This is a genomic window from Bradyrhizobium manausense (assembly GCF_001440035.1).
Classification (GTDB): domain Bacteria; phylum Pseudomonadota; class Alphaproteobacteria; order Rhizobiales; family Xanthobacteraceae; genus Bradyrhizobium; species Bradyrhizobium manausense.
This window is the reverse complement of record NZ_LJYG01000111.1, coordinates 157913-200847: the sequence shown is the minus strand read 5'-3', so window position 1 is coordinate 200847 and position 42935 is coordinate 157913. Positions and strand designations below refer to the sequence as shown.

General features: G+C 58.8%; 34 protein-coding genes and 7 pseudogenes. 27 read left to right on the top strand and 14 right to left on the bottom strand.

What is annotated here, in order from left to right:
* The 3 genes and pseudogenes from AOQ71_RS36465 to AOQ71_RS50575 form a co-directional block, all read right to left on the bottom strand.
* A partial coding sequence (locus tag AOQ71_RS36465; RefSeq protein WP_057740871.1) for a recombinase family protein occupies positions 1-283 on the bottom strand: 283 nt, incomplete at its 3' end.
* Positions 264-452, bottom strand: a complete 189-nt coding sequence (locus tag AOQ71_RS36460; protein WP_057740873.1) for a hypothetical protein — start codon at positions 450-452, stop codon at positions 264-266. The genes AOQ71_RS36465 and AOQ71_RS36460, both read right to left, overlap by 20 nt.
* Before the next feature lie 109 nt (positions 453-561).
* A pseudogene (locus tag AOQ71_RS50575) lies at positions 562-726 on the bottom strand (DUF5372 family protein); the annotation flags it as partial.
* Between the two features lie 32 nt (positions 727-758).
* Here AOQ71_RS50575 and AOQ71_RS36455 point away from each other — a divergent pair.
* Positions 759-1265, top strand: a pseudogene (locus AOQ71_RS36455) (ATP-binding protein); the annotation flags it as partial.
* A 742-nt stretch (positions 1266-2007) separates the two neighbouring features.
* Here the strand turns inward: AOQ71_RS36455 and AOQ71_RS50490 are convergent.
* The 4 genes and pseudogenes from AOQ71_RS50490 to AOQ71_RS36440 all read right to left on the bottom strand — a co-directional run bounded on the left by AOQ71_RS50490 (position 2008) and on the right by AOQ71_RS36440 (position 4676).
* Positions 2008-2253, bottom strand: coding sequence for an aspartate racemase/maleate isomerase family protein (locus AOQ71_RS50490; RefSeq protein WP_162268455.1), 246 nt, complete (start codon positions 2251-2253; stop codon positions 2008-2010).
* A 19-nt stretch (positions 2254-2272) separates the two neighbouring features.
* The gene (locus tag AOQ71_RS36450) at positions 2273-2842 is read right to left on the bottom strand and encodes an anthranilate synthase component II (RefSeq protein WP_057757572.1); all 570 of its coding nucleotides are present in this window, start codon (positions 2840-2842) and stop codon (positions 2273-2275) included.
* Positions 2839-4223: pseudogene (gene pabB, locus AOQ71_RS36445) on the bottom strand (aminodeoxychorismate synthase component I). Before pabB ends, AOQ71_RS36450 begins: the two are co-directional and overlap by 4 nt.
* A 135-nt stretch (positions 4224-4358) precedes the next feature.
* Complete coding sequence (locus AOQ71_RS36440; protein ID WP_057757569.1) at positions 4359-4676, bottom strand: Dabb family protein; 318 nt, start codon at positions 4674-4676, stop codon at positions 4359-4361.
* A gap of 693 nt (positions 4677-5369) precedes the next feature.
* On the opposite strand from AOQ71_RS36440, the gene bioB reads away from it, so the two are divergent.
* From bioB to panC, 7 genes and pseudogenes are all read left to right on the top strand, one after another.
* Entirely contained in the window at positions 5370-6407 is a 1038-nt protein-coding gene (gene bioB / locus AOQ71_RS36435) for a biotin synthase BioB (RefSeq protein ID WP_057757599.1), read from the top strand.
* A 3-nt stretch (positions 6408-6410) separates the two neighbouring features.
* Positions 6411-6764 (top strand): aspartate 1-decarboxylase, encoded by a 354-nt coding sequence (gene panD / locus AOQ71_RS36430; RefSeq protein WP_057757566.1) that lies wholly within the window; start codon positions 6411-6413, stop codon positions 6762-6764.
* A gap of 79 nt (positions 6765-6843) precedes the next feature.
* Positions 6844-7997 (top strand): annotated as a pseudogene (locus AOQ71_RS36425) (8-amino-7-oxononanoate synthase).
* Positions 7994-8626 carry a dethiobiotin synthase gene (gene bioD, locus AOQ71_RS36420; protein ID WP_057757563.1) on the top strand — a complete coding sequence of 211 codons (633 nt, stop codon included), beginning with the start codon at positions 7994-7996 and terminating at the stop codon, positions 8624-8626. Before AOQ71_RS36425 ends, bioD begins: the two are co-directional and overlap by 4 nt.
* Positions 8623-9888, top strand: a complete 1266-nt coding sequence (locus AOQ71_RS36415; RefSeq protein ID WP_057757560.1) for an adenosylmethionine--8-amino-7-oxononanoate transaminase — start codon at positions 8623-8625, stop codon at positions 9886-9888. Before bioD ends, AOQ71_RS36415 begins: the two co-directional genes overlap by 4 nt.
* A 265-nt stretch (positions 9889-10153) precedes the next feature.
* Positions 10154-11029 carry a 3-methyl-2-oxobutanoate hydroxymethyltransferase gene (gene panB, locus AOQ71_RS36410; protein ID WP_057757557.1) on the top strand — a complete coding sequence of 292 codons (876 nt, stop codon included), beginning with the start codon at positions 10154-10156 and terminating at the stop codon, positions 11027-11029.
* A 7-nt stretch (positions 11030-11036) separates the two neighbouring features.
* Positions 11037-11891 carry a pantoate--beta-alanine ligase gene (panC, locus tag AOQ71_RS36405; RefSeq protein ID WP_057757554.1) on the top strand — a complete coding sequence of 285 codons (855 nt, stop codon included), beginning with the start codon at positions 11037-11039 and terminating at the stop codon, positions 11889-11891.
* A 295-nt stretch (positions 11892-12186) separates the two neighbouring features.
* Here panC and AOQ71_RS36400 read toward each other — a convergent pair.
* From AOQ71_RS36400 to tnpB, 3 genes and pseudogenes are all read right to left on the bottom strand, one after another.
* Positions 12187-12417: pseudogene (locus tag AOQ71_RS36400) on the bottom strand (ABC transporter permease subunit); the annotation flags it as partial.
* A 1365-nt stretch (positions 12418-13782) separates the two neighbouring features.
* Complete coding sequence (locus AOQ71_RS36395) at positions 13783-15468, bottom strand: MFS transporter (protein WP_057757550.1); 1686 nt, start codon at positions 15466-15468, stop codon at positions 13783-13785.
* A 1519-nt stretch (positions 15469-16987) separates the two neighbouring features.
* Positions 16988-17119, bottom strand: coding sequence for an IS66 family insertion sequence element accessory protein TnpB (gene tnpB, locus AOQ71_RS50485; RefSeq protein WP_157083786.1), 132 nt, complete (start codon positions 17117-17119; stop codon positions 16988-16990).
* 638 nt (positions 17120-17757) lie between these two features.
* Here tnpB and AOQ71_RS36385 point away from each other — a divergent pair.
* The 7 genes from AOQ71_RS36385 (at position 17758) to AOQ71_RS36355 (ending at position 25283) form a co-directional block, all read left to right on the top strand.
* The gene (locus AOQ71_RS36385) at positions 17758-19197 is read left to right on the top strand and encodes an amidohydrolase family protein (protein WP_083514756.1); all 1440 of its coding nucleotides are present in this window, start codon (positions 17758-17760) and stop codon (positions 19195-19197) included.
* 298 nt (positions 19198-19495) lie between these two features.
* Entirely contained in the window at positions 19496-21013 is a 1518-nt protein-coding gene (locus AOQ71_RS50480) for an ABC transporter substrate-binding protein (RefSeq protein ID WP_430648676.1), read from the top strand.
* Positions 21014-21026: 13 nt separating this feature from the next.
* The gene (locus tag AOQ71_RS36375) at positions 21027-21989 is read left to right on the top strand and encodes an ABC transporter permease (protein WP_057757542.1); all 963 of its coding nucleotides are present in this window, start codon (positions 21027-21029) and stop codon (positions 21987-21989) included.
* Positions 21986-22852 carry an ABC transporter permease gene (locus AOQ71_RS36370; RefSeq protein ID WP_057757539.1) on the top strand — a complete coding sequence of 289 codons (867 nt, stop codon included), beginning with the start codon at positions 21986-21988 and terminating at the stop codon, positions 22850-22852. The genes AOQ71_RS36375 and AOQ71_RS36370 overlap by 4 nt, the downstream gene beginning before the upstream one ends.
* Positions 22852-23832, top strand: a complete 981-nt coding sequence (locus AOQ71_RS36365; protein WP_057757537.1) for an ABC transporter ATP-binding protein — start codon at positions 22852-22854, stop codon at positions 23830-23832. Before AOQ71_RS36370 ends, AOQ71_RS36365 begins: the two co-directional genes overlap by 1 nt.
* Before the next feature lie 4 nt (positions 23833-23836).
* Positions 23837-24715, top strand: coding sequence for an ABC transporter ATP-binding protein (locus AOQ71_RS36360; RefSeq protein ID WP_083514755.1), 879 nt, complete (start codon positions 23837-23839; stop codon positions 24713-24715).
* A gap of 208 nt (positions 24716-24923) precedes the next feature.
* Positions 24924-25283 (top strand): hypothetical protein, encoded by a 360-nt coding sequence (locus AOQ71_RS36355; RefSeq protein ID WP_157083784.1) that lies wholly within the window; start codon positions 24924-24926, stop codon positions 25281-25283.
* A gap of 209 nt (positions 25284-25492) precedes the next feature.
* On the opposite strand, the gene AOQ71_RS36350 is transcribed toward AOQ71_RS36355, so the two are convergent.
* Entirely contained in the window at positions 25493-25720 is a 228-nt protein-coding gene (locus AOQ71_RS36350; RefSeq protein ID WP_057757531.1) for a hypothetical protein, read from the bottom strand.
* 758 nt (positions 25721-26478) lie between these two features.
* Here AOQ71_RS36350 and AOQ71_RS36345 point away from each other — a divergent pair.
* The gene (locus tag AOQ71_RS36345) at positions 26479-27660 is read left to right on the top strand and encodes a M20 metallopeptidase family protein (RefSeq protein ID WP_057757529.1); all 1182 of its coding nucleotides are present in this window, start codon (positions 26479-26481) and stop codon (positions 27658-27660) included.
* 403 nt (positions 27661-28063) lie between these two features.
* Here the strand turns inward: AOQ71_RS36345 and AOQ71_RS36340 are convergent, their stop codons facing one another.
* A complete protein-coding gene (locus AOQ71_RS36340) occupies positions 28064-28828 on the bottom strand; it encodes an IclR family transcriptional regulator (RefSeq protein WP_162268454.1) in 765 nt (254 codons plus the stop codon).
* Between the two features lie 230 nt (positions 28829-29058).
* Between AOQ71_RS36340 and AOQ71_RS36335 the strand changes: the two genes are divergently transcribed.
* From AOQ71_RS36335 to AOQ71_RS36300, 7 genes are all read left to right on the top strand, one after another.
* Positions 29059-30210, top strand: a complete 1152-nt coding sequence (locus AOQ71_RS36335) for an ABC transporter substrate-binding protein (RefSeq protein WP_083514754.1) — start codon at positions 29059-29061, stop codon at positions 30208-30210.
* 127 nt (positions 30211-30337) lie between these two features.
* On the top strand, positions 30338-31213 hold the full coding sequence (locus AOQ71_RS36330) for a branched-chain amino acid ABC transporter permease (RefSeq protein ID WP_057757522.1): 876 nt from the start codon (positions 30338-30340) through the stop codon (positions 31211-31213).
* A 3-nt stretch (positions 31214-31216) separates the two neighbouring features.
* The gene (locus tag AOQ71_RS36325; protein ID WP_057757520.1) at positions 31217-32203 is read left to right on the top strand and encodes a branched-chain amino acid ABC transporter permease; all 987 of its coding nucleotides are present in this window, start codon (positions 31217-31219) and stop codon (positions 32201-32203) included.
* A complete protein-coding gene (locus AOQ71_RS49200; protein ID WP_245317344.1) occupies positions 32200-33429 on the top strand; it encodes an aminotransferase class III-fold pyridoxal phosphate-dependent enzyme in 1230 nt (409 codons plus the stop codon). Before AOQ71_RS36325 ends, AOQ71_RS49200 begins: the two co-directional genes overlap by 4 nt.
* Before the next feature lie 69 nt (positions 33430-33498).
* Positions 33499-35190: a hydantoinase B/oxoprolinase family protein gene (locus tag AOQ71_RS36310; protein WP_347336727.1), complete on the top strand. Its 1692-nt coding sequence runs from the start codon at positions 33499-33501 to the stop codon at positions 35188-35190.
* A gap of 2 nt (positions 35191-35192) precedes the next feature.
* Positions 35193-37250, top strand: a complete 2058-nt coding sequence (locus tag AOQ71_RS36305) for a hydantoinase/oxoprolinase family protein (RefSeq protein WP_057757516.1) — start codon at positions 35193-35195, stop codon at positions 37248-37250.
* Positions 37251-37468: 218 nt separating this feature from the next.
* On the top strand, positions 37469-38410 hold the full coding sequence (locus tag AOQ71_RS36300) for an IS630 family transposase (RefSeq protein WP_057757514.1): 942 nt from the start codon (positions 37469-37471) through the stop codon (positions 38408-38410).
* 5 nt (positions 38411-38415) lie between these two features.
* Here AOQ71_RS36300 and AOQ71_RS36295 read toward each other — a convergent pair.
* Positions 38416-39064: pseudogene (locus AOQ71_RS36295) on the bottom strand (class I SAM-dependent methyltransferase).
* 593 nt (positions 39065-39657) lie between these two features.
* Positions 39658-39789: an aldehyde dehydrogenase family protein gene (locus AOQ71_RS50070; protein WP_157083783.1), complete on the bottom strand. Its 132-nt coding sequence runs from the start codon at positions 39787-39789 to the stop codon at positions 39658-39660.
* A 391-nt stretch (positions 39790-40180) separates the two neighbouring features.
* On the opposite strand from AOQ71_RS50070, the gene AOQ71_RS45720 reads away from it, so the two are divergent.
* From AOQ71_RS45720 to AOQ71_RS44345, 4 genes and pseudogenes are all read left to right on the top strand, one after another.
* The gene (locus AOQ71_RS45720) at positions 40181-40783 is read left to right on the top strand and encodes an aminotransferase class III-fold pyridoxal phosphate-dependent enzyme (protein WP_057757512.1); all 603 of its coding nucleotides are present in this window, start codon (positions 40181-40183) and stop codon (positions 40781-40783) included.
* Positions 40784-40787: 4 nt separating this feature from the next.
* Positions 40788-41393 (top strand): hypothetical protein, encoded by a 606-nt coding sequence (locus tag AOQ71_RS45715; RefSeq protein ID WP_245317342.1) that lies wholly within the window; start codon positions 40788-40790, stop codon positions 41391-41393.
* Entirely contained in the window at positions 41293-42489 is a 1197-nt protein-coding gene (locus tag AOQ71_RS36280) for an NAD(P)/FAD-dependent oxidoreductase (RefSeq protein ID WP_083514753.1), read from the top strand. The genes AOQ71_RS45715 and AOQ71_RS36280 overlap by 101 nt, the downstream gene beginning before the upstream one ends.
* A 236-nt stretch (positions 42490-42725) precedes the next feature.
* A pseudogene (locus AOQ71_RS44345) lies at positions 42726-42853 on the top strand (transposase); the annotation flags it as partial.
* Positions 42854-42935 lie beyond the last annotated feature (82 nt).

Below are 42935 nucleotides of genomic sequence, written 5' to 3'. Positions count from 1 at the left end.
TGCGGGCCAGCCGAGAGGCCTCAATCGAGACCACAGCGCCAACTCGCCCTTCGCAAATGGCGGCGAGCAGCTTCTCGAACCCGGGACGCGCAGTGCCGCCACCAGAGCGACCGAGATCGTCGTCGATTACGACCACCTCGCTCCAGCCCAACTGCCGCGCACGATCGGCCAAGCCGTACTGGCGGCGCTGGCTCTCGCGGTTGTTGATAACCTGGTCGGCCGTCGACTGACGAATGTAGACGACGGCCTGGCGAGCAAGGTGCTCAGGCGTGATCTTGCTCACCGCTGTCCTCCCGGTTCACGTCGTGTGCCTCGACTGCGCTGTCGGTGAGCGCTTCGGTCAGAAGCTCCTTTAAGAGCTCCAGCATTTGCTGATGGGCTTCGATTGGAATGCTGCTGTATGTCGGAGGGCTCTCGAACAGATCCCCCTGACGACGTGATGCGTCCGCCATGACCGCCTCCTCGCGAATGGGACGATTCCCTGGAAGAGGAGGCTAAGACCGCGTCGACAAGAAGACGCGCCTCCAGTAGACGATCCACCGGAAGCCGCGGATCAGCTTTGAGATGGAAGGAAGCGGCGGCGGGAGCCGCCATCCATGCCGGCAGCAGCGTTAACGTGGCGTCAGGTTGTCTGATAACAAAATGCGTCTCACCCCCAAGCCGCTTGCAGGCGACAACGACGACTGATGCTCCGCATCGCGGATGGAACGGGTAAAGGATCTCCACCTCAGATCCCAGACACCCGGCATTATGACGCTGGTCCGCCGGGCGTCGGTAAGACGCACCTGTCGATCGCGCTCGGGCGAGAGGCGATCCTGGCCGGGTTCACTACCGCGACGACGCTGGTCGCTGGCCTCGCCAAGGCGCATGGCGAGCGGCGCCTGGACGACAAACTGCTCGCGCTGGCGAAGCCAAAGTTGCTGATCGTCGACGAACTCGGCTACCTGCCGCTGGAACCCGACGCGGCGCATCTGTTCTTCCAGTTGGTCAGCCGGCGCTACGAAACCGGCGCCATGCTGATCACATCGAACCGCAGCGTTGCCGAATGGGGCGCCGTGTTCGCCGATCCCGTGGTGGCGACTGCGATCCTCGACCGGCTCCTGCACCACAGCCACGTGCTGACGATCCGCGGCGACAGCTACCGGCTCCGCGCCAAGCGCAAGAGCGGCCTCATCAAACCGCCGACCGCCGGTGACGGCCCTCCGGTCGGCTCCGCCTCCCTCCGGCCCGTCACCGGCGGAAACAACCCTCAACCGAGATCATAATGCCGATGGTGGGGGCAGTTCTTCATAACGCAAAGGGGGGCAGTTCCGGATGGCGTTTGACAGGTTCACTCCTGGAGAATGCGCCAACTACGTCAAAGCTGCAGGATATGACCCGACTAAACAGGATCTGCTCTCGCTCTCCCATCTCCGGCTATGGTGCGAGTGCGTTGTCATCCTGGCGCACCGGCATCTACAACTACAATCGGATAAGCGCGAGGCTCCAGGCACGGCCGAACCGCAACCCAGAAGACCTCTCAGTGCGCGCTTCCACAGGCGATTGCCAAGTCGCATTTAGCCAGATGCTCTATAACTTTCGAATCGCTCATTACCCAGTCACGCCGCGACAAGTTTCCCGGAATCGATTTCCAATCGGCACCTATTCAGGTCGACGCAATTCTGACAACAGCTTGGTATGAAATTCGCTCATGAAGTCGTCGGAAAGCTGAGAATATCGCGCCTGCCAACAATTTCTCCTTTGACAGCAGCCCTGCGTCCTCGAGGCCGGACTCTAACTCCACGTGGAGGAAAAACTCTGTGGCAGGTCACGCATCTCATAGAGCCTACGCAGGACTTCTGCATATTTGCTTTCAGGATCGGCGGATTAGGGTCGAAGTGCCGTATAAGATCCAGCTTTGAATTTGCCGCAAGCGGGCAAAAAGATCGCGCTCAGAGCTTAGAAGATAACCAATGAGCCTTGAACGCGTAGAGAGGAACCGCATGGCGCCAGTGCACCTACTGGTGCCTATCTCGGTAAAGTTAGCAACTGCCCATAGCCTTCGATGGACCTGCTATACCCAGCCAAGCGGAGCGCATCCCAAGCCATCGCCTGACTACTGCTAATCACCGGGATACCAATTTCCCTTTCCAACTCTTCAATATACGGCACAATGCGCACGGCGGTGCAGGAAACGAAAAGTGCATCTGGTATACGGTCCCGGATGAGTTCCTTGGATGCCTTGAAGATCGCTTCACGACTTACCTCACCTATATCCGCGTCGGTCGATTTATCAAATTATATCCAAAAAGTTTGCAAACAGCATATGCCCTTCTTCGGTAAGGAATGATTCCGGGTGGAACTGCAGGCCGTAAGTTGGCTGGTTGCGATGGGCGAGGGCCATGATCTCACCTTCTTTCGAACGCGCCGTCACGATAAGATTTGCTGCGCACGACTCCTCGAACTCGACAACAAGGGAATGGTAGCGTCCCACGCGAAGCGGAGACTGAAGTTTACTGAACAGTCCGAGGCCGTCATGTGTCACATACGACGAGCGGCCGTGCATAGGACGGAGTGCACGTGCAACGCGTCCGCCGAAAACGCTTCCAATGCACTGGTGTCTGAGGCAAATGCCAAGAATTGGGACATGACCTGAAAGCTCGCGGACGACGGCCATCGACATCCCGGCTTCGCTGGGCGTGCGCGGGCCGGGGGAGATGACAACCGCGCGTGGCTTGAGGTCAGCTAGATCGCGCACAGTCGCAGCGTCGTTGCGGATTACCTGCGTTGCTTCACCAAGTCTTTGGAAATAGCGGGCAATGTTGAAGACGAAGGAGTCGTAATTATCGATGATGACAATCAAAATGCACCAGCGGATTGGGCGCGAAATGCGTCGAAGATTCCCTTAGCTTTAGCGAGGGTCTCCTCGTATTCAGCCTCTGGATCCGACATCGCCGTTATTCCGCTACCCGCATGAAAAACGGCCAGATCGCCATCGATCGTGACGGTACGGATGGCTATGTTCGTATCCATTCGCCCATTGAAGCCAATGAAGCCGATTGCCCCACACTAGACTTCGCGTGGCACGCGCTCAATGTGCGCAATAATTTCCATCGAGCGTATCTTGGGTGCCCCGGTGATTGAGCCACCAGGGAAGCAAGCCCGAAGTAAGGTGACAGCGTCCTGGTCTTCGGCAAGTTCTCCTTCAACGATGGACACGAGGTGGTGCACCGAGGCATAAGATTCGAGCTGGCAAAACGCCGGAACTTGCACCGACGGCGCAGTACAAACGCGCGAGAGATCATTACGCAAGAGATCGACGATCATAGTATTCTCGGCGCCGTCCTTTTCGGACGTCCTTAGAAGCTCGGCTCGGCATTCGTCTTCCTTCGGGTCACTCGACCGCGCAATCGTGCCCTTGATGGGTCGCGTTTCGACTTTTCGTCCGTCAAGTTTTAGAAAGCGTTCGGGCGAGCTCGACGCAATAGTTAGCTTGCCATAGCGCAGAAGAGCCGCAAAAGGTGCCGGGTTTGTGGAGCGCAACTTGTCATAGAAATCGATGGCGTCAAATGACATTGGGAGCTTGGTGCTGAAACGCTGCGCGATATTGGCCTGAAAGATGTCTCCGGCCAAAATCAATTCGATGACGTGCCGCACCGCGGTGGTGTAGTCCTCGCGGCTGAAGTTCGAGGTCCACGCACACGCAGTGTGGGTGGAGCCACTTCGCGTTGCCTCTGCCCTGCCAAGGAGATCCGCAAACTCATCGGCTCGCCGCCTTGCTCGCTCAATGCGGCGGGCTGCGTCCTGTTCCGGCCATCCCGTAGAAACGATCCAGCAGCTATCGTCATGATGGTCGTAGCTGATGACCACGTCATAGAAGTTCAAGATGGATTGGACCAAGCCCCCGCCGCAAGCCGCTGGCGGCGGCAAACTTTCGAGTGTCCTGTTCAGATCGTATCCTGCTACGCCTCCCTGGAAGGGCGGGAGATCGGGGCGATGCACTTGCGGATACTTGGCGAGAAGGGTGCGTAGAACACGCCACGGATCGCCGTCAAGAAGCTCTCCGTCGCAACTCGCCTGTCCGTCCGCAACGACGAGAGTGCTGAAAGGATCACTACTAAATAAGAGTAGCGCCCGATCTGTTTCTGCCTTAGCGCGCTGTCAAGAAACGTAAAATGCGGTCGATGTGCAAGGCGCCGCATCGCCGTGACTGGCTCTATTCCGTATAATCTGCGTAGGTGCATTGGCTGTCGGTCGCCGATATTGACATTGAGAGAGGGAACTCGGCTTCTGATCCCAAGCGGCGCAGCAACGCCCTCAGGCACTTCACTCCGCCGGCAGCTGAAGCCAAGCTGACCTCGCTACCGAAAATAAATTGCCTATCGGTGCCGTTCAGCCAACACCGCATCCGAAAATACATTGTAGTCGGCCGCGAAGCGTAGTTCGCGGAGCGGCCGCACCCGCCTGATCGATTCCTGGTATAGCTCATGCGCTTTATACGCGGCGAGCGCCGACTCATTCTCGAATTCAGCATAAACCACGACATCGACATCGTTGCCAATTTCGTCCGTCTTGCGATTGCGAGCAATCTCAAGCCGGTGTGCATGGGGAATTGTGGCGAGCACCGACAGGCCTGCGACGATTTGATCGATCCGGGCCTTATCCTTGGCAGTAAACAAGACAATATGACGAATCATGAATGGCGCTAGCTGTTCTCGCTGGTCGAATACATAACCTATCTGGGGATCGCGATCACCGCAACGGCAGCCGCCGCTTGCGACCGCTTCAGCGTAGCTCCTGCGTTCTGCACTCATTTGCACGGTAGGGCTCCAAGCCGTGTCCGGACCTGCACATTCAGGAGTTCTTCAGGGATCATCGCAAGTGAGCCACTCACGCGCTATTGAAACGGTTGGACGCAGTCCACCACGACACAGATCTCTCGGAAAGCACGCGCTCTAGCTCTCGTCGAGTTACTGGTACTCGATTTCGGGCTCAAGCAGCACTGACGACAGGCCATCTTGGGTCTGCACTGATCGATTATTGGAAGAGGTCGACGATCACAGTAGGCGCACCCCTCTGCCTCCTCGACTTTGACAGCGCAGCACCTGTCGGTCGCCGGCGTGGTTCCATTTCCTAGGTCGCTGATCGCAAGTGACCGGCTTAATCGCGGATTGTCGTTCTCGATGCGGTTTAATCTCAATCGATCATCACCCAGCGTGCTGCTCTAATGCGCCTCTGCGACGAAATTCTGCACAAAAGCGAACGAATTGGCGGTGAGAGACACGCATACCCCCTAAGCCGACGAATTTCTTCATAAGGACTCGGTAGGGTCTCGCGCGCTGTGTGGGGGAAAGCCCTGCGATTGTTTGCGGTGGGAAGGAAGCCCTGTGGTGATTGCTGCTGCTGCAGACAAAGGAAACGATAGCGGCAACGGAAGGGTGGTCCGGCGCGACTGGGCACGCGAGGAGGCCGAAGCGCTCTATAATCTGCCCTTTGCCGATCTAATCTTCCATGCGCAGAGCGTTCATCGCGCGAATTTCGACCAAAACCACATTGAAGCCGCGAGCCTGCTTAGCATCAAAACAGGCGGGTGCCCGGAAGATTGCGGTTACTGCTCCCAGAGTGCGCATTACGACACCGGCGTAAAGGCTTCACGCTTGATGGATCCTGCGGACGTGATCGCGGCAGCGCAGCGTGCCAAGCGCGCCGGCGCAACCCGCTTTTGCATGGCCGCAGCCTGGCGAAACCCCAAAGACCCCGACCTTGACCAAGTCTGCGACATGATCCGCGCAGTCAGAAATCTTGGTATGGAAACTTGCGTCACACTCGGCATGCTGACGGCGACGCAGGCCGCACGGCTTTCCGACGCTGGGCTCGACTTCTACAATCACAACGTCGATACCTCGCCAGACTTTTATCGCAAGATAATCACCACCCGCACCCTCCAGGACCGCGTCGATACACTTGCGCATGTCCGCGAGGTTGGTCTCAAGGTGTGTAGCGGAGGCATTATTGGAATGGGCGAGCGCCTCGAGGATCGCCTCTCGATGCTCGTTTTGCTTGCTAACCTTCCGAGCCATCCAGAAAGTGTGCCGATCAACCTCTGGAACGAGGTCAAGAGCGTACCGGTCAATGACACCGCGGAGCGTCCCGATCCGATCTCCATCGTGCGCCTGATCGCAACCGCTCGGATCATGATGCATAAGAGCGTGGTGCGATTGTCGGCTGGCCGCCAGTACATGAGCGACGAGCTGCAAGCGCTGTGCTTTTTGGCAGGTGCAAATTCAATTTTCATAGGAAATATGCTGCTAACCACCAAAAATCCGCAGCAGGAGCGCGACGAGGATCTGCTGAGGCGGCTCGGCATGACGTCCGCGCCCGCCCAAGTGAGACCGGATACCTCGTCGCGTGGACATGAGCTTAAGTAACAAATGCAGATTACTTTGATGAAAGGAAAAATCCATCGTGCCTCGGTAACCGAAGTCGATATGCACCACGAAGGGTCAATTTCGATCGATCAGGCGCTGTTGGACGCGGCAGGATTCCTGATCAATGAGCGTGTCGAGGTTTACAACATCGAAACAGGAGCGAGCTTCTCAACTTATGTCATCCAAGCGCCTATGGGATCGGGTACCATAGACTTGAATGGCGCCGCCGCCCGGCTCGTTCTGCCCGGAGACACAATTTCCATAGTTGCATATGCCGCGTTCGATGAGGCCGAAGCAAAACTGTTCAAGCCGCGCGTTGTAGTGGTCGGTCGAGATAACCGCATCTTATCAACTTGAAAGTTATCGCTCCATTTTCGAGTTGTCGTTCTGTCCTCCATCAAAAATCTTCCACGAATGCTCAGCCGGTGCGTGAACAATGAATTCGGCGCGTCCAACCCAAGTTCCTTATTACGTAGCGGCGCTGGATGACCTGAAAAAAGGTGACCAGCTGCGCGTCTTAAGGCCTGTGGCGGGCATCGATTTCACGTCAAACGATTATCTGGCGCTCGCGAGCGCGCCTCGTATGAAAGCGGCCCTCGCCGCCGCGATCGAGGCCGGAACGCCAATTGGCGCCGGCGGATCGCGGTTGTTGCGCGGAAATTGCGAGGAGCACGAGGCTCTCGAAGCAGAAGCTGCCAAATTCTTCGGCTCCGAGACCAACTCTTCTTCGGCGGGGGATATGTTGCCAATTTTTCCGTTCTGACGACGCTACCGCAGCGCGGCGATCTGCTTGTTCTCGACTCTCTCGTTCACGCGAGCATTCATGAAGGTGCACGGGCCGGCCGGGCCGACTTCCGGATAAGCGCCCACAACGACCCTCAATCGGTGGAAGACGCAATCCGTGACTGGCGAGATCAGGGAGGGACGGGGCGCGTTTGGATCGTCATCGAGACGATCTACAGCATGGATGGCGATTTCGCGCCTCTCGAAGATCTGGTGTCGATTGCGGTGCGGCATGATGCGTTTCTGATGGCTGACGAGGCGCACGCCACAGGCGTCTATGGGGAACACGGACGTGGGCTCACGGCTCCCTACGAAGGCCGGGCGAACCTGGTGGCGATTCATACCTGCGGCAAAGCCCTGGGGGCCGCTGGAGCGCTGGTTACCGCGTCCACCGCATTGCGCGACTTCATGATCAATCGCTGCCGTCCATTTATCTTCGCAACCGCACCGTCACCTTTAATGGCTATGGCTGTCCGAGAGGCACTGATCATTCTGCAGCAGGAGCCCGATCGCCAGCAGCGGCTGACTAGCCTCGTCGCTTTCGCGCATCGAGAGGCAGAGTTACGCGGCTTGCAAAGCTGTTCGAGGTCTCAAATCGTGCCTTATCTCGTCGGTGACAATGCTCGTGCGATGCAGCTCGCCTCCGCTATGCAGGCGCGTGGCTTTGACATTCGCGGAATTCGGCCGCCGACTGTGCCGGCGGGCACGGCGCGGCTGCGCATCTCATTGACGCTGAATGTCGAGGAAAGGGACGTGCGTTCGATGCTCGATTCCCTTGTTGAGGAGACGAGGTACTTGTGCCGATGAGCCAGCGGATCGTGGTGACGGGAACCGATACCGGTGTCGGAAAGACTGTTTTTTGTGCAGGTCTTTCCGCTCTCCTTGGAGCCAATTATTGGAAGCCGATCCAGGCGGGCCTCGAAGCAGAAACCGATGCAGCGGTGGTTGCCCGCCTGGGTGCTCTTTCAGTCGATCGCATCGTGCCGGAGCGTTACCGGCTTCGCACGCCCGCTTCACCCCATCATTCCGCCGAACTTGATGGCGTTCGCATTGACGTGGAGTCGCTCGACGTGCCCGATACGGGAGGGCGCCCTCTTATAGTCGAAGCTGCCGGTGGGTTGATGGTCCCGTTGTGTGGACGAACGCTTTATATCGATATTTTCGAGCGGTGGCAGCTCCCAGTGGTGCTTTGCGCAAGCACAGCGCTTGGCACGATCAATCATTCGCTCCTGTCCATAGAGGCTCTACGAAAGCGTCAGATCAGCATTCTCGGAATTGCATTTAGTGGCGAGAGAAATGCCGCGACTGAGAGCGCAATTTGCGAAATCGGACGGGTGCGCTGGTTAGGGCGATTGCCTCGCCTTTCGCCCCTCACAGCGCACGCTCTTCAGGCTGCATTCAAGACTGCATTTGCGGGCATTGACTTCAGGCCATGATGGGGACGAAGGCCTCAAGGATTTGGCATCCGTTCACCCAACACGCGCTTCAAGGCGTGATGACAAGAATTGTGCATGGTGACGGCGCTTATCTCCACACGGAGGATGGACGGCGCATTATCGATGCAATCTCATCGTGGTGGGTCGTGACCCATGGGCATTGTCATCCGGATATAACGAGCGCCATCCGGGAACAGGCAGGCAAGCTCAATCAAATCATCTTTGCGGGCTATACCCATGATCCAGCGGAGGAATGTGCTGCCGAACTCTTGAAGGTCGCACCGCCCGGGCTCGACTACGTATTTTTCTCTGACAGCGGATCGACAAGCGTGGAAGTGGCGCTGAAAATGGCGCTCGGCTACTGGAAAAATAAAGGGTGCCCGCGCACACGCATTGTGGTGATGCAAAATTCCTACCACGGCGACACGATCGGTACGATGTCGGTTGGCGCGCGAGGGGTGTTCAATGCGGCGTACACCCCTCTGTTGTTCGACGTTGCCTCTGTTCCATTTCCTGCCAGAGGTCGTGAACAGGCGACGCTCGATGCCCTCGAAGTTACCTGCCGGAACGACCACCCGGCCGCTTTCATCGTGGAGCCTCTGGTGTTGGGGGCGGGCGGGATGCTAATGTACCCAGCCTGGGTGCTGCGAGAGATGAAGCGGATCTGCGAGGCCTCGGACGTTCTGTTCATTGCAGACGAGGTGATGACAGGGTGGGGGCGCACCGGAACGTTATTTGCTTGCGAGCAGGCAAAGATCGTCCCTGACATCGGCTGCTATTCGAAAGGCCTCACAGGAGGGGCGCTTCCACTCGCGACAACACTCTGTCGCGCGGACATTTTCGACGCCCACTACTCGACGGATCGGTCGCGTACGTTCTTTCATTCGAGCTCATACACAGCCAATCCAATCGCTTGCGCGGCAGCAAAGGCCAATCTACATCTTTGGCGAAATCCGGACACGCGCAAGCGCGTCACATCGCTCGCGGCCATGCAAGAGCAGGCAGTTGAGTCATTCCGGGCCGACCCGCGGTTTGAGAACGTCCGGCGGACCGGCACGATTGCAGCACTCGATCTGAAGACAAGCGAAGCTGGCTATCTGGCAAACATCGGCCCGAAGCTTCAGACGTTCTTCAATGATCGAAATCTGTTGCTGCGGCCGCTTGGCAACACGATCTACGTGATGCCACCCTATTGCGTCACGGCTGCAGATCTCGATGAAGTCTACATCGCTATCAGGGATGCTGCAGATGCGCTGGCTTAGGAAACGATACTCTTCACAACTGCAAATAAGACTCAGATTTTCGCGATTGTCATGCTGCCCGAAATCTTGATGAGCGAAACCATGGAACGAAGCTGTGCGGGCCACATGCCGGCGCGATGGGACCTCATGATCGCCCATCGTGGGGCGCGTCAGTGTGCCCATGTCGTCTGCGAGGGACAGCTGTGTTCTCCTCATTGCCGTGTCTTCTTGGCAATGGGAAGCGGCGAGCCCCGCGGCGGGTAAAGTCGATATGTCGAGATCTTAGATGAGCCACATTCCTGCGATGCTTGTTGAACGCGTCACTGTTCCAATGCTGCAGCGTTGGAAGGAGGAGGGGCGGCGTATCGCCATGACCACGGCTTACGACGCGGTCATGGCGCGTATCGCTGACCCCATAGTTGATGTCATCCTTGTTGGCGATAGCGTTGGTAATGTCTGCCTTGGATTCGGCAATACGCTGCCCGTTAGCATGGCGATGATGAATCATCACCTTGAAGCCGTTGCGCGCGCGAAGCCTCGCGCCTTGCTTGTGGCCGACATGCCGTTTCTCAGCTTTCATCTTAGTGCTGAGGATACGATTCGCAACGCTGGGGGCTTCCTTCAGCGTGGGGCCGACGCTGTGAAGCTTGAGGGTGGCGCTAAGCGTATCGAAGTCATTCGCGCTCTGGTCGATTGCGAGATTCCGGTCATGGGCCATCTCGGCTTGACGCCACAGAGTGTCAGTGTCATGGGCGGGTTCAAGGTGCAGGGCCGGAAAGCCGATGATGCATTACGCCTGCTGGATGAAGCCCACCTTCTCCAGGAGGCCGGATGCTTCGCGCTCGTCTTGGAAGGCATTCCGGCGGAACTTGCCGCGCGAGCGACGGCGTCGCTGAGGGTCCCAACCATTGGAATCGGTGCCGGCGCGGGATGCTCGGGGCAGGTTCTCGTCTTCCACGATGTATTGGGGTTGACGGAAGGGCCTCGACCCAAATTCGTTCGCGCGTATTTGGACGGTTTTCAACTACTTCAGGAGGCACTCTCGCGCTGGGCTAGCGACGTGCGGGAAGGTACATTTCCGCAACCACAACAGTCGTATCGTGTCCCAGAAGGCCTGAGCGACGCAATTGCAAACTGGGTCCCCTCCAATTCGATCCGGTGAGTCAGATATGCAAACAGTCACGACCGTCGCGGCGCTCCGTGATGCACTCGCAGAAGCACGAAAATTCAATAGATCCGTCGGGTTCGTCCCGACGATGGGATTCTTACACGAGGGCCATCTTAGCCTTGTAGAAGCGAGCCGTACGCGATGCGACGTCACGGTCGTGAGTATCTTCGTCAACCCAACTCAGTTTGGTCCAAAAGAAGATCACAATATCTATCCGCGCGACTTTCCGCGGGATGAAAAGCTCTGCCGTGATGCCGGCGTCGATATCGTCTTTGCACCGGATGCAGACGAGGTCTATCCGCCTGGTTTTGAGAGTTTTGTTGAAGCGGTCGAACTGGAGAAGCCACTCTGCGGAGCGCTCAGACCTGGCCACTTCCGAGGCGTCGCAACGGTCGTCTGCAAACTCTTCAATATGGTGCAGCCGCACATCGCATTTTTTGGACAGAAAGATCTTCAGCAATGCGCGGTCGTGCGTCGTATGACGCTTGATCTCAATCTCCCAATCGAGATCGTGGCCATGCCAACCGTTCGGGAGCAGGATGGACTCGCCATGAGCAGCCGCAACCGCTATCTCAGCCCCGGAGAACGCTGGCGAGCTCTTGCGATCAGCCGCGGCTTGTTCGCGGCGGAGGCGGAATTTCGGGCAGGTGAACGCAGGGTCGAAAAGCTCTCGGCAATTGCCAGCCGGCATTTTGAGAATGTCGATCGGCTGCAGTACGCCGAATTCGTGGATGCCGGCACGCTCAGGCCGGCTACAAGCCCCCTAAGCCGTCCCGCGGCCTTTTGTGTCGCAGCCTATGTTGGGTCGACACGGCTCATTGACAACGTGATCATGAGCCCGGATGTGGGCGCGTGACACGGGTGATAGGCCGGCGCTCGCCTCGACCACAAGCAGTATGAGGTTCGTAACCGGTTGCAATGCTCATGCTGGTTTTTGTCGGGTGACAGCGGATATTGGATGTCCGCTCGCACTCGCGCAAGTTGGGGCGAATGGCCCAACGGCTCGCGGCCGAATGATCGTCATGTTCAGAGCAGCCATGAGTCCAGATCTGACAACGAGGAGAATGAAACCCATGGCAGCACCAAATGGCCAATTCGATGTTGACAGGATCTGATCGTATATAAAGCCTCCAACCATTTGGGGCACGAGGTCAACCAACGAGCCGCGGCGTCACGAAAGCAGAAACGGCCATTACGAACATCAGAGACAATCCTGCGAGTATTCCTGGTGTTGAAAGTGGAATGATAACCTTTATGAATGTTCGCGCGCGGTTTGCGCGCAGACTCGCCGAGGCCTGTTCGAGAACGGGATCGATTTGCATGACCACGTTCATCACCGAAAGGATCATGAACAACAACAACTGCTGAATTAGAACAATGACAACCGCAGTTCGGTTGAAGAGAGGCTGCTACGGGCTGGATAAGACCCCTAGCCCCATAAGGATGCTATTGACGAGTCCCCAACAAGCCGAACCGGTATGCCGGACGAGGCGCCGCGCTCAGAATCTTCGTCTTTCGTCATGACCGAGTGCCTTCCAAGCTCGTGTCACCATCTATTGGGGGAGTGAGTCTGACGAGGTTGCAATCGTCAACAAGGGGATGCGACCCGCGCGCAGGGCTTCTTGCAACAATAGCCGATATGAACGCGGACAAATTGACTAGCGCTGCTGATTGCGTGGCGGAAGTCGCATGCGTCCCGACGAATTCCAACGCAATACGCAGTACGATCCAATAGATCGGGCGTCTCTGCGAAAAAAGGCCGTGCGAGGATTCGCACGGCCAAGTGAGGGAGGAAACGCCCCAAAAGAGGCGACTGAGGAGTATCGAAGTGTGAATCTATGGATCACCCACCGACCACTCCAAGGCTTGCGCTGACTGGTCAGACCGCGCAAGTCGCGCATTTGAGTACCCACTATTCCACGCCGATTGTCTGCGATTTCGAGGCATATGTCGCATGTTTTGTGCGCCAAGGATGCGTGCCTCGCAGCGTTTAGTTGGATGCGCGATCCGTCGTCGTCGAACTGGAATGCGGATCAGCGGTCTGTCGATCGAAGCAGCAAACGACATTTGCGCGATTGCAGGAGCTTTCGTGCAAGTGTTCAGCGTGTTGAAATCAATCTAAACTAGGCAGCCGCTTTCGCGGCGCAAACTGCGCAAGCGACTCTTTGAGATTAGCGAACAAGTTGGCGGCATTCAGGTTGTGACGACTGAAGCGGTCGGGGAGATTGCGGAAACAGGGACTATCATTGGTCGTATCTCGGAGATTGCCGCGAGTGTTGTTACCTCTATCGGCAGGCAGAAGACGAGGAGCGGAAGATCGCGTTCAATTTGCAGGAAGCGGGCGTCACGCTGCATGATTAGCATCCTAGTTAGCGCATTCCCGAGCCCGCGCCGGGGCGCTATCGTTCTGTCTTCTTGTGTCGCCGGCGTCGGTGTCTGAGCTTCGTTAAGTCGTCCCTGTAGAGGATCGGATGCTAGCGGCGGATCCCGATCGAGCGTCGAAGTTATCAATCCCCGGTAACTTGCCCTCTGTTTCGAGAGTTCGCATTTCCAAGAAGATCAACTCTAGTACACCAGAGAAACCCAAAGAGATAATAGCGGCCTCTGCCCTTGGGCTCGGTTTCCGAGCCTTTCATGGTGCGGAGAGTCGTTCAGCGCAGCGAAAAAGACCGCAGCCCACGCCATCATGTTGCCGACAGGCGGATTGCCAAGGCTGCCACTCACTGCCTTTATTCAATAGGTCCCGGCTAATGGCCCCTGCCGGGGATATTCTCATGGAGCAGGACGGCATTCTCTGAATGGCCGGGATTATCATCCCTCCAGCGCACCGAGCCAAACGGACGCTCCAGCATGCGGCGAACCAGTACAGGCTCGGAGCCGATGTGAAACGCTGCCGCCGCTTGCTCCAGCGCGCGCTCCGAATGCGTTGCTCGATTACGCTGACGGAGGTAGTCGAACCACGTCGGGCAGTGATAGCGCTCCGTCCAGGATTCCGGATCGGCAATGTCACGCGCGAGCGACCATCCATAAGCGCCGTTGCGCTGGCGGAACGGTTGCACCGCTTGCATGGCATTATGAAACGCTCGCGCATTCTCTTGCGCAACCCGATATTCGATCTCGACTACCAACGGGCCGCTTCGGCCGGCCAACTCCAGCTGCACGTCGGGATCTTCGAGAGGCTCGGCTTCTTCACCACGCGCGCCTATACGCGGCATGGGCAACCAGAGCCCTAATAGCGGCGAAAGCAGCATCAGGGCGCCCGATGCCAGGAGCGCAGTTTCGACACCAGCAGCGTCAGCCAGGTTGCCCCACCCCCAACTGCCAATGGCAATGCCGCCTGATCCTGCCGCCTGATAAGCCGCCAGCGAGCGTCCGGCAACCCACCGGGGCGCCGACAACTGCACGCCGACGTTAAAGAGCACCCATGCCATCATCCACACGGCCCCCGCCAGCACCAGCGCGGCCGCGGTCAAGACTAGGCTGCGACTCAGAGCCACGGCGAGAAGGCTGCCACCCATCGACAGCGCGCAGGCGCGAATAGCTGGCTCGCCACTCAAGCGCTTACGCATTTCGGGTATGTAGAGCGCGCCGATGACTGCGCCGAGGCCAAAGGCGCTTAGCAGAACGCCGTAAGTCTGCGCGCCACCATGGAGGAGATCTTGCGCAACTATCGGCATCAGGGCGATGATTGAGCCTCCGACTAAGCCGGTCACCATGGACCGGACCAAGACGATCTTGATCGAAGGAGAATTCGTGATGTATCGAACGCCGGACACAATGGCACGACTGAACTGTTCACGCGGCAGCCGCGAAGGCTGCGTGACGCGTTTCCAGAACAACAGCGCGAGCATCAGCGGTAGATACAGAAGCGCGTTTATCGCGAATGCAGCGACTGCACCAGCGGTGGCAACGACGATACCGCCAATCGCTGGGCCGACGCTGCGCGCGATGTTGTAGCTGATGCCGTTCAGGGCGACAGCGGCAGGAAGTGCGTCGGGCGGCACTTGCTCACTTATCGAAGATTGCCAAGTCGGATCCATCAGCGCCACGCCGGTGCCTACGACAAAGCAAAACGCCAGCAAGAGGACCGGCGTGACCATATCGAGCCATGCAAACGCTGTCAGCGCGCTGGCGCCAGTGAGTGCAATTCCAAGTGAAATGAGCGACACGATTCGGCGATCATGCATGTCTGCGATCGCACCGGCTGGCATCGCGATCAGCATTACCGGAATCGTCAGTGCGGTCTGAACAAGCGCGACCATGTCTGCCGAAGACGTCATTTGCGTCATCGCCCAGGCAGCCCCAACGCTCCGAATCAATGCGCCCGTGTTCGAGAAAAGGCCTGCCAGCCAAACGCGACGAAAGGTGACGTGGCGGAGCGGCGCGGTGATACCATCGCCACGAAACGTCTCTGGCTTACGTGGATGGATCATATCAGTCCCTGTCGTGCCTGCCCAAACTGAGAAGTCCGGACGCCAGTAGGACGCACGATGAGGCGCAGTTCCTGGCGAGGATCAGGTATTGCCTTCCCCGTGCATAAGTGGACGTCGTTCTGAAAAGAGGCGCTGGCGATCGCACGATAGTGGGACATTATAAGCCACGGTTGCTCAGCGTTTGAGCCCGTCAATTTAGCTGGGAAGATGGATTATTCACCGAAATGACGCTCGCATCGTTCTTTCAAGAGCGCTGGACTCTCCGCAATCCCAGATTACTGCAGTAGTCGTGCAGAAAGTTCGCGTAATAGTGTGATAGGGCGACGAAAAAGCGCGTGCAAAAAGGTCCATCCTAGGAAGCGCTGCATGAATCGCGCGACGAGTCGCAAAGGGCTAGCGTCATCGTCTCAAGCGATGGCGTCGTATGGCAATCTCTGCTAAAGCCGCGTGCTCGCTAGCTAGCCGCGGGCGGGTTCTTCGTGCGCTTTCAGTGACGCACGGAGCAAGAGGTGAAACTCTTGGCCATTCAAAATCGAGCGGAAGCCCAGGAAGGCGAATAGAACCCAGAAATATGGGCGAGCGAGCCGACCTGAAAACATCTTGGAGTTCCTCGCCCTCAATTCATTCGAACTGGAGACCGTGCCATCCTATGCTATAATTTTTCCAGAGCGTGGGGAATCTCCGATGTCGGACGCCACTACCACCTCACTTCTGCGAGCGGTCCTCGAAGAGGTCTGCGAAAACGTTTCTCCGGCCGCTAGCGGCGTACGCGCACATGTTGCCTCGAAGATTCTGGAGGCCGCGAGCAGTGGTGAGAGGACGCGCGAGCGTCTCAAACAGATTGGCGTCGATGCACTTCGCCAGGCGCCAAGCATGTGGCGGTAGGCGATAGAATGAAGTTGTCGGGCGGGTGAATTTCCAGCTCACGGTCTTGAAGATTCTGGTGGGCTATCCGGATGGGTTCGCGCCCATGGCGGAACTCAGCATTGCCAAATGGCGGCCGCGGTCGAGACTGGGCCGAGCCCACCAAGAGCTTGAGCACCCGCGTTTCGAACCTGGACATTTTTCTCAGAAGCTTATCAAGCGCGTGAGCGGAGGGAGGGTGGCGCATCACAGAAAGGGGCGGGCACTACGGAAGACTCCCGAGTGACGAGTTGCTCGGCGATTTGCCGAAGGCAATGATTTGAACGCCCTCTCGGACAATGGCTACCCAGGTTGCGACGGCGGATAGAAATCAAGGCGGGCGGTCTTGCTATCACCTCGATAGAGCTGAGCGTCTGCATCGCTACACGCAGCTTCTCGTTCTCGGCGTCAAGCGGGGGCACTATCTCGGTCAGAGCTGACGGATCGGTCGGGGGAGCGTCGGCGCGAATCGTCATGACTAGACGACACATCCGAGCGCCACAGGCTCCAGCAAAATCCCCACCTCTCAGCCGACAACGGCCGGCTGCTTCACAGGCTTGGGTGAGACACCCGTCCACTTGAGCAACGTTAACCAGCATCGCGAGCTCCGTCGCACTCAGATGCAAACGCCGTCGCGGATCGGCGGCCAGGTGAAGCGTCGCCCGTGCAACCACTTCGTCACTAGCCATATGCTGCTGCCGTCCCACGACAGGAGCTTCACTGTGCCCATGCGCTTGCTGCGCGCCACCCGGAGATGCTCGCGCCTTCCTCAAAGCTCTCCGCCACGATCTGACTCCTTGCCCGTCCACCGTCGCCGCTCCCGAATGATCACCTCGACGCGACGATAGAAGTCGCCTTCCTGTCTGGCATCAAGCATGGCATTTGGTCGCTCAACCTCCACCGATCAGTTCATGCCGAGTTGTATTGCAAGCAACCCACAGGATCGCGAGTTAGATGCCTAATGCGGTTACTCGACCAATTTTAAGCGTCGCCGGAATAGCTCTACGGTCGAATCTGTCCTGCTAAAGTGTGGGCATAGCAAGCTGAAGTTGGCCTGGATAAGGCGACGCTAACAAACCTAATGATGAAATTCTGCAAGAAGCGGCGGGCGATTGCAGAAAATCAGCCGGCGACCTGCAAGACAGATGAAAATACAACGTGAGAAGTTGTTATTAGAAGCAGCGCGCTCAGAACCTGGACTGCGAGTTGACATGACATCCGCACTTCGGAGCGGGATGCATTGCGACGGCAAGTCAGGTTGTTGCCGGTGCATGGGGCGAAAAGTGACCGGCGAAAGGGGTGTTACGAAGCCTGATACGAACTGCTCAACGACCTCTTCAGCTCTTTCGTTCGCTCGATCCCTTACGAGAAAGCGTAGTTGACGCAATGATCGGCACTAACGAAAACGTCCCGCGTGCAACGAGCTCGACCGCGGCGGCCGCCGTAAAAGCTTCGCCGGCTGTTTCGGGTCGGCTGAGACATCTGCCCATGTTCCTCAATCGGCAGGACCCGGAATTCGCGAAAATTTTTGAGGTGGTAGATGCGCTGCCCCTCGATGACACGCATTGTCATCTCGTTACCGATCGCGACGCCATCACCTCCACAAAGAGATTCCTGGAGCGCATCTCGCTGGCAGGGTATCCGTTTCCCAAATACTTTCCCGAAGGAGTATATCATCGGTGGCTAAACGGAGACGAAGCCACCAAGTACGAACTCAACAGGAAATACGACATCCAAGCGAAAGTTGATGGAATGACGTATCACCTGTCGCAGAGTATCTTTATCAAGTTCTTGACCAAGGAATTGGCGCAGTTTCTCGATTGCGAACCCGTTCTTGATGAAGTGATCGAGGCAAGGAACGACAAAGGGCGAGATTACTGGTCCTACATCAACAGTCTGTTTCGAGACGTCAAATACGAAAATATCATGCTCGATACTGGCTACAACGAAAGCGCCGGAGGTCCGGCCATCGATGCCTTCGAGCAGGCCATTCTGCCTTGCCGAACACATCGTATCGCGCGAATAGAGCAAATTCAGGCTGAATTCTTCAACCTCGATATCTCGTTCGACGAATTCGAAGAGCGCTTCATCGCCCGGCTGATTGAGAATATGGACGGGACGGGCAATTACGGGAAGAGGTCCGTCGGGATGAAATCCTACCTCCTGCCGTATGTCGGCCTGATACGGCCGCTCTATGATCGCAAGCCTGCTGCTGACTCTTGGAGAGCATTGAGGAAATCGTACTCAGAGATTTCGAAAATGGAAAGAGAGGCCGCTTTCAATATTACCAAGGATCTTCGCAGGTACACGTTCACGCTTGCCCTCGAGGAATGTCTCAAGCGAGATATGCCGATGCAGATCCATACCGGCGATGGGGAGGCGCCTGAGGTAATTCTGCGCAATCAAGATCCGTTCTACCTCGAGGAGGTCGTCCGCTTCGACAAAGACAACATGATGCGGATGCCTAAAATCATTCCGTTGCACGCCGGTTATCCCTCGGTCGGCAAGGCTGCCTGGTTGAGCCATCTGTATCCAAATTGCTATTTCGAACTGTCAATCATGACGCCGCATGTCCATCAGAGTCTCTACACAAGATACAAGCAAGTTCTTGAGGCAGTGCCGATTTCCAAGATTCTGTTCGCCAGCGACAACTATCACGTTCCCGAACTATTCTGGCTCGCGGGGCGCTGGGGGAAGCGGTATCTGTCGAAGGCCCTAACCGATTACGTGATCGGAGGAAGCCTCACCTTCGAGGAGGCTATCGAAGCGGCCCGCATGATCCTGCATAAGAACAATCGCATTCTTTACAATTTGAGTAACGTTTGAACGAAGGGTCCTGCCGGGGTCTCAATCGCCGGCTGAAACCTCAACCTAGCTTGCCTGAGGGGATCAGCGGCGATTGCGATTTGCTCCCGAACAGGCATCGCGTCGCTGGTGAATATCCGCAATAATCACACAGGGGATGAACGTGAAGATGTTCAATGAACGGAAGAGTGCAAATCTCCGAAACTCGCTAATCGCGTTGGCGGCTTGCGCCNCCGCCGCTCTGCTATCGGGCGCTTCATTTGCGCAAGACGAAGCCTCCGGGGTGCTGCGCGTCGGCGTTCGTCAGGAGCCCGACTCGATGAATCCTCACATCTATCAGTTTGCTATTGCCGGCGAGATTATGGGAACGTTCTACGAGGCGCTCGTCGGCAAGGACCTGAATGGCAAGCCGACAAATACCGCCTTGGCCGAGAGCTGGGTTGCCTCCGACGACGGGCTCACCTGGACTGTGAAATTGAAGCCCCAGCTGAAATGGGCTGATGGCTCGCGGCTGACCGCCGCCGACGTGGTGGCGTCCTGGAAGTTTCTGATGGGTTCTAAGGCCGCGGGCGTCGCTCTCAACTCAACTGCAATCGTCGACGGGGTCGTGAAATCGATCTCCGCGATTGATGATAACACGATCCAGATCGCCACGGCATATCCGACCCAAAGCATTCTAAACCGTATCGCGATTCTTCCGCAGAAGGTGTGGGGGAATATTGGGTATGACAAGGTCACCGACTTTCAGAACCCGGCGCCGATAGTGGGCAGCGGTCCGTTTACGCTGACTAACTGGACACGGGGCCAGTCGGTCACATTGGAACGCAATCCCTACTACCGCGGCCCGGGACCGTTCTTGAAGGAAGTGCGCCTTCTTCACTTTTCCAATCCGGATGCTGCCGTGCAGGCCCTGCGCAGCGGCGAAATTGACTACATGACAGATGTTCCGATCAACCAAGTGAAGGCGTTGGGCGAAGTGCCGAACATCGTCGCAAAGCCGTTCCAGAGCTACCGGACCGTGTATCTTGGCTTCAACACCTCGACGGGCAAGGGTGCCGGATCTACTCCGGCTCTGGCCGATCCGGCGTTCCGTGATGCTTTGAGCTACGCTGTCGACAAGCAGGCACTTGTCGCCCGCGTGCTACAGGGCTACGGCACGCCCGCGACGAGCATGCTGGTCCCAGCGTATGGCGCGCTCTATCCCGACATCTCTGACATTGTTCATCCGTTCGATCTTGCTCTCGCCAAGAAAAAACTGGCTGCCGCCGGTTACGTTGACAGCAACGGCAATGGGTTGATTGAGGACAAGCAAGGCCACGACATTCATCTGCGTCTGTACATTCCCGACGTCGAAACTACCTATCCGGCCATCGCGCAGTTCCTGACAGCCTGGTTCCGGCAAGTCGGCGTGGAAATCACCACTACGGTTGTGAGCGAAGCCTCCCTGTTGTCCAATGTGGCGGATCCTGCCAAGGGCGGCGGCAACTACGACATGCTTATCTGGTTCTGGGAAGCCGCCGAGCCCACGTTCCCGCTGAGCGTGTTTCAGACTAGCCAGATCGGCGGCTTGAACTGGAGCTTCTGGTCTGACCCGAAGTATGATCGGATGTATGAGGACCTCCGGCGGACACTCTCGGTTGAAAAGAGTGCAGAGATCGCTGAGAAGATGGTGCGCAAGCTTTATACTGAAGGGCCCTACATCGCGCTGTATTATCCTGCGACTCTGCACGCCTACCGGACTGACCGGATTTCTGGATGGCCTGACAGCCCGGTGCCGCCACTGATGACGGGTATTTTTCCCAATCCGACCGTCACCAAGCTCAAGGTCAAGCAGTAAGAAAGCAGCAGGGATGTTTCTCTTACGAAAACTGGCAAGCGCCATACTGACCATCTTTGTCATTTCGGCGCTTGGCTTCTTCATCTTCAGGGCAATGCCCGGAGACCCCGAGCGGATGTTGATCGGCGCCGCGCAGGGCATTACTCCGGAGCTGCTTGCACAGATCCGGGCCCGTTGGGGCCTGGACGCCCCATTGTTTCCCGATCAGTTCTTATCCTATATCTTGTCACTCGCGCGCGGCGACTTCGGCTATAGTTTCAAGTTCCGCGGCGAGACCGTGTTGGGCGTGATCGGGCCTCGTATGATGCCGACGCTGCTATTCGTTGGCACCGCGCAAGTGATCGCCATGGTGGTCGGTCTCTGGATCGGGTCGCGCGCGGGTTGGCGGCAAGGATCGATATTGGACCGCTTCGGCAGTTCGCTTGCCCTCGCTGCCTACGGTATGCCGACTTTCTGGCTGGGTATGCTTTTGTTGATTGTCTTCGCCGCTTGGCTCTCATGGTTTCCAGTGACGGGCCTAGCCAATATCGAGCAGACTAACAACTTTCAGCAGTGGCTCGGGATCGCTTGGCGCAGCGTCCTGCCCATCGCGACCTTGGCGATCGCGCAGACCGGGCAGTACGTCTTGCTGATGCGCGCTGCGGTGGTAGAGGTCTCCAAGGAGGATTTTGTCACCACGGCGCGCGCGAAGGGGATCGGCAGCAACGCCGTTCTCCGGCGCCACGTGACACCCAACGCCCGGCTGCCGATAGTGACGCTGATCTCGCTGAACGTCGGCTTCATCCTCGCCGGTGCGATCACCGTTGAGACGGTCTTCTCCTGGCCAGGTCTTGGACTTCTGACGGTTGAGGCCATGCGAGCACGAGACTACCCAGTGATGCAGGCCTTATTCCTGATCTTTGCAGTGTCCATCGTCTTGGCCAATTTGGTAGCGGATTTGCTTTACGCGCGGCTCGATCCAAGGGTGTCGCGATGATCTGCCTGATGGAACTTGGCCTCGGCCGGATCATCGCAGCGCTTGTGCTCGGCGCGGTGATAGTGGCGGCCTTGGTCCCCACTGCGTTGGTGGGGCCGCTTGAAAACATCGTGACGGCAACAGGCGCACCGATGTCGCCTCCTTCGGCAGCTCATTGGCTCGGCACCGATGAAGTTGGGCGCGACGTTCTGAACCTGACGGTGCACTCGGCGCGAATCACCATGCTGGTCGCCCTGTTTGCCAGCTCGCTCAGTATGGCCCTCGGAACCGCCTTCGGCGTGATCGCAGGCTATGCGCGCGGCACCACTGATGCCTTGATGATGCGGGTTGCAGATTTCTTCCTGGTTTTGCCCGCCTTCGTTCTGGCCCTAGTGCTTGCGCCCCTGGCAATCGAAATGGGGGGCGCCCAAGGGACCATCATGGGGCTGCGCCCGACGCTTATGGTTACGGTCATCGTAATCGGCATCACCAGCTGGGCCGGGACGGCGCGCATCGTGCGCAGCCAGACGTTGTCGTTGCGCAGCCGTCCCTTCGTTGATCGCGCGCGGGTGATTGGCGCCTCGCACGGCCGGATCATCTGTCGTCACATCCTGCCGAACCTCATCTCACTGATCGTCGCCAATACAATCCTCACGATTGTCGCAGCCATCTGGATCGAAACCGCCTTGTCCTTTGTCGGTTTGGGCGATCCGTTCCAGCCGTCTTGGGGAACGATGCTGTTCTACGCCCAGCAGGCCGGGTCCGCCGGTGCCGGCGCTTGGTGGTACGTCGTCACCCCCGGTTTCGCGATCGTACTGGTGGTTGTTTCCCTTTATTCGCTGAGCCACGCCGGCCCGGTGGCGCGAAGAAGGAAGACTACCTGATGCGTGCGACAACCGATCAAGCCGCGCCCTTCCTGGAAGTCAGCGGCCTCACGGTGAAGCTGCGCGCCTTGCCGCATGCGGCTCCCGTCGTGGATGATCTCAATCTGGCCCTGTGCAGCGGCGAGTCGCTTGGCATTGCGGGGGAATCCGGATGCGGCAAGAGTACCGCGGCGCTAGGGCTGATGCGGCTGCTGAACCCCGCGCTCGAACTGGCGAGCGGCTCGGTGCGGATCTGCGGCGAGGAGGTGCTGGACCTCGATGAAGGGGCCTTCGACAAGGTGCGTTGGCGCCGGGTGGCCTACGTGTTCCAGGGAGCGATGAACGCTCTCAACCCGGTGATCACAGTGGGCGACCAGATCCTCGAGGCGGTTCGCCGCGATCGGACTGTCAGCCCGGCTCGGGCGCGAGATCGTGTACGGGAGCTTCTGGAAAGCGTGGGCATCGACGGCAGTCGTGCTTCAGCCTATCCGCATCAATTCTCGGGTGGAATGCGGCAGCGCGCGATGATCGCGATGGCGCTGGCAGCGGATCCGCAGATCATCATTGCGGACGAGCCGACAACCGCCCTCGACGTCGTGGTGCAGGGCGAGATCCTCGACCTGCTGATCCGACTCCAGCAGGAGCGAGGCCTGACGACAATCATGATCAGCCACAACCTCGCCGCGCTCGCGATTACCTGCGACCAGGTGGCCATCATGTATGCCGGGCGCATCATCGAGTTCGGCGCCGTAGAAGAGGTGCTGAGCCACCCGAGCCATCCCTATACCAAGGCGCTGGTGATGGCCACGCCCAGGACTGACCAAGATTTCCGGCGGATCGAACCGATCCCAGGCGCACCGCCGCGACCAGACGAGCCGCGTTGCGGCTGCGCGTTCTCTCCGCGCTGTCCATACGCCCGTGACATCTGTCGGATCGATCAGCCCCAGTTGCGCAGGTACGGCGGCGCCTCCGTGGCCTGTCACCTCGTGGGTGAGCTGTAAGCCCATGACTCCTTTGATTGAATTCCACGATGTCTCCGTGCACTTTCCGGTGCCACGCGGCCTATCGGACTGGCTTCTTCGGCGGCCGCATGCAGAAATCCGTGCAATGGACCGTGTCAATCTCTCCGTCGAACGGGGCGAGATCCACGCGATCGTTGGCGAGTCTGGCTCCGGCAAATCCACATTAGCCCGGGTCGCCACGAGGCTTCAGATGCCCACTCAAGGGCGAATCCTGATGAACGGCGAGGATGTGACGTTCTTGCGCTCTCGCGCCGAGATGCGCGCTTACCGGAAGCGGGTCCAGATGATCTTCCAAGATCCCTTCTCGGCAATCAATCCTTCGCAGACAATCTTTGACCATGTCGCCGAGCCACTCATCGTCAACGGGATGAATAGTGACGCGCAGAAACTGGCTCAGAAAGTGCTCGGTACCCTTGCATCGGTGGGCCTGCGTCCGGCTGAGATATTTGCACGGCGCTTTCCGAACGAGCTGTCCGGAGGCCAGCGGCAAAGGGCAGTCATCGCGGGCGCCCTAGTGCTGGAGCCCGAATTGGTGATCGCCGACGAGCCTGTCAGCATGCTCGACGTCTCAGTGAGTGCAGAGATCATCAAGCTGATGCTGGAACTTCGAGCGTCGCGTGGACTAGCCTATATCTTTGTTACGCATGACCTTCACCTAGCGGCGGCCATTGCCGACCGCGTGTCGGTCATGCGCGGAGGGCGCATTATCGAAGCCGGCTTGCCGACCGAAGTCCTGAAAAGACCGCGAGAAGACTACACACGGCAGCTTCTTGCCTCAGCGCCAACACTCGACGAGGCCCTGGAACGAAGGTTGAGCAGGAAATTGAAGACTAGCGAATCGAACCAACCGATGCTGACTTAATTCCGAAGTCTGAGATGGTTCTTTCACGGGGCCGGAAGGCTTCAGAATCCGGCATTCAACTCCGCGTTATCCCATACACTGTGGCCAGTGGTAGCTTCCAGAGCCGCGATTGAAGGTACCCAGTCAATCTCGTCTGTCGAGTGGCATCCACTTCGCTTCAGAAATGCCACGGACGCGTAGCGTATGAAGATATCAAGAGCGGTCATGAGTGTCTGATCTTGAGTTTCAGGATGTGAGCGGGTTGATTGGAACGGGCGACAGAGGCGCTAATGATTTGGTGTTCGCCTCGCGCCGAAACCTGAGCTTCGCAGCTGCTGACTTCTTCGGCCTGACGTCTCCCCGCTCATCCATCACCGCGCTCGGCGATCTCCCGGATAGCTTGCGCCTTCGGCCAGAGGGTGGACCAGGGCGTGAGGCCGGTCTGCGGGCCTTTAAACTTGAGTTTGGCCAATCTGACGCGTCCATGCGAACAGGCGTGGAAGACAACGGCAAGGCGTTGCGGAACTACCTTTGGTTGGCAACTCATCTACCGAAAATGACAGCTCTGACGACGTCCGCCAGCTTCTGATTGGTGGCGAATTTCTGCGGTTCTAGATTTGAAGCCACTCCATCCACTTCGACGATCGGCAATACGGCCTGCGAAACCATCCGGCCAGGTTCATTGGCGCGTGACTGGCAAGAAGCCGACGACTGGGTACGATTTTGGATCCAAACCGAAGCTGTCGTCGTCCTAACGACGAGCGAATTGGTCGCCTGCAAACTGGCCGCCGCGCGATATCATGCAACTTGTGCGCAATTGCGTTGGATCTTCTGCTCGACCAAGAGCGTCACGTTGGAGAGCGGCACTTTCCACGCGGCCCCGCCGAGGCGCTGGTCGTAGTCGCACATGCGCGAACTTGCGGCGACCGTAAACGTGTGGCGTGAGCGGGGGACCCATCGCTGTTCGCGCGCGGCGACAAGGCCGCCGACCTTGATGCGCTCACCTTCGGCGACATGAAAGGGCATCCGACGCTTCGACGGGGCCCTGTTTGACACCTACGCCGTGCTGCTGGATCGTGGGCGCATCGTAGAAGCTGCTACATCGGCGCGCTCGAGCCGCACCTGCCGTGCGCCTGCCAATCCGTAACGAAGTCGCACGCGCGTACGCTCATGCGGGCGCTCGTGCTCGATGACGCCAAGACGATTTCGCACTGCCTGCTCGAGCTGCGCGGCACGGCGCTGGACGATACCGCGCTGCGCCCGGTGATGGACATCCAGACGGGTCGCGCCTACACCGATGAGCAATCCAGTGTCTGGGCTCTTCGTGCGCCTGCAGCTGGCGGTCGCGGCTCGCGCCGCAGGCAAGAGCCATTCTGGAGCGTCTACAGAATCTCTCAAAGCCATCTCGGACCCATATCGCGATCGAGAATGACTCTCCACTGGCCCAGCTCGCCACGATGACCTGACGTCTGGCAGAGAGCTGCAAGAATGTGAGGAACTTGTTTTTGAAGGGGGAAAATTACATGCGCATCTCCCAGGTTGATCGCCGGCTAGGTTTGTGCGGGTTCACGATCGCACTGAACTGGTCGACTCTATACATGTTCGGCAATGCCCGTTTACATGGTGTTCGATCCAAGCGAGATTTCACGAGGAACTTCGGCGCGATTTCAATGAATTAGCTCGATTTGTGCACGCCAGATTGAATTTATCTGATCTTCTTCTTCAAGAAGCATGATACGTAGGCTCTATTATGTGGACGGCGCGCGATGTAAGGATTCAAGTCGGTGAGCGCACCCAGCAATAGCTTTCTCTCAGATGCCGAGCGCGACGCGGTGATCGAGCTTCGTCATGTCTTACACCGCGAGCCTGAGCTCTCTAATGCGGAATGGAAAACGCAGGAGCGGATCCGCGGCATATTGCAGCGCTTCGGCCTGAACGGCAGCAAGCCGTTTCACAATACCGGGCTCTATGTTGATATTGATGGCACCGCCTCCGGCCCGAAGCGGTCCATCGCAATGCGCGGCGACATTGATGCGCTTCCAATCCAGGAGGCGCGCGAGGATCTGCCCTACCGCTCGCAGGTCGACGGCGTCATGCATGCCTGCGGTCATGACATGCACGCCTCGATCGCGCTCGGCACTGCGCTCGCCTTCCACCGACTGCGCAACAATTTTGCGGGCCGGGTGCGCGTGTTTTTCCAGCCAGCCGAAGAGGCGGAGCCGCTTTGCGGGCGCACGGTGATGGAGGAAAAGCTTCTGGATGGCTTCGACCGGGCAGTTGGCTTCCATGTCAGTCCTGGGGTTCCGGTCGGAAAGTTCGGCGCCCATGAGGGCGCGGTGACCCAATCCGCCGACCAGTTTGAGCTCACGATTACCGGCAAGATGGCGCATGGCGCGTCGCCGCATGACGGAGTCGACGCAATCGCCATCGCCGGCGCGTTCGTCAACGAGGTGCAGAAGGTAGTGTCGCGCGAAATGCCGGCCGACGACAATGCGATTGTCACGATTGGCACCATCCATGGTGGCACGGCGACCAACATCATCTGCCCATCCGTCGCGATGGAGGGGACCATCAGGACCCGGAGCTCGGAACGTCGAGCGCTGCTGTCCCAACGCGTGCGCGAAGTGGCCGAAGGCGTCGCTTCAATGCACCGTGGTCAAGCCGAGTGCATCATACGCAAAGGTGAGCCTGCCGTCGTCAACGATGCTGAAATGGTAAGGCGCTTCCGGCAACTCGTCCACGACGTGGCCGGCGGCAGCGCTTTCATCGAAACGAAACAGGGGGCGGGCAGCGACGATTTCGGCTTCTACTCGGCATGCGTGCCCTCAATCTACTTTATATTCGGCAGCCGTGCGCCAGGGAACGAATCGCATCTGCACACGCCAACATTCGGAGCCTCGGATGAGATCGTCATTCCGACGGCGGAGCTCACCGTCAGATACATCCTCGATCTGCTAAACTCGTAAAATCGGGCGGCGCGGTCGCCAAGCGGTGGCCCCGAGAAGATGAGGCCTTCCGATCGATTTGCAGCGAGTAGCCCTCGATCTTCAAGTGGCCTAATCGTCGGCCGGAGGCGAGCGACCGCCCGCTGTACGAGGGCGTAGCAAGTGGTTATGCCAGCTCGTCGCGGCATATTGATGCAGCTTTCAGGCGTTCTGCGAATAAAGATAGGAATCGAAGAAATAACGAGCAGCTTCGCTCGCGGTCAAAGATCGCCGAGCCGTTATCGATCTAACCGTCAAGCTAGGCGACAGCACCATCGACGGTCTGCGAAATAGCCTGGCGGGGCATCCACGGGTTTTATTGAGACGTTAGCGCGAGATGGACGAATGCCCCCAAGGCACGCGAGCGAGCAGGGCGCGGTCGCGATTACGTTTGATGAGTCTGCGAGCCGTCCTTTGACTTCAGCCTCTCGCCTATTGAGAGCGATCGCCCCAATGTCTCGGCAACGTTGCGTAGTGCGGCCAAACGTTCCGGCAGCTGCTCGTTCATGACCCGCTGCAAAGGTCCAGTCATTCCGAGAGCGTAAAACACGCGCCGATCGGATAGAAAAACGGGGACCGCAATGGCGGCCAATCCTTCGTCGATCTCTCCGATGCACGTCGCATAGCCTCTAACTCTGACCGCAGCGAGCTCCTGTTCGACCCATGCACGATCATTTCGCGTGTTCGCTGTGAGCAGAGGAAGATCGGCCGACATCGCCTCTCTCACTACGGCTTCGCTTTGATAGGCCATGATCGCCTTGGCTGTTGCAGCCGCATGCACTGGCATCTCGATCCCCGGCTGAACGTAGCTTCGCCAGCGCACATCTGGTGAAACCGAGATCGCAACGACAACGCGCGCGCCGATCAGGCGCGTGAGATAGCAGGTCTCGGACGTCGCGTCGGTCAGTTGCTGCAGATGCCCGCGCGCAAGGGCCGCAATCCATCCATCGTCCGCAGTTGCGTGCAATAGCCGGAGCAAGCGGTCACCGAGTTGATAAGCGCGCCCACCGACATTGTCCTTCGCAAGTCCAGCTCGCACGAGGCCCTTGAGCAGCCGATGTGCAGATGTCTTCGGAAGATCAAGCAACGAGGACACGTCCGCCAGCGTCAGGGCGCCGGGAAAGGTCGCGACGAGTTCGAGCACTTGCATGTAGCGGTCGAGAGGACCCGCCGTTTCATCTGAGGTTGTCATTCAGGGTGCCTTCCAGGCGGAAAATTTGTGCATGCGCGCTTCTGCGACCGTTTGACTCGACAAGCGAGAGCAGATTAGCGTTACGCAATACCGGAATAACGTTCCGGAAAACGGAACGAAAGTCAATGGCGATTTAGGGGCAGCAGCCTTCGTGGTGCTGCAGCCCCGGGGAGCGCACGAGGGACATCATGAAGATGACGAGGCAGGAGTTTCTAAAAGCGTTGCTTGCTGCGAGCGCTATGCCGTGGGTGGGAGCCGCGCGTGCCGAGCAGGGAAGCCCGATCGTTGTCGGCGCCACGGTGCCGATGACCGGGCCCTTGTCGCTGACTGGCAAGCAGTATCACAACTCCCTGATGATGGCCGAAGAGGACATCAACAAGGCGGGCGGCATCAACGGGCGCAGCCTCAAAATCGTTTTCGAAGATACGCAGGCCTCAAACAGCACGGCGGTAAACGCCTTCGTCAAGCTCGCACAGGAAAGCAAGCCGTCGTTGTTCTTCCTGTCGAGCTATTCGACACAAAACCTGGCCGTGGAGCCTGAGCTTAAGAAAATACAGGTGCCGGCATTCTATGCGGGCGGTGCAGATGTCGTAGCCGAGGCTGGCAACGAGTGGATGTTTCGCGTGCGGCCGGCCGACAGCGTGTCGGCCGAAGGCATGGTGCGGTGCGCGCTCAATGTGCTGAAGGCGAAGAAGCCCTGCATTCTTTATATCCAGAACGACTTCGGACAGGGTGGTGCCCGGACGGCGGTCGAGCGTTTCGGAGCCGCCGGCGTGACCGTCGCGGGCATGGGAGCCTATGGCCAGAACGACAAGGATTTTTCAGCGCAGCTGCTCGGCCTGCGCGGCAAGGACATCGATGTCCTGTTGATCTTTAACTATCCGCAGGACGGTGCGCTGGTGCTGCGTCAGGCAAAGATGCTCGGCCTCAAGATGCCTCTGGTGACATCTTCGGCAGCATTGGTGCCGGCGGCGCTGCAGCTGTTGTCGCCGGCTGATCTCGACGGCGTCTGGGGCGTGGTCGACACCTTCATCGATCCGTCGGTCGGCGGGCGCATGCGGGATTTCGTCGAACGCTTCAAAGCGAAATTTGGCAGCGATCCGGATCCCTACGGGCTCGCCTATTATGATGGTGCGATGCTGGCGGCCGAAGGCCTGCGCAAGGTTGGTACCGATCCCAAAGCGTTGCGGGACTGGTTTTCCGCCGTCAAAGGATGGCAAGGGATCGGTCATCTCTATTCCTATGATGCCAAGGGCAACGGCGTATTCGATCTTGCGGTCGTGAAATCCAAAGCAGGGACCAAATCGCTGGAATTGGTTCAGACCATCAAGCTGAACTGAACCTTTGCCGCTGACGCGCGGGCGCGTGCCGCGCGCGCACCACTGCAATCAACGAGCCGGCCTACACGATCTCTGCCGACGTTGGCCGCGCGCTAACGGACCGGTTTGCAAGAAGACCAAGGACGATATGACGGATCTCATCCAGCTGCTCATCAACGGACTAGCAATTGGGAGCGTATATGCGCTCGCCGCGATCGGTTTCGTCATCGTCTACTCCGCGACCGGCGTTGTTAACTTTGCTGCCGGGCAATTCGTGATGTTCGGCACCTTCGCGGGCGTCGCCATGCTGCTCAATGCGCAACTGCCCTGGCCTGTGGGCTACGGCGCGGCTCTGCTTGCAATGGCGCTGTTCGGAGCTCTGTTCTTTGCGGTGCTATACCTGCCGCTACGCGCAAGTCCCGTCGTGACAATCATCATTGGCACAGTGGCGATCGGGATCACGATGCAGAACGCGGCGCTATTAGCGTTCGGCTCCTGGCCATTCCGGCTGCCGTCGCCGGTCGAAGGCGTGAATCTCACAATTGCAGGCGCAACTATCTCTGCCCATGCGGTCGCTGTCGTGATTGTCACGGCCTTGATGGTTGCACTGCTGTGGCTCTTGTTCTTCCGCACCTCACTCGGCATCGGGATGCGCGCGGTAGCGCAGGATATCAAGGCTGCCCGGCTGATGGGCCTCAAGGTCAATCGTCTGCTTGCTCTATCTTGGGTCCTAGCTGCGCTGCTCGCGGGAATTGCCGGCTTGATGCTCGGACCAATGTGGTTCGCCGACACCAGCATGGGCGATCCCATCGCGCTCAAGGCGTTCGCAGCGACAATCATTGGCGGCTTCGGCAGTCTGCCGGGGGCGATTATCGGCGCCCTCTTTGTTGGTCTCAGTGAAGTGCTCGGCGCATCCTACGTGTCGTCGGCCTACAAAGACCTGATCTCCTTCGGCATCATGATCTTGTTCCTGCTACTGCGCCCGCAGGGCGTGTTCGGCGAACGCATTCAGGACCGGGGCTGATTGATGTCGATACGCATTCCGCTCCTGGTCGGCGCTGTGATTTTGATCGCAGGACTTATCCTGTCGATGCTGCTTACCGACTACCACCTTCGGCTGCTCAATCTCGCCGCGATTTCGGCCATCGCAGTCATCGGGCTTAATTTTGCCTTCGGTTATGCGGGGCTGATCTCGCTCGGTCACGCGGCTTTCGTCGGGGCAGGCGCGTACGGCGTTGCGCTGTTGACGACGCTCTTCGTGTGGTCGCCGTGGCTGGCTCTGCCTGCCGCGGTTGCCGGTACGGCTGTGCTGGCCATGTTGATTGGCGTTCCCCTTCTGCGGCTGAAGGGCCACTATCTCGCGCTGGCAACGCTTGGCTTCAACGTGTCCTTCTCCATTGTCGCTGCCAACTGGATCGACGCGACCGGCGGCACCAACGGGATCTCTCGCATTCCCGAGCTGCAAATTGCCGGCCACGCCCTGACCGACGAGCGCAGCTACTTATGGTTCGCTCTGCTGGTGCTCGCGGCTTCCGCCGCCGTCGCCGCGCTCATTCATGGCTCACGTCATGGCCGGGCGATGATCGCGGTACGTGATGACGAGACTGCCTCGTCGATGACAGGCATCGACGTCCCCCGGGTCAAGCTCGCGGCCTTCGTCCTCTCGTCGGTCTACGCCGCCGTGGCCGGAGCCCTGTTTGCGTTCCATATGCGCTTCATTTCGCCTGAGGACTTTGGCTATGCGCACTCCATCACTTACCTCGCGATGCTGGTGGTCGGCGGCGAGGGATCGATTGTGGGCGCCATTCTGGGGGCGTTGCTCGTGACTTTCCTGCCCGAATGGTTGCGTTTTCTCGGCTCCGCCTATCTCGCGTTCTTTGGCCTTTTTGTCCTTGCCATCCTTATCTTCCTGCCTTCAGGGCTTGCCGGGATTCGGCGGCCGCGCAGCTTCCGCCGCCACGAGCTTATAAAATGGCCGGCTTTGGTCGCTGCCTCAAAGGAAGCGCGCCCATGAGCCTGTTGCAGGCCACAGAAATCGCCAAGCGCTACGGCGGGCTCGCTGCACTTGCCGACGTCGACCTGTCGGTCGGGGAAGGCGAATTTGTCGCCGTCATCGGCCCGAACGGCGCCGGCAAATCGACCCTTCTCAATGTCCTTACCGGGCTTGTTTTGCCTGACAAGGGCAGAGTGCTGCTCGACCGATGGGACATGACGCGCGCCGCTACGCACAAGCGTGTGCGCGGCGGCCTCGGGCGCACCTTCCAGCACGGCCGTCCCTTCGAAAGGTTGAGCGTGCTCGAGAACGTCATGACCGGTACGGCCATCCAAACCGGCCGTAGCGAGCTGGAGCTGCGCGAGAGGGCTATGGCTGTGCTTGATCAAATGGGGCTTGCGGCAGAGGCGCAGCTACCGATCGGATCCCTGTCCTATGGTCGTCGCCGCATGGTCGAGATGTGCCGGGAGCTCGCCTGCGAACCTCGCGTGCTGCTGCTCGACGAACCTGCCGCAGGATTGAATTCCGCCGAGGTTGACCAGCTCGTCGACCAGCTCACGGATTTGAGGGCTAAACATCGGATCGCCATCATCCTGATCGAACACAATATGGGGATGGTGATGCGCCTGGCGGAGCGGATCATTGTGCTGAACTTCGGCTGCAAGATCGCCGACTCCTTCCGTCTCGGCTACCACGGCGCCCAAGGGCTGTGGGGCATCGATCCTGATCTCACCACGCTTGGCAAGATCATTGGCGGCGGGTTCCCGGTGGGTGCAATCGCCGGCAAGAGCGAAGTCATGGCCGTCTTCGATCCTCGCCATGGCAAGCCCGCGTTGCCTCATGGCGGTACATTCTCGGCCAACCGGGTCACGATGCGAGCGGGGCTTGCGGCTATGGAGCTCTTGGACCAGAACGCGTTTGCGCGGCTGGATGCGATCGGTGAGGCGGCGCGAAAGGGCATCAATGATGCGTTCCGCCGCCATGGCGTGCCGGGTACCGCGGTCGGTCTTGGATCGCTCTTGAAATTGCATTTCGCCGAGCGCCCGATCCGCGACTACCGCTCGGCCTACATGAGCGAAGACGAGGTCAAACGGCAAAGTGTGTTCAACCTTGAATTTCTCAATCGCGGCGTTCTCGCCGTCGGCTACGGGTTGATGGCGCTGTCGCTACCGATGCGGGACGCGGATATCGAAAGCATCATTCGCGCGGCCTCGGATGCACTTGCACAGGTCGCGTCCAAAACCTGACGCGCCCTTGAGCTTGAAGTCGGTAAGTATCGCGTGGGGCCATTGAGGCCACCACGCCGCGAAACATTAATGCCTGAAATAGGTGCGAGAATGGCCCACAAGGTTGATCCCATCACGCGATCCGTCGTTCAGCATCGGTTGAGCTCGATCGTAGCCGAAATGGGCGAAGCGATGCTTCGTACATCCTATTCGCAGATTCTCAACTCGAGCCGAGATTTTTCGTTGGCGATCTGCGACGTCCAGTCCCGGCTGATCGCCCAGGCCGACCACATCCCGGTCCATGTCGGCGCGCTGCCCTGGGCGACACGCGCGGTCGAGGAGCGGTTCAAGGACGTCGCGCCCGGCGACGTGATCCTGATGAATGATCCCTATCATGGCGGCAGCCATCTGCCGGACCTGACCGCATTCGTACCGGTCTTTGACGGAGACCGGAGGCTGTTCTGGAGCATCGTGCGTGCGCACCAGAGCGATATCGGCGGTGCAACACACGGGGCCTATAATCCGGGCGCGACCGAAATCTGGCAGGAAGGGCTGCGCATTCCTCCGATCAAGCTCTACGAGGCCGGCCGGCTGCGCGAGGATATTCTCGATATGCTGGCACTAAATGTGCGCAACGCTCACGATTTCCGCGGCGATCTTGCAGCCATGATCGGAGCCGCGCACATGGGCGAGCGGCGAATGGGACGGCTGTTCGTCGAATTCGGCGCGCCGGTGGTCGAGGCCGCGATCGAATCCATCCTCGATGCCGCCGAGCAACAGACGCGCGCGGTGGTCTCGAACTGGAAGGATGGCACCTTCTACGGTGAGGCCTTCCTTGATGACGACGGCCACGGCCGCAGCGATATCCGGATTGCAGCCAAGGTCACGAAGACTGGCAGTCAGATCGAGGTCGATCTGTCGGAATCAGATCCGCAGAGCACGAGCTTTGTCAATTCATCGCACGCCAATATGCATGCGGCAGTCGTGATGGCTTTTGCTTATCTGATCGACGCCGAGATACCCAAGAACGCCGGTGCGCTGCGGCCGCTCACTGTCACTGCCAAACAGGGCACGATTGTGTGGGCAGATCCGGGTCGGCCGGTGACGCTGTGCACCAGCCACCCCTCCAACGAGATCGTGGAGGCGGTGGTCAAGGCATTATCTGGATCTTGCCCGGATCGAGCCATGGGTGGCTGGAGCCGGCGTTTCCGCATCGCTGTGCAGGGCGAGGATCCTCGCAGCGGGCGCAGCTTCATCTGGCATATGTTTCAGGCGCGCCCAGGTGGTGGCGCTTCGTCTCGCGGTGACGGCTGGTCCTCGATCGGCGAGTGGCACACGGTTGGTGGCCTCAAATTCGGCAGCATCGAGGTCGCCGAAGCACGCTTTCCCCTTCACTTCCGTCATCATGAGTATCGGCCCAATTCAGGCGGTGATGGTCAATTTCGGGGCGGTCTTGGCGTCAACCTCGATCTCGTCTTTGAAACCGAGAAAACGGCACTCGGCAACACCGCAGGTGATGGTGCCCGCCACGGCGCGTGCGGGATGCTGGGCGGTAAGGATGGCGCACCGCATCACTATCGCCTCGTATCGGCGGGTCGGCCACCGCGCGTGCTGCGAACCAAAGAGGTCGAAATCGAAATCCACCCTGGAGATTGCCTCGAAGTGCGCTCCGCCGGCGGCGGGGGCTGGGGCCCTCCCGAGCGGCGCGCGCATCAGGCCCGCCAGCGCGATGAGGTGCAGGGCCTTGTAACTTCAGGCACAACGACAGAAGTGGTTAGTTAAAGATGTTGACGATTGGCATTGATGTAGGCGGCACATTTACGGATCTTGTCGCGATCGACGGGGCCGGGCGCACTGTGTTCGCGAAATCTCCTTCCACGCCAGAAGACCAGTCGATCGGCGTGATGAATGGGCTCAACGAGCTCGCTCGGCGCCTCGACATGTCGCGCGGCGATATGTTGACTGCGACACAGCGGTTGGTGCATGGCACCACCGTTGCAACGAATGCGCTGCTGGAAGGCAAGGGCGCGAAAGTTGCTCTGCTGACCACGGAGGGGCACCGCGACATCATCGAGATGCGCGAGGGCTTGAAAGGCAACCGCTATGATCTGCGGACGCCCCCGCCCGAGCCGCTGGTGCCGCGCGAACTACGCTTCGGAGTTCGCGAGCGACTGCGGCCGAATGGCGATGTGCTCGTTTCGCTCGACGATGCCTCACTTAGTGAGGCCATTGCGGCAATCCGCGCCTCTGGCGCAACGTCGGTCGCGATCTGCTTCCTGCATGCCTATCGCAATTCCGCTCATGAGATCGCAGCCGCAGAGCGGCTTGCGCGCGAGTTGCCGGAAGTGAGCGTGTCGCGCTCAAGTGACGTGCTGCCACAGATTAAGGAGTACGAGCGCGTCGCCACCACGATCGTGAATGCATATGTTGGTCCCGCAGTGCGGCGCTACCTGACCCGGCTCGAGCGACGCTTGGCTGAAGCGGGGTTCGCGGGGAGCTTGTTCATCATCCTTTCCCATGGAGGGATGGCACCGGTCGAGGAGGCGGGACGCCTCGCGGCGGCGACCGTGCTATCTGGTCCTGCGGGCGGGATTTCCGGTTCCCGACGCTGTGCGGAACTGCTGGCAATGCTGGATCTGGTGCCCTTCGATATGGGCGGCACGAGCACCGATATCTCCTTGATTGCCGACGGACGCGCGACGCTGTCGGCGGACGGTGGGCTGGCGGACCAGCGCATCGCGCTGCGCAGCCTGGACATCGCCAGCATCGCGGCGGGCGGGGGCTCGATCGCCAGTGTCGATGCCGGAGGCATCTTTCGCGTCGGCCCTGAGAGTGCCGGCGCGATGCCGGGCCCAGCCTCTTATGGCAACGGCGGTACGGAGCCAACCGTGACTGACGCAAATATCGTGCTGGGTTATCTCGATGCGGCGGCCTTCATGGGGGGACGGCGTCCGCTCAATCGTGCGGCGGCGGAGGCAGCAATCGATCGCCTCGCAGCTTCGCTTGGCGTGACACGCATCGAGGCCGCTGCCGGGATCTATCGGCTCGTCAATCTGAAAATGGCAGACGGTATCCGATTGATGACCCTGCGTCGCGGCGTCGATCCGCGCAAGTTCGCGCTCCTAAGCTTCGGCGGCGCCGCGGGCCTGCACGCCGCGGAAGTCGCGCGTGAGCTAGAAATAACGCGCATCATAGTGCCGACGACAGCCTCCGTACTCTCGGCGTGGGGTATGCTGACCAGCGATTTGCGCTACGAGGTCAGCCGCACTCACTTCGAGACAGGCGCCCGGACGACTGCAGACGACATTCGCGGCATTTTTGCTGATCTGGAGCAGCAGGCTGCCGAGCGGCTTCGCAGCTGGTTCGACGGGCCCATCATAACCGAGCGCTCCGCCGAGATGCGTTATGGCGAGCAGGTGTTCGAGGTCGATGTACCGCTCAGCGACGTCGACTTCACAGCGCCATCCCTGATAGCCGATGTCGAAGAGCGCTTTCATCGTCGTCACGAGGAGCTCTACACTTACGCGTCGCGCGACCAGGAGGTTGTGTTCGTCAATGCGCGGCTCGCCGCTGTTGGAGCGGTTTCTCGAATCGAGGAAGCTGACACGTCGATGCCCGCAACTGAGCGGATCGGATCGCCCACCAGCAACCGCCAGGCCTTCTTCGGTGCTTGGCGCGAGGTGCCGGTCTTTGCGCTAGAAAAATTACGTTCCGGGCACATGCTGGAAGGCCCCGCTATCATCGAGGCGGAGACGACGACAATCGTCATCAATGGCGGAGATCGCGCAACGGTTAACCCTCTCGGATGGCTGGATATCGAACTTGGATCTGCGAAAGTGTAGGGCGGCCAAACGCCTTTCTAACAGCGTTTGTACCCACCTGGTTGAGGCGAGGCTCACTCGCCGCCCAGCTGACCTCAAGCCTTCTATACGGACGCAGCAACAAGCAGCATCATGGGGCGCTCCAATTCTTCCGCTAGAGCATGTTGTTTTTTGCCGGAATTCCCAGGGGCGGCAATATCTGATTCAAACTCCATGCTGGGGAACGGGGGCCAGCATGGATGACGCGACCCTATTCGGAAGATCTTCGCGAACTCGCTCTGGCGAGGGCCGACGCGGGCGAGACGGTTCGTTCGATTGCAGAAGCGCTTCAGATCAGTCCTTCCTGTGTGACGAAGTGGAAGAATCTGCGGCGGGAGACCGGAGGCGTTTCTCCCGGCAAGATCGGCAGCCACAAGAAGCCGGTTCTGTCCGGCGCCAACGTCGACTGGCTGCGCAAGCGCATTCGCTCCGGACCATTCACTTTGCGGAAGCTGACGCAGGAACTGGCTGCGCGCGGGATCAAAACAGACGTGCGGGCAGTATGGACGTTCGTTCACGCCGAGGGGCTGAGCTTCAAAAAAACGCTCCGTCCGGCCGAACAAGACCGCCCCGATATCGCGCGTAAACGGACGCGCTGGAAGGCCCATCAGGGTAGGATCGACGCCTCACGCCTGGTCTTTATTGACGAGACCTGGATCAAAACCAACATGGCGCCACTGCGCGGCTGGGGACCGAGTGGGCAGCGTCTTGAAGCATCTGCGCCTTTTGGCCACTGGAAGACCATGACCTTCATCGCAGCGCTGCGCCAGGACCGGATCAGCGCGCCCTGGGTCATCGACGGCACCATCAACGGTGAGCTCTTCACGCTCTATGTCGAGAAAGTGTTGGCGCCCACTTTGGCAAAAGGCGAGGTCGTCATCCTCGACAACCTCGGCAGTCATAAGGGTAAGTCTGCCCGCAACGCCATCCGCGCAACAGGAGCGCATCTGCTCTTCCTGCCGCCCTACAGCCCCGACCTCAATCCGATCGAGCAGGTCTTCGCCAAGCTCAAACACCTGATGCGAGCCGCACAGACACGTGATGTCGAAGCAACGTGGCGCAAGGTCGGCGAACTCCTCGATATCTTCTCCAAAGAGGAATGCGCCAACTATCTCAAAAATTCAGGCTATGTTTCCGTATAAAAACATCATGCTCTAGTTGCCGGCATCTGCTGAATCTGCTCGGAGGTTGGTGCAAACTCCTTGACCCGCAGAATTTGGAAGCCTGCATCAATCAACGTGTTCAGCGTCGTGCCAAACGTCCTGTGGTACTTCAAAACACCCTTGCGAACCAATCTGTCCGACGTTCACCCTCAAGGGAGCAGCCATTGACGGGCCACGTCTTGCGACCCTCCTCATCACTGATCCAGTGGGGATTTGCCGCTGCCATGAAGATCGGATGCTCGATTGTGAAGATCAAATGTCCGCCAGCGATCATGGCTTTGCGGATCGCCCGCGTGAGACGGGCAAAATCCTGAACATAGTGAAAGGTCAACGCGCTGTAAGCAAAAAGACTGCGCGGGCAACTCCAAAGCATCCAGATCGGCGATAAAATAGCTGATCCCCGCGTCCGCTGTATCGGCCTTTGCGCGCTCGATCATGTTCCGCGACAAGTCGAGACCAAAGATAGAGGCGGCACCTTGCTCGCGCATCCAAGCGTGAGGCCCAGCCGAAGCCACAACCCAGATCGACGACACGCTTGCCAACAAGGTCGGGTAGCATGGCCCTGATCTGGGGCCACTCAGGAGCGCCGTCGCGAGCAAAAAAATCCGGATTGCCGTAGATATTTTGCGCCATGCATCTCCATCTTGATGATAGACAAAGCGCTTATTAGCGCAAATCCCGTGCCGCTCGAGCAAAATCATCGGCTAGGGCACATTGACCGCTGGCATCGGCGCGGTCGGGCGCGGCACGAAGCCCTGCTGGTGCCGGCCACGTGCCGCCAACATAATCGAAAACGCTACAACGATGATCAGAAGGCCACGCATTCTAAGAAAATAATCGGAACTTGCCGCGCTATTATGAAATGGCCGATACCAGCTGGCCGCGGAGGGCTCAAACCGCCTCTGCGAAAACATATGCCTCTTCACGTCTGGATTCTCAAAGACGCATAGTCTCAGTCTATGCCGCAAGACGGCAAACTACCTACCTATAATGCCGAAAAGATGCAATCTTTGATGGCGAGGGCAGGAATAGTGCACCGAATTCGAGTATGATTTGAGTCCACTAGTCGAAGCGCGGTAGAGCCACGACTAAGAACACTTCTGCTGCACTCGAGGATGATTCCTACGCAATCATAACCTTGTTTCCGGGTACTACGCGTCGGAGCTGAAGGCGAATAACGGCTGTACGCGCCGCCTTGCGCAGTGTCTCCGCTATCAGCAGGCCGGTCAACGAGCACCCTGGAAGGCTTGAAGACAACCGAACTTTCCCGTCAGCAGAGCGCCTGACACCATGCCGATAGACAGTGCAACCGGGAAGTTGAACGGGGCAATCACCGCGAAAACTCCGTAAGGCTTCATTATGCGCCGCCATCGCCGAAGGTAACGACAGTGCGTATGGGCTGACTTCACCCGCGGCCAGAATGAGTTGCAATACTTCCTCGACACGGCAGAAGCAAGTGTTCTCTACGCCAACCGCGCCAGCGGCGCGACGACTGGCGCATGGCCGGGGGCGCAGCCCTTCTGCGGTTGGAAAGGCACCGGCGTCAGCGGCAAGGGTGGCCTCGGTGCATGGTATCTTCCACAGTAGATGCGCGAGCAAAGCCGCACGATCATGACGAAGTGATCGTTGGAGGAGCGAGCCGCTTCGCAGTTCTTCGTTCCTATCCCTTTGTCTGGCTTCCGAGATCGAGCCGCATTATCCCGACGCCATGCCTACATCTGCCGCTTGTTCGTGCGCCCTCGCAAACTCATGCGCGGCGGCAACCCCCGCACAGCGGTCTTCATTGATCTTTTCCCCATCTACCTCGGACAGGGCGAGGGGCTGCCGGGTCTGGTCGTGGACGGTAATGCCTACCACGATTATATCAACAACTTCACGATAATCCATGGCCATGGCAACCCGGACGTGACGGCAGCTATGATCAACCAGATGCCACATGGCACCGCCTTCGGCGCCCCGATGAGAAGCGAGATCGAACAGCCGGAATTGCTGGTCGAGCGTCTGCCGTCGGTCGAGCAGATCAGGCTCGCTAATTCGGGAACAAGGGGTGTGACGCCCTTTAGCGATATCGAAGTGTCGCGCGCAATCTTCGTAGCGCATGCTGACACCATCGCAGGCGTGCTGATTGATCCGATGCCGAACCGCGCTGGACTGATTTCAGCGCGTAAGGACTTTCTCGACGCAATGATCGAGATCACGCACGTCGCCCGCGCATTAGTTATCTTCGACCAGGTGATCTCGTTCCGCGTGGCGGCGCACAGGGACTGTGGGGAATTTTGCCGATCTGACGGTACTCGGAAGAATCATCTGCGGCGGCTTTCCCGTCGGCGCGGTGTGGGTAGAGGGGCCTGAGATCATGGCCGTGTTCGATCCGACCCACGGCAAGCCGGCGCTCCCGCACGCCGGGACCTTCACCGCGAATCCCGTGACAATGCGCGCTGGTCTCGCCGCCATGCCAGCACTGACGCCAGAGAGCTTCGCCCATCTAGACCATCGAGGCAGCCTTTTGCGCGAGGGCATCACAGGCGCGCTGGACCTGCATGGGCTCGCCCGCCAGTGCGTCAGATTAGGCTCGCTATTCAAGCTTGATTTTACGGCTCTGCCCGCCATCGACTATCACTCGGTCGATCCAGGGCCGCCGGAACGCAGGAAACTCGATTCCTTCCATAAAGGTCTCCTCGATCGTAGAGTTCTGTCGATGAGCTACGGCCTGTTCGCGCTGTCGACTGCGATGACCGAGGCGACGCGCGCGCGATTGTCGGCGCCGTTGACGAGACGCTGGCTGAAATCGCAGGAAATTCTGACTTGTCGCTCGTTGCGGCGCCTAACCGAGGATGACCTAAGATCGCAGTGGGTGATAAATGACAGCTTCTCTTCATGTCGTGGTGATCGGAGCGGGTGCGCTCGGAATGTGTTCAGCATTCAGCCTCGCCGAGCATGGATTCCATGTCACGGTTCTTGAGGCTCAATCTTTAGCCTCGGGTTCGAGCGGCCGCTCGGTCGGCGTAGTGGGAATGCAGCTTACCGACCCGTTCGATATTCTGCTGCGTCTCCATTCAGTCCAGCAGTTCCGCGACTGGGAAAGTCTCGGACTGGGCTTCAACCATATAGGCTACCTACGCCTCGCCCGCACCGCCGAACAAATGGAGCTGTTCGCACGATCGGTAAAGATACAGGAAGAGGCGGGCTTCAGGTCTCGCCTCTATCAAGCACGCGAGCTGCAACAGCTCGTTCCTCATATCAATCCCGACGGGCTCGAAGGAGGACTGTACGGACCCGACGATGGATTTCTTGACCCTTATGAGATGTGCACTTTCCTAGCCGAAAAAGTGTGCACGCGCGGAGGCAACATCTTTCAGTTTCGCGAACTTGTCGGGGTAACGCGGCGAAATGGCGGCTACAGGCTGGATACGAGCAAGGGCGGGCTCGACTGCGACTTTGTAATCAACGCGGCTGGCGCGTGGGCCCCGGCAGTTGCTGAAATTCTCGGACAGACGCTGCACATCTGTCCAGAGCGCCACGAGGCAGTGGCAATACACCTCGATAGCCCGCTCGACTATACGATGCCGGTGGTGATGGATCTCGTGAACGGCGAGGGTACTGGCCTCAACTTCCGTCATGAGAAGCGAAACGAACTGATTGCCGAAATCCACAAGGTCCGCTCGCCGTTCCCGGAGGATCCCGACAATTACAATGACCAATGCGATGAGGAATCGAAAGTCAAGTTGGCGGAGCTGTTTCTTGAGCGTATTCAAGAATTGCCTGGCGCTCGTCTCGGCCGGGGTTGGGCAGGGCTTTATCCAGTCACCGCGGACCATCGGCCGTTCGTCGGCCCCATCGATCCAGCCGAACCGAAACTTATCACCGCCGCTGGCGCTGGAGGATACGGCATTCAGCTCGCGCCTGTCATAGGAACCATTGTGACGGACTGGATAGTCCACGGCGATCCCGTATCAATACCGGGCACCGAAATCCTGTCGCCCACTGCAGAAAGAAATGTTCTCGCTGAACACTCACGCGCGACTGCAACTGTCCGCGACACCGAAAAAGGATTGTAAGACGGCCGGACGTCTAAGATAGCGCACCAGGTACAGACAACGATCTAGAAGTTGGCCGACGGTCTCGAGCTTAGCGGTTGGCATTCGACGCTCATACCGCGCCGCATTGGGCTTAAGAACTGCATGCACCGGCTTCGGATTCATGTCTATTCCTGCAAGTGCTCTGAGGCCGGTAAACTGGACGATTTTTGGAGGTTTTCGCACCGATTCCCTGGCTGGGAGGAGTCAGGAAAGATGTGAAGGCCTCGAGGTTTTCAGACGCCCAGAACGCGGTCATTCTCAAGGAGGGCAGGACGGGGTTGCGGTGGCGGAGATCTGCCGCAAGGCCGGGATTAGCCGGGAGACCTATTTCAGTTGGAAGAAGACATAGAGGTTCATCTCAGTGATTTTGACTCATTGGCGGTGGTTGGATAGGTGCGGCCGAGTTTGTCGCGCGCTTTGTCGTC

Bases quoted from the DNA above. Each gene is read 5' to 3' on its own strand.
- panC (WP_057757554.1), top strand. From the start codon at position 11,037: ATGCAAACAGTCACGACCGTCGCGGCGCTCCGTGATGCACTCGCAGAA.
- AOQ71_RS36280 (WP_083514753.1), top strand. From the start codon at position 41,293: ATGACAGCTTCTCTTCATGTCGTGGTGATCGGAGCGGGTGCGCTCGGA.
- AOQ71_RS36395 (WP_057757550.1), bottom strand. From the start codon at position 15,468: ATGATCCATCCACGTAAGCCAGAGACGTTTCGTGGCGATGGTATCACC.
- AOQ71_RS36330 (WP_057757522.1), top strand. From the start codon at position 30,338: ATGACGGATCTCATCCAGCTGCTCATCAACGGACTAGCAATTGGGAGC.
- AOQ71_RS36350 (WP_057757531.1), bottom strand. From the start codon at position 25,720: ATGCCCTTTCATGTCGCCGAAGGTGAGCGCATCAAGGTCGGCGGCCTT.
- AOQ71_RS45715 (WP_245317342.1), top strand. From the start codon at position 40,788: ATGGCCGTGTTCGATCCGACCCACGGCAAGCCGGCGCTCCCGCACGCC.
- AOQ71_RS36305 (WP_057757516.1), top strand. From the start codon at position 35,193: ATGTTGACGATTGGCATTGATGTAGGCGGCACATTTACGGATCTTGTC.
- bioD (WP_057757563.1), top strand. From the start codon at position 7,994: ATGAGCCAGCGGATCGTGGTGACGGGAACCGATACCGGTGTCGGAAAG.
- AOQ71_RS36335 (WP_083514754.1), top strand. From the start codon at position 29,059: ATGAAGATGACGAGGCAGGAGTTTCTAAAAGCGTTGCTTGCTGCGAGC.
- AOQ71_RS36370 (WP_057757539.1), top strand. From the start codon at position 21,986: ATGATCTGCCTGATGGAACTTGGCCTCGGCCGGATCATCGCAGCGCTT.
- AOQ71_RS49200 (WP_245317344.1), top strand. From the start codon at position 32,200: ATGAGCCTGTTGCAGGCCACAGAAATCGCCAAGCGCTACGGCGGGCTC.
- AOQ71_RS36460 (WP_057740873.1), bottom strand. From the start codon at position 452: ATGGCGGACGCATCACGTCGTCAGGGGGATCTGTTCGAGAGCCCTCCG.
- AOQ71_RS50070 (WP_157083783.1), bottom strand. From the start codon at position 39,789: ATGAAGCCTTACGGAGTTTTCGCGGTGATTGCCCCGTTCAACTTCCCG.
- AOQ71_RS36310 (WP_347336727.1), top strand. From the start codon at position 33,499: ATGCCTGAAATAGGTGCGAGAATGGCCCACAAGGTTGATCCCATCACG.
- AOQ71_RS36365 (WP_057757537.1), top strand. From the start codon at position 22,852: ATGCGTGCGACAACCGATCAAGCCGCGCCCTTCCTGGAAGTCAGCGGC.
- AOQ71_RS36300 (WP_057757514.1), top strand. From the start codon at position 37,469: ATGACGCGACCCTATTCGGAAGATCTTCGCGAACTCGCTCTGGCGAGG.
- AOQ71_RS36340 (WP_162268454.1), bottom strand. From the start codon at position 28,828: ATGCAAGTGCTCGAACTCGTCGCGACCTTTCCCGGCGCCCTGACGCTG.
- AOQ71_RS36325 (WP_057757520.1), top strand. From the start codon at position 31,217: ATGTCGATACGCATTCCGCTCCTGGTCGGCGCTGTGATTTTGATCGCA.
- AOQ71_RS36440 (WP_057757569.1), bottom strand. From the start codon at position 4,676: ATGATTCGTCATATTGTCTTGTTTACTGCCAAGGATAAGGCCCGGATC.
- AOQ71_RS50480 (WP_430648676.1), top strand. From the start codon at position 19,496: ATGAATCCTCACATCTATCAGTTTGCTATTGCCGGCGAGATTATGGGA.
- AOQ71_RS36385 (WP_083514756.1), top strand. From the start codon at position 17,758: ATGATCGGCACTAACGAAAACGTCCCGCGTGCAACGAGCTCGACCGCG.
- AOQ71_RS36375 (WP_057757542.1), top strand. From the start codon at position 21,027: ATGTTTCTCTTACGAAAACTGGCAAGCGCCATACTGACCATCTTTGTC.
- panB (WP_057757557.1), top strand. From the start codon at position 10,154: ATGAGCCACATTCCTGCGATGCTTGTTGAACGCGTCACTGTTCCAATG.
- panD (WP_057757566.1), top strand. From the start codon at position 6,411: ATGCAGATTACTTTGATGAAAGGAAAAATCCATCGTGCCTCGGTAACC.
- AOQ71_RS36360 (WP_083514755.1), top strand. From the start codon at position 23,837: ATGACTCCTTTGATTGAATTCCACGATGTCTCCGTGCACTTTCCGGTG.
- AOQ71_RS45720 (WP_057757512.1), top strand. From the start codon at position 40,181: ATGCGCGGCGGCAACCCCCGCACAGCGGTCTTCATTGATCTTTTCCCC.
- AOQ71_RS36415 (WP_057757560.1), top strand. From the start codon at position 8,623: ATGATGGGGACGAAGGCCTCAAGGATTTGGCATCCGTTCACCCAACAC.